This window comes from Thioalkalivibrio sp. XN8 (assembly GCF_011058255.1).
Taxonomy (GTDB): domain Bacteria; phylum Pseudomonadota; class Gammaproteobacteria; order Steroidobacterales; family XN24; genus XN24.
The window spans coordinates 1-54,165 of record NZ_JAALFH010000066.1 but is presented as its reverse complement, the minus strand read 5'-3'; the positions used below and the strand labels follow the sequence as shown (position 1 = coordinate 54,165).

General features: G+C 69.9%; 57 protein-coding genes, 1 tRNA gene, 1 other RNA gene and 1 riboswitch (1 of these 60 only partly in view). Of the genes, 23 read left to right on the top strand and 36 right to left on the bottom strand.

The window, feature by feature from the left end:
• Both G6N75_RS11385 and G6N75_RS11380 read left to right on the top strand, forming a co-directional pair.
• On the top strand, window positions 1-1,282 hold the 3' portion of the coding sequence (locus G6N75_RS11385) for a S9 family peptidase (RefSeq protein ID WP_165348485.1). Its footprint begins 752 nt before the window's first position; only the last 1,282 of its 2,034 coding nucleotides appear in the window; its start codon lies off the left edge, out of view; it ends in the stop codon at window positions 1,280-1,282.
• Entirely contained in the window at window positions 1,279-1,983 is a 705-nt protein-coding gene (locus G6N75_RS11380; RefSeq protein WP_165348484.1) for an alanyl-tRNA editing protein, read from the top strand. Before G6N75_RS11385 ends, G6N75_RS11380 begins: the two co-directional genes overlap by 4 nt.
• 4 nt (window positions 1,984-1,987) lie before the next feature.
• Here G6N75_RS11380 and G6N75_RS11375 read toward each other — a convergent pair whose 3' ends face one another.
• On the bottom strand, window positions 1,988-2,746 hold the full coding sequence (locus tag G6N75_RS11375) for an SGNH/GDSL hydrolase family protein (protein ID WP_206203091.1): 759 nt from the start codon (window positions 2,744-2,746) through the stop codon (window positions 1,988-1,990).
• Window positions 2,747-2,811: 65 nt separating this feature from the next.
• On the opposite strand from G6N75_RS11375, the gene G6N75_RS11370 reads away from it, so the two are divergent.
• The 6 genes from G6N75_RS11370 to G6N75_RS11345 all read left to right on the top strand — a co-directional run bounded on the left by G6N75_RS11370 (window position 2,812) and on the right by G6N75_RS11345 (window position 9,738).
• Window positions 2,812-3,075, top strand: coding sequence for a hypothetical protein (locus G6N75_RS11370; RefSeq protein ID WP_165348483.1), 264 nt, complete (start codon window positions 2,812-2,814; stop codon window positions 3,073-3,075).
• Window positions 3,076-3,093: 18 nt separating this feature from the next.
• Complete coding sequence (locus tag G6N75_RS11365; protein ID WP_165348482.1) at window positions 3,094-3,447, top strand: nucleotide pyrophosphohydrolase; 354 nt, start codon at window positions 3,094-3,096, stop codon at window positions 3,445-3,447.
• A 16-nt stretch (window positions 3,448-3,463) separates the two neighbouring features.
• The gene (locus G6N75_RS11360) at window positions 3,464-4,426 is read left to right on the top strand and encodes an SLAC1 anion channel family protein (RefSeq protein WP_165348481.1); all 963 of its coding nucleotides are present in this window, start codon (window positions 3,464-3,466) and stop codon (window positions 4,424-4,426) included.
• A gap of 9 nt (window positions 4,427-4,435) precedes the next feature.
• Entirely contained in the window at window positions 4,436-5,389 is a 954-nt protein-coding gene (locus tag G6N75_RS11355) for an alpha/beta hydrolase (RefSeq protein WP_165348480.1), read from the top strand.
• A gap of 76 nt (window positions 5,390-5,465) precedes the next feature.
• Entirely contained in the window at window positions 5,466-6,533 is a 1,068-nt protein-coding gene (locus tag G6N75_RS11350) for an efflux RND transporter periplasmic adaptor subunit (protein ID WP_165348479.1), read from the top strand.
• 22 nt (window positions 6,534-6,555) lie between these two features.
• Window positions 6,556-9,738 carry an efflux RND transporter permease subunit gene (locus tag G6N75_RS11345; RefSeq protein ID WP_165348478.1) on the top strand — a complete coding sequence of 1,061 codons (3,183 nt, stop codon included), beginning with the start codon at window positions 6,556-6,558 and terminating at the stop codon, window positions 9,736-9,738.
• Here the strand turns inward: G6N75_RS11345 and G6N75_RS11340 are convergent.
• Window positions 9,717-10,472: a class I SAM-dependent methyltransferase gene (locus G6N75_RS11340; protein WP_165348477.1), complete on the bottom strand. Its 756-nt coding sequence runs from the start codon at window positions 10,470-10,472 to the stop codon at window positions 9,717-9,719. The genes G6N75_RS11345 and G6N75_RS11340 overlap by 22 nt on opposite strands.
• 191 nt (window positions 10,473-10,663) lie before the next feature.
• Here G6N75_RS11340 and G6N75_RS11335 point away from each other — a divergent pair, with 191 nt between their 5' ends.
• Window positions 10,664-10,984, top strand: a complete 321-nt coding sequence (locus G6N75_RS11335) for an Mpo1-like protein (RefSeq protein ID WP_165348476.1) — start codon at window positions 10,664-10,666, stop codon at window positions 10,982-10,984.
• Between the two features lie 11 nt (window positions 10,985-10,995).
• On the top strand, window positions 10,996-11,901 hold the full coding sequence (locus tag G6N75_RS11330) for a radical SAM protein (RefSeq protein WP_165348475.1): 906 nt from the start codon (window positions 10,996-10,998) through the stop codon (window positions 11,899-11,901).
• A gap of 13 nt (window positions 11,902-11,914) precedes the next feature.
• On the opposite strand, the gene ilvA is transcribed toward G6N75_RS11330, so the two are convergent.
• The 11 genes from ilvA to G6N75_RS11275 form a co-directional block, all read right to left on the bottom strand.
• Window positions 11,915-13,447 (bottom strand): threonine ammonia-lyase, biosynthetic, encoded by a 1,533-nt coding sequence (gene ilvA / locus G6N75_RS11325; RefSeq protein WP_165348474.1) that lies wholly within the window; start codon window positions 13,445-13,447, stop codon window positions 11,915-11,917.
• Window positions 13,448-13,449: 2 nt separating this feature from the next.
• Entirely contained in the window at window positions 13,450-14,205 is a 756-nt protein-coding gene (locus tag G6N75_RS11320; protein WP_165348473.1) for an SEL1-like repeat protein, read from the bottom strand.
• Window positions 14,206-14,252: 47 nt separating this feature from the next.
• Window positions 14,253-14,678, bottom strand: coding sequence for a PaaI family thioesterase (locus tag G6N75_RS11315; protein WP_165348472.1), 426 nt, complete (start codon window positions 14,676-14,678; stop codon window positions 14,253-14,255).
• Between the two features lie 49 nt (window positions 14,679-14,727).
• On the bottom strand, window positions 14,728-15,450 hold the full coding sequence (locus G6N75_RS11310) for a TorF family putative porin (RefSeq protein ID WP_165348471.1): 723 nt from the start codon (window positions 15,448-15,450) through the stop codon (window positions 14,728-14,730).
• Window positions 15,451-15,536: 86 nt separating this feature from the next.
• Entirely contained in the window at window positions 15,537-16,373 is an 837-nt protein-coding gene (locus G6N75_RS11305; protein WP_165348470.1) for an ABC transporter permease subunit, read from the bottom strand.
• Window positions 16,370-17,290, bottom strand: coding sequence for an ABC transporter permease subunit (locus G6N75_RS11300; protein WP_346765529.1), 921 nt, complete (start codon window positions 17,288-17,290; stop codon window positions 16,370-16,372). The genes G6N75_RS11305 and G6N75_RS11300 overlap by 4 nt, the downstream gene beginning before the upstream one ends.
• The gene (gene potA / locus G6N75_RS11295) at window positions 17,287-18,444 is read right to left on the bottom strand and encodes a polyamine ABC transporter ATP-binding protein (RefSeq protein WP_165348469.1); all 1,158 of its coding nucleotides are present in this window, start codon (window positions 18,442-18,444) and stop codon (window positions 17,287-17,289) included. The genes G6N75_RS11300 and potA overlap by 4 nt, the downstream gene beginning before the upstream one ends.
• 45 nt (window positions 18,445-18,489) lie before the next feature.
• Entirely contained in the window at window positions 18,490-19,605 is a 1,116-nt protein-coding gene (locus G6N75_RS11290) for a polyamine ABC transporter substrate-binding protein (RefSeq protein ID WP_165348468.1), read from the bottom strand.
• 78 nt (window positions 19,606-19,683) lie between these two features.
• A complete protein-coding gene (locus tag G6N75_RS11285; RefSeq protein WP_165348467.1) occupies window positions 19,684-20,301 on the bottom strand; it encodes a class I SAM-dependent methyltransferase in 618 nt (205 codons plus the stop codon).
• A 7-nt stretch (window positions 20,302-20,308) separates the two neighbouring features.
• Window positions 20,309-21,580: an amidohydrolase family protein gene (locus tag G6N75_RS11280; RefSeq protein WP_165348466.1), complete on the bottom strand. Its 1,272-nt coding sequence runs from the start codon at window positions 21,578-21,580 to the stop codon at window positions 20,309-20,311.
• Complete coding sequence (locus tag G6N75_RS11275) at window positions 21,577-22,980, bottom strand: amidohydrolase (protein ID WP_165348465.1); 1,404 nt, start codon at window positions 22,978-22,980, stop codon at window positions 21,577-21,579. Before G6N75_RS11275 ends, G6N75_RS11280 begins: the two co-directional genes overlap by 4 nt.
• Window positions 22,981-23,088: 108 nt before the next feature.
• Between G6N75_RS11275 and G6N75_RS11270 the strand changes: the two genes are divergently transcribed.
• Entirely contained in the window at window positions 23,089-24,330 is a 1,242-nt protein-coding gene (locus G6N75_RS11270) for a mandelate racemase/muconate lactonizing enzyme family protein (protein ID WP_165348464.1), read from the top strand.
• Window positions 24,331-24,337: 7 nt separating this feature from the next.
• Here the strand turns inward: G6N75_RS11270 and G6N75_RS11265 are convergent, their stop codons facing one another.
• Together G6N75_RS11265 and G6N75_RS11260 are read right to left on the bottom strand one after the other, a co-directional pair.
• Window positions 24,338-25,723, bottom strand: coding sequence for a diguanylate cyclase (locus tag G6N75_RS11265; protein WP_165348463.1), 1,386 nt, complete (start codon window positions 25,721-25,723; stop codon window positions 24,338-24,340).
• 92 nt (window positions 25,724-25,815) lie between these two features.
• Window positions 25,816-26,316: a dihydrofolate reductase gene (locus G6N75_RS11260; protein ID WP_165348462.1), complete on the bottom strand. Its 501-nt coding sequence runs from the start codon at window positions 26,314-26,316 to the stop codon at window positions 25,816-25,818.
• Window positions 26,317-26,410: 94 nt separating this feature from the next.
• Here G6N75_RS11260 and G6N75_RS11255 point away from each other — a divergent pair, with 94 nt between their 5' ends.
• Window positions 26,411-26,614, top strand: coding sequence for a DUF2892 domain-containing protein (locus G6N75_RS11255; RefSeq protein ID WP_165348461.1), 204 nt, complete (start codon window positions 26,411-26,413; stop codon window positions 26,612-26,614).
• Between the two features lie 85 nt (window positions 26,615-26,699).
• Here G6N75_RS11255 and G6N75_RS11250 read toward each other — a convergent pair whose 3' ends face one another.
• Together G6N75_RS11250 and lgt are read right to left on the bottom strand one after the other, a co-directional pair.
• Window positions 26,700-27,533 (bottom strand): thymidylate synthase, encoded by an 834-nt coding sequence (locus G6N75_RS11250; RefSeq protein ID WP_165348460.1) that lies wholly within the window; start codon window positions 27,531-27,533, stop codon window positions 26,700-26,702.
• Window position 27,534: 1 nt separating this feature from the next.
• Window positions 27,535-28,317, bottom strand: a complete 783-nt coding sequence (lgt, locus tag G6N75_RS11245) for a prolipoprotein diacylglyceryl transferase (protein WP_165348459.1) — start codon at window positions 28,315-28,317, stop codon at window positions 27,535-27,537.
• An 83-nt stretch (window positions 28,318-28,400) separates the two neighbouring features.
• On the opposite strand from lgt, the gene G6N75_RS11240 reads away from it, so the two are divergent.
• Window positions 28,401-30,476 (top strand): thioredoxin domain-containing protein, encoded by a 2,076-nt coding sequence (locus tag G6N75_RS11240; protein ID WP_165348458.1) that lies wholly within the window; start codon window positions 28,401-28,403, stop codon window positions 30,474-30,476.
• On the opposite strand, the gene G6N75_RS11235 is transcribed toward G6N75_RS11240, so the two are convergent.
• The 7 genes from G6N75_RS11235 to gcvT are packed head-to-tail and all read right to left on the bottom strand — an operon-like array spanning window position 30,473 to window position 39,149.
• Window positions 30,473-33,304, bottom strand: coding sequence for a trypsin-like peptidase domain-containing protein (locus G6N75_RS11235; RefSeq protein ID WP_165348457.1), 2,832 nt, complete (start codon window positions 33,302-33,304; stop codon window positions 30,473-30,475). The genes G6N75_RS11240 and G6N75_RS11235 overlap by 4 nt on opposite strands.
• A complete protein-coding gene (locus G6N75_RS11230) occupies window positions 33,288-34,232 on the bottom strand; it encodes a carbohydrate kinase family protein (protein WP_165348456.1) in 945 nt (314 codons plus the stop codon). Before G6N75_RS11230 ends, G6N75_RS11235 begins: the two co-directional genes overlap by 17 nt.
• Complete coding sequence (gene gcvPB / locus G6N75_RS11225; RefSeq protein ID WP_165348455.1) at window positions 34,229-35,689, bottom strand: aminomethyl-transferring glycine dehydrogenase subunit GcvPB; 1,461 nt, start codon at window positions 35,687-35,689, stop codon at window positions 34,229-34,231. Before gcvPB ends, G6N75_RS11230 begins: the two co-directional genes overlap by 4 nt.
• A 1-nt stretch (window position 35,690) precedes the next feature.
• The gene (gene tpx, locus G6N75_RS11220) at window positions 35,691-36,191 is read right to left on the bottom strand and encodes a thiol peroxidase (RefSeq protein WP_165348454.1); all 501 of its coding nucleotides are present in this window, start codon (window positions 36,189-36,191) and stop codon (window positions 35,691-35,693) included.
• A gap of 36 nt (window positions 36,192-36,227) precedes the next feature.
• Window positions 36,228-37,601, bottom strand: a complete 1,374-nt coding sequence (gene gcvPA, locus G6N75_RS11215) for an aminomethyl-transferring glycine dehydrogenase subunit GcvPA (RefSeq protein WP_165348453.1) — start codon at window positions 37,599-37,601, stop codon at window positions 36,228-36,230.
• Between the two features lie 36 nt (window positions 37,602-37,637).
• On the bottom strand, window positions 37,638-38,024 hold the full coding sequence (gene gcvH / locus G6N75_RS11210) for a glycine cleavage system protein GcvH (protein ID WP_165348452.1): 387 nt from the start codon (window positions 38,022-38,024) through the stop codon (window positions 37,638-37,640).
• A gap of 33 nt (window positions 38,025-38,057) precedes the next feature.
• A complete protein-coding gene (gene gcvT / locus G6N75_RS11205; protein WP_165348451.1) occupies window positions 38,058-39,149 on the bottom strand; it encodes a glycine cleavage system aminomethyltransferase GcvT in 1,092 nt (363 codons plus the stop codon).
• Between the two features lie 145 nt (window positions 39,150-39,294).
• Window positions 39,295-39,392: riboswitch (glycine riboswitch) on the bottom strand.
• Window positions 39,393-39,496: 104 nt separating this feature from the next.
• Between gcvT and ispG the strand changes: the two genes are divergently transcribed.
• The 3 genes from ispG to G6N75_RS11190 all read left to right on the top strand — a co-directional run bounded on the left by ispG (window position 39,497) and on the right by G6N75_RS11190 (window position 41,965).
• Window positions 39,497-40,723, top strand: coding sequence for a flavodoxin-dependent (E)-4-hydroxy-3-methylbut-2-enyl-diphosphate synthase (ispG, locus tag G6N75_RS11200; RefSeq protein ID WP_165348450.1), 1,227 nt, complete (start codon window positions 39,497-39,499; stop codon window positions 40,721-40,723).
• A gap of 70 nt (window positions 40,724-40,793) precedes the next feature.
• Window positions 40,794-41,597 carry a phenylalanine 4-monooxygenase gene (phhA, locus tag G6N75_RS11195; protein ID WP_165348449.1) on the top strand — a complete coding sequence of 268 codons (804 nt, stop codon included), beginning with the start codon at window positions 40,794-40,796 and terminating at the stop codon, window positions 41,595-41,597.
• 29 nt (window positions 41,598-41,626) lie between these two features.
• Window positions 41,627-41,965, top strand: a complete 339-nt coding sequence (locus tag G6N75_RS11190) for a 4a-hydroxytetrahydrobiopterin dehydratase (protein WP_165348448.1) — start codon at window positions 41,627-41,629, stop codon at window positions 41,963-41,965.
• On the opposite strand, the gene G6N75_RS11185 is transcribed toward G6N75_RS11190, so the two are convergent.
• From G6N75_RS11185 to G6N75_RS11160, 6 genes are all read right to left on the bottom strand, one after another.
• Entirely contained in the window at window positions 41,951-43,621 is a 1,671-nt protein-coding gene (locus tag G6N75_RS11185; RefSeq protein WP_165348447.1) for an acyl-CoA dehydrogenase family protein, read from the bottom strand. The genes G6N75_RS11190 and G6N75_RS11185 overlap by 15 nt on opposite strands.
• A 5-nt stretch (window positions 43,622-43,626) precedes the next feature.
• On the bottom strand, window positions 43,627-43,890 hold the full coding sequence (locus G6N75_RS11180) for a DUF4404 family protein (RefSeq protein WP_165348446.1): 264 nt from the start codon (window positions 43,888-43,890) through the stop codon (window positions 43,627-43,629).
• 25 nt (window positions 43,891-43,915) lie between these two features.
• Window positions 43,916-45,160: a UbiH/UbiF/VisC/COQ6 family ubiquinone biosynthesis hydroxylase gene (locus G6N75_RS11175; protein ID WP_346765528.1), complete on the bottom strand. Its 1,245-nt coding sequence runs from the start codon at window positions 45,158-45,160 to the stop codon at window positions 43,916-43,918.
• Window positions 45,157-46,383, bottom strand: a complete 1,227-nt coding sequence (ubiH, locus tag G6N75_RS11170) for a 2-octaprenyl-6-methoxyphenyl hydroxylase (RefSeq protein ID WP_165348445.1) — start codon at window positions 46,381-46,383, stop codon at window positions 45,157-45,159. The genes G6N75_RS11175 and ubiH overlap by 4 nt, the downstream gene beginning before the upstream one ends.
• A 5-nt stretch (window positions 46,384-46,388) precedes the next feature.
• Complete coding sequence (pepP, locus tag G6N75_RS11165) at window positions 46,389-47,696, bottom strand: Xaa-Pro aminopeptidase (RefSeq protein WP_165348444.1); 1,308 nt, start codon at window positions 47,694-47,696, stop codon at window positions 46,389-46,391.
• 70 nt (window positions 47,697-47,766) lie between these two features.
• Complete coding sequence (locus G6N75_RS11160) at window positions 47,767-48,333, bottom strand: UPF0149 family protein (protein WP_165348443.1); 567 nt, start codon at window positions 48,331-48,333, stop codon at window positions 47,767-47,769.
• A 132-nt stretch (window positions 48,334-48,465) separates the two neighbouring features.
• Between G6N75_RS11160 and G6N75_RS11155 the strand changes: the two genes are divergently transcribed.
• The 5 genes from G6N75_RS11155 (at window position 48,466) to G6N75_RS11135 (ending at window position 50,289) form a co-directional block, all read left to right on the top strand.
• Window positions 48,466-48,696 carry a TIGR02449 family protein gene (locus G6N75_RS11155; RefSeq protein ID WP_165348442.1) on the top strand — a complete coding sequence of 77 codons (231 nt, stop codon included), beginning with the start codon at window positions 48,466-48,468 and terminating at the stop codon, window positions 48,694-48,696.
• Window positions 48,693-49,007 (top strand): cell division protein ZapA, encoded by a 315-nt coding sequence (locus tag G6N75_RS11150; RefSeq protein WP_165348441.1) that lies wholly within the window; start codon window positions 48,693-48,695, stop codon window positions 49,005-49,007. Before G6N75_RS11155 ends, G6N75_RS11150 begins: the two co-directional genes overlap by 4 nt.
• 28 nt (window positions 49,008-49,035) lie before the next feature.
• Window positions 49,036-49,219, top strand: a non-coding RNA gene (gene ssrS / locus G6N75_RS11145) — 6S RNA.
• Between the two features lie 6 nt (window positions 49,220-49,225).
• Window positions 49,226-49,819 (top strand): 5-formyltetrahydrofolate cyclo-ligase, encoded by a 594-nt coding sequence (locus G6N75_RS11140; protein ID WP_165348639.1) that lies wholly within the window; start codon window positions 49,226-49,228, stop codon window positions 49,817-49,819.
• The gene (locus tag G6N75_RS11135; protein WP_165348440.1) at window positions 49,816-50,289 is read left to right on the top strand and encodes an EVE domain-containing protein; all 474 of its coding nucleotides are present in this window, start codon (window positions 49,816-49,818) and stop codon (window positions 50,287-50,289) included. Before G6N75_RS11140 ends, G6N75_RS11135 begins: the two co-directional genes overlap by 4 nt.
• 153 nt (window positions 50,290-50,442) lie before the next feature.
• Here G6N75_RS11135 and G6N75_RS11130 read toward each other — a convergent pair whose 3' ends face one another.
• Window positions 50,443-50,799, bottom strand: coding sequence for a hypothetical protein (locus G6N75_RS11130; RefSeq protein WP_165348439.1), 357 nt, complete (start codon window positions 50,797-50,799; stop codon window positions 50,443-50,445).
• Between the two features lie 131 nt (window positions 50,800-50,930).
• On the opposite strand from G6N75_RS11130, the gene rpiA reads away from it, so the two are divergent.
• On the top strand, window positions 50,931-51,590 hold the full coding sequence (rpiA, locus tag G6N75_RS11125; RefSeq protein WP_165348438.1) for a ribose-5-phosphate isomerase RpiA: 660 nt from the start codon (window positions 50,931-50,933) through the stop codon (window positions 51,588-51,590).
• Window positions 51,591-51,674: 84 nt separating this feature from the next.
• Here the strand turns inward: rpiA and G6N75_RS11120 are convergent.
• The 5 genes from G6N75_RS11120 to G6N75_RS11100 form a co-directional block, all read right to left on the bottom strand.
• Window positions 51,675-51,738 (bottom strand) — tRNA-Gln (locus G6N75_RS11120).
• Window positions 51,739-51,765: 27 nt separating this feature from the next.
• A complete protein-coding gene (gene rpsI, locus G6N75_RS11115; RefSeq protein WP_165348437.1) occupies window positions 51,766-52,158 on the bottom strand; it encodes a 30S ribosomal protein S9 in 393 nt (130 codons plus the stop codon).
• Between the two features lie 17 nt (window positions 52,159-52,175).
• Window positions 52,176-52,604 carry a 50S ribosomal protein L13 gene (gene rplM / locus G6N75_RS11110; protein ID WP_165348436.1) on the bottom strand — a complete coding sequence of 143 codons (429 nt, stop codon included), beginning with the start codon at window positions 52,602-52,604 and terminating at the stop codon, window positions 52,176-52,178.
• Between the two features lie 84 nt (window positions 52,605-52,688).
• Window positions 52,689-53,024, bottom strand: a complete 336-nt coding sequence (locus G6N75_RS11105; protein ID WP_165348435.1) for a (2Fe-2S) ferredoxin domain-containing protein — start codon at window positions 53,022-53,024, stop codon at window positions 52,689-52,691.
• A gap of 3 nt (window positions 53,025-53,027) precedes the next feature.
• The gene (locus G6N75_RS11100) at window positions 53,028-53,756 is read right to left on the bottom strand and encodes a DUF481 domain-containing protein (protein ID WP_165348434.1); all 729 of its coding nucleotides are present in this window, start codon (window positions 53,754-53,756) and stop codon (window positions 53,028-53,030) included.
• 83 nt (window positions 53,757-53,839) lie between these two features.
• Here G6N75_RS11100 and G6N75_RS11095 point away from each other — a divergent pair.
• A partial coding sequence (locus G6N75_RS11095; protein WP_165348433.1) for a 4Fe-4S dicluster domain-containing protein occupies window positions 53,840-54,165 on the top strand: 326 nt, incomplete at its 3' end.

Below are 54,165 nucleotides of genomic sequence, written 5' to 3'. Positions count from 1 at the left end.
GACCGGTGAGCTCACCGCCCTGCTGGAACACGAGGGACCGGTGCTCGGGCCGCAGGTCTCCCCGGACGGCCGCTGGATCGCCTTCCGGGCGTTCACGGACCGCGAACAGGCCCACCAGCAACAGGAACTCTGGCTGGTGAGCAGTAACGGTGGCGAGCCCCGCCGCCTGGCTGACGAGCTGGATCGCTCGATCGGCACGCTCTACTGGGCGGGCGACAGCCGCGGCGTGTATTTCCAGTACGACGATTTCGGCATCACCCGGGTCGGCCTGGCCGACCTGCGGGGCGCCGCGCGCGAAGTGGTCGGCGGCGTCGGCGGGGCTTCCATCGGCCGGCCCTACCCGGGCGCGAGTTTCAGCGTGGCCCGCAATGGCACCGTCGCCTTCACCCAGGCCGGCACCCAGCGCCCGGCCGAGGTGGCCGTGGCCACGCGCCGCGGCAGGGTCACGCGGCTGACGGCGCTGAACGAGAACCTGCTCGGCCAGCGCCGCCTCGGCGCGGTCGAGGAGATCTGGTACGAGTCCTCGGTGGACGGCCGCCGGGTCCAGGGCTGGATCATCAAGCCGCCGGGCTTCGACCCTGGCCGCAAGTACCCGCTGGTGCTGGAAATCCATGGCGGGCCGTTCGCCAATTACGGGCCGCGCTTCAGCTACGAGCTGCAATCCTATGCGGCCGCCGGCTACGTGGTGCTCTACACGAACCCCCGCGGCTCGACCAGCTACGGGGCGGAGTTCGCCGGCCTCATCGACAAGGCCTATCCCGGCCACGACCACGACGACCTGATGGACGGCATCGACGCGGTCATCGCCCAGGGCTATGTCGATCCCGACCGGCTGTACATCACCGGCGGTTCGGGCGGCGGCGTGCTGACCAGCTGGGCGATCGGCATGACCGACCGCTTCCGCGCCGCGGTCGTGCAGAAGCCGGTGATCAACTGGTACAGCTTCGCCTTCGTCACCGACATCCCGATCATCGCGACGCGCTACTGGTTCGGCGCCATGCCCTGGGAGAATCCCGAGGAATACCTCCGGCGCTCGCCGATCTCGCTGGTCGGCAATGTCACCACCCCGACCATGGTGCTGACGGGCGAGGAGGACTGGCGCACGCCGATGTCCGAGTCCGAACAGTACTTCCAGGCCCTCAAGCTCAAGGGTGTCGAGGCGGCGCTGGTGCGGATCCCCGAGGCGCCGCACAGCATCGTGCACCGCCCCAGCAACGCCATCGAGAAGGTGCTGCACGTCATCGGCTGGTTCGACCGCCACCAACCCGAGGCGCCCCAGTGAAGACGCGGGCGCTCTACCTCGACGACGCCTACCAGCGGAGCTGCCAGGCGACCGTGCTGGCCGCGGGACCGGAGGGCGTGACGCTCGACCAGACCGTGTTCTACCCCCTCGGCGGCGGGCAGCCTGGCGACACCGGCGTATTACGCGCGGCCGACGGGCGCCAGTGGCGGGTCCGGGACACGCGCAAGGGCGAGCACGGCGCGATCCTCCACCTGCTCGGGGGCGAGGACCCGCCGCCGGCGCCCGGCGACCGCGTCGAAGCCGGGATCGACTGGGACCGGCGCTATGCCCACATGCGCATGCATACCTGCCTGCACCTGCTCGGTGCGGTGCTGCGTTACGGCGTCACCGGCGGCCAGGTGGGCGCCGGGAAGAGCCGGCTCGACTTCGACACCCAGGACGAAATCGACAAGGCACGCGTTGCCGATGCGGTCAATGCGCTCATCATGGCCAACCAGCCGGTCAGCTCGCGCTGGATCACCGATGCGGAGCTCGAGGCGCAGCCGGAGCTGGTGCGCACGCTCTCGGTGCAGCCGCCCCGCGGCGCCGGCCGGGTCCGGCTGCTCGAGATCAGGGGCGTGGACCTGCAGCCCTGCGGCGGCACGCACGTCGCCGCCACGGGCGAGATCGGCCCGATCGAGGTGCGCAAGGTCGAGAGCAAGGGCAAGCGGAACAAGCGGGTGGTGATCGCGCTGGCCTGAGCGCTCAGGCGACCGGCGCAAACTCCCGGCATACGAGTTCGGCGACTTCCCGCCCCCACTCGGCATAGGCCAGCGGGCCAGGATGATAGCCATCGACCGCGATGTACTTCAGCTCGAGCGGCAGGCGCGGCGTGAGCACTACGCAGCCGGGCTGGTCGGCCGCCACCTCTTCGAGCAGCCGGGTGAAGGCCAGCGCCCGCTGGCCCAGCACCCAGCGCAGCGGCTGCGGCAGCGCCGGGAAGGCGCGCATCGGCGGCAGCCCCGTCAGCACCGTGAGCCGCACGCCGTGGCGTTCCTGCAGCAGCGCCACCAGCGCGCGCTGCTGCGCCACGAAAGCCGCCGAGCGCGTGCCGCCGGTGACGTCGTTGACCCCCAGCGAGGTGACGGCAACATCGAAGGCGCCAGGCGTCCCCGCCTCCAGCCGGCGCAACACCTGCAGGGTGCGCAGCCCGGTCCGCGCCCGGACTTCCCAGCTGACGCGAAAGCGTTCCCGCAAGGCCTCGACGATGGCGCCGGACAGCCCCTCCGCCTGGCTCGGCGCGCCCACGGCTGCGGCCGCCGAATCGCCGGCGACCAGCAGGCGCAGCGGCGGCCCCTCCCCGGCCGTGCCGGCGCGCTTGCCGGGCGGCTCGGGCAGGCGCAGCGCATTGCGTCGCACCCGCAACCCCTGCACGACCAGCAGCGGCGCCAGGGCCATAGCGGCATAGCGGTAGTCCATCGATGATCCCGGCCCGTCCAGGGCCTTGAACTGCGGTCCGTCCAAAGGGTAATGCGCCTTCCCTGCGCATGCTAGATTGTAGGCCCTTGGGCCGCACCGAGGTGCCGGGTATGGATGGCGGGGGCCTGCTGGTCATGCTGCTGGGCTGGTCCATCCCGGTCTATTTTGTACTGCAGTTCATGCTCTGGCGCCGCTGGGACGGGGGCTGGCGACGGCTCGCCCTGGTGCCGCTGTGGGGCACCGTACCGGTCACGGCTTACACCCTGGTCGCCCTGGCCGCCGGATCGAACCTGTGGCCGCTGATCATGCTGTTCACGTTGCCGCTCGCCTTTGTCTACCTGCTCGCGCTGGTTATCCTGAAGCACCTGCGCTGATCCGTCGGAGTCCCGCTCATGTCCACCCCGCGTTTCGAGGACCTCAGCCGCCGCCTGGCGGCGTTCGCCGCCGAGCGCGACTGGGAGCAGTTCCATTCGCCGAAGAACCTGGCGATGGCGCTCGCGGCCGAGACCGGCGAGCTGCTGGAGCATTTCCAGTGGCTCAGCGAGGCCCGGAGCAGCGAACTCCCGCCGGCCGAGCTGGAGGCGGTGGCGCTGGAGCTGGCCGATGTCCAGCTTTACCTGGTGCGCCTGGCGGACCGCCTCGGCATCGACCTGGTGGCCGCCGCGCATCGCAAGATCGGGTTGAATGCGGCCAAGTATCCCGCCGACCAGGCCCGCGGCCACGCCCGCAAGTACGACCAGCTGTAGCGACGGGAATCTCCTGATGACAGACGCCGACGGCAAGCTCCGCCACTTCCATGTTTCCTTTTTCGCCACCGTCATGGGCACGGCGGGCCTGGCGCTGGCCTGGCTGCGCGCTCACGAGGTGCTGGCCATGCCCCGCGCCGCGGGCCTGGCCCTGGCAGGCGTGAGCGCCCTGGTCTTCGTCGCCGTCGCCCTGGCCTACGGCCTCAAGCTGCTGCGCCATCGGGAGGCCGTGCTGGCAGAGCTGCATCACCCCATCAAGCTGAGTTTTTTCCCGGCCTTTTCCATCAGCCTGGTGCTGCTCGCGATGACGGCGCTGAGCGTGTCCATGCCGCTGGCCCGCGTCCTCTGGCTGGCCGGCGCCAGCCTGCATCTCGTGCTCACCCTCTACGTGCTGACGCAGTGGATTTTCCAGCCGCACTTCAACGTCCATCACAGCACGCCCGCCTGGTTCATCCCGGTCGTGGGCAACATCCTGGTGCCGATCGCCGCGGTGCCCCTCGGTTATGTCGAGGCCGGCTGGTTCTTCTTCTCCATCGGCCTGGTGTTCTGGCTGGTGCTGAAGGTGCTGGTGTTCAACCGCTTCATATTCCATGACCCGTTGCCGGCGCGGCTGCTGCCGACCATGTTCATCCTGGTCGCCCCGCCCGCGGTGGGCTTTATCGCCTACCTGCAGCTCAACGGCGGCGAGCTGAACGACTTCGCCCGCGTGCTGTTCTTCATCGCGGCCTTCCTGGTCCTGCTGCTGCTGGCGCAGTTCCGGCGCTTCGCCGGCAGCGCCTTCTTCCTGTCGTGGTGGGCGTACTCCTTTCCGCTGGCCGCCTTCGCCATTGCCGCCCAGGTGTACTACGCCCATACCGGCGGCGGCTTCTTCCTCGCCGTCGCCTGGGCGGCGCTGCTGCTGGCCACCGGCGTCATCGCCGGGCTGGCGCTGAAGACGCTGCAGGTGGTGCTCGACGGCAGCGTGTTCCAGCCCGACTGAGGTGCGATCATGAGCCTGCGCCGCGTCCTCCTCGCCCTGCTGCTCGGCGGCCTCGCCATTCTGCTGGTGGCGCTGGGCGCCGCCTGGGCGCCCGACCGGCCGGTGGAACAGCTGGTCGAGCGCTGGGCCCCGCCGCCGTCCGAGTTCATCCCGCTGCAGGGCATGCAGGTCCACCTGCGCGACGAGGGCCTGGCCGACGACCGGGTGCCGGTGCTGCTGCTGCACGGCACCTCGTCCAGCCTGCACACCTGGGACGGCTGGGTGCCGGCGCTCGGCCGGGCGGAACGCGTCATCCGCGTCGACCTGCCGGGCTTCGGGCTGACCGGCCCGTTCCCGCACGACGATTACGGCATCGAGCGGTACATCGAGTTCATCGCCGCCCTGCTCGACACCCTCGAGCTGGAGCAGGTCGTGATCGGAGGCAACTCCTTCGGCGGCCAGGTCGCCTGGGAAGTCGCGGCAGCCATGCCGGAGCGCATCGCCGGCCTGGTGCTGGTCGACGCCGTCGGCTACCCCTTCGTGCCGGAATCGGTTCCACTCGCTTTCCAGCTCGCCCGCTTCCCGGTGCTGCGGCCGCTCATCCAGCGGCTGCTGCCGCGGCGCGTGATCCGCGACAGCCTGCACGACGTCTACGGCGATCCCAGCCGCGTGGACGAGGCGCTGGTGGACCGCTACTACGAGCTGGCCCTGCGGGCCGGCAACCGCCGCGCCCTGGGCCTGCGCTTCGACCACGTCATGCCGACCGAGGAACGCGCCGCCCGCATCCGGACGCTGAAGCAGCCGACCCTGATCCTCTGGGGCGACCGCGACCGCCTGATTCCCCTCGCCAGCGCCGACCGCTTCGCCGCCGACATCGACGGCAGCCGGACGGTGGTGTTCGCCGGTCTCGGCCATGTGCCGCACGAAGAGGCGCCGGCGGAAACGGTCGTCGTGGTGGAGGAATTCCTGGCCACGCTGCGTTGAAGGGCGCGCGGCGCCCGGTTACCGTAGCGGAATCCGTCGCTGCTGCCCGGCCGAAGCCGTGGTCGGAGGAAACCTCTTGACGCAAGCTGTCCCCAAGCTCATCGCCGGCCTGGTCGCCGCGCTGGTGCCGCTCGCGGCCGCGGCGGCGACGCCGGTGGCCGTGGCGACGCCCACCGTCGGACCGGGGACCCAGACGCTCACCCTCAGCGGCAACCTGACGCCACGCCAGGCCGCCGCGATTTCGCCGCAGGTCGCCGGGCTGGTGGCGACCATGCGGGTGGATGCGGGCGACGTGGTGGCCGCCGGCGACCCGCTGGTGGAGCTCGATGCGCGCATCGCCCGGCTGGAACAGGCCCGCGCGCGCGCCGTCGTCGAAGAGACGCGCACCGCGCTGGCCGAGGCCGAGCGATTGCGGGACGAGGGCCGGCGGCTGCTGGAGCGCCGCGTGCTGCCGGCAAGCGAGGTCGAGGCCCGCGAAGCCGCCGTCCGCCTGGCGGAGGCGGCCGTCACCCGGGCCGGTAGCGAGCTCGACCTGGCGACGGCGCGCCTTGCGCAGCACGTGATTCGCGCGCCTTTCGCCGGCGTGGTCAGCCAGCGGCTGGCCGATGCCGGCGAATGGGTCGGCACCGGCAACCCCGTGCTCGAACTGGTGGCGGTGAACGACCTCTGGCTGGACGTGCGCGTGCCGCAACAGTTCTGGAACCGGCTCGGCCCGCAGCTGCAGCTGGACGCCTACGCCGATGCGCTGCCGGGCCGCGAGCTGGACGCGGAGCTGCATGCGCGGGTGCCGGTCAACGACCCCGCCGCGCGCACTTTCCTGCTGCGCCTTCTGGTGCACGACGAGACGGGCCGGCTGACCCCGGGCATGTCGGCCCGGGTGGAGCTCAAGCTGCCCGGCGAGGGCCCGGTCACCAGCGTGCCGCGCGACGCCATCATCCGTTATCCCGACGGCACGACCACGGTGTGGGTGGTGACGGCGGCCGACGACGGCTGGGTCGCCAACGAGCGCCCCGTCGAGCTGCTGCGGCTGGCGGGCGAGCGCGCCGAGCTGGCCGGCGCGCTCCCGGCCGGCGCCCGGGTCGTGGTCCGCGGCAACGAGGGCCTGGCCGCCGGCGAGCGCGTCACGGTGACCGGGTCGCCATGAACCGGACCGGAGGGGCCGCCTGATGTTCGCCGGCATGGTGCGCCACGGCACGCTGGTCGCCGTGGTCGTGCTCATCATCGCCGTGCTGGGCATCCTGGCGGCCCTGCGGATCCCGGTCCAGATGATCCCGGACCTCGAGGTGCGCGTCATCGGCGTCGACACGCGCTGGCCCGGGGCCACGCCGCAGGACGTCGAGAAGGAGATCCTGGTCGAGCAGGAGCAGTACCTTCGCACCCTGCCCAATCTCAGCCGCATGGTCTCCCGCGCCGGCGACGGCCGCGCCGAGATCGAGCTGGAGTTTCCGTTCGGCACCGACATCAACGAGGCGCTGATCCGCGTCAACAATGCCCTCAGCCAGGTGCCGGCCTACCCGGAGAACGTGGACGAGCCGCGCCTCGAGGCCAGCTCCTTCTCCCAGAACTCCTTCATGTTCTTCCGCATCGCGCCGCTCGCGGGCAATCCCTTCGATCTCGACATGACGCTCATGTACGACTTCATCGACGAGAACGTGCGGCCGCGCATGGAGCGGGTGGAGGGCGTGTCGCGCATCAACATCTGGGGCGGCGCCGACCGCCAGGTGCGGATCCTGGTCGATCCCGCTGCGCTCGCGGAACGCGGCATCACGCTGGACGAGATCCGCGACGCGGTGCGCGCCCGCAATCGCGACGCCTCCGGCGGCGACCTGGAGCTCGGCAAGCGGCGCTACCTGCTGCGCACCATCGGCCGCTTCAACAACCTGGCGGAACTCGAGGACCTCATCCTGGCCCGCCGCGGCGACAGCCTGATCCGCCTGCGCGACGTGGCCGAGGTCGAGCTCTCGCACTACGAATTGCGGCGCGTTTCGTCTTCCGACGGCCTTCCCACCATGAGCATCGCCATCGACCGCGAACCCGGCTCCAATGTCATCGACATCAAGCGGGCGCTATTGCCCGTGGTCGAGGAGATCAACCGCCAGGTGCTCGAGCCGGCCGGGATGGAGATGCGCCTGACCAGCGACGACGTGCGCTATGTCCAGGCCTCCATCGCCAACGTCTGGCAGAACCTCGCGCTCGGCGCCGTGCTCGCCGCGCTCGTGATGTTCGCCTTCCTGCGCTCGGTGCGCGCCACCCTGGTCGGGGTGATCGGCATTCCCATCTGCACCATCGCGGCCTTTCTCGGGCTGCTGCTCGCCGGGCGGACCATCAACGTGATCTCCCTGGCCGGGATCGCCTTCGCCATCGGCATGACGCTCGACAACAGCATCGTGGTGCTGGAAGCGATCGAACGCCGCCGGCGCCAGGGCATCGACCGCGCGGTCGCGGCGCTGGAGGGCGTGCAGCAGGTCTGGCCGGCGGTGCTCGCTTCGACCATGACCACCGTGCTGGTGTTCGCGCCGATCTTTTTCATCGAGCAGGAGGCGGGGCAGCTGTATTCGGACGTGGCCATCGCCATCTCCGCCTCCATCCTGGCCAGCATGCTGGTGGCCGTCTCGGTGGTGCCGAGCCTGAGCGCCCGGCTGGACTTCGGCCTGCGCCATGCCCCGGTGGCAGCCGGCCAGGGCCTGCGCGAGCGGCTGGTGGCGGGCGTGGGCTGGTTGATCGCGACCGGGCGGCGGCGCGCCGTGACCCTGGCGGCGACCGTGGGCGGCGTGCTCGCCATCATCCTGCTGCTGACCCCGCCGGCCGAGTACCTGCCGGAGGGCGAGGAGCCCAAGACCTTCGCCCGCATGCTGGCGCCGCCGGGCTACAACCTCAGCGAGATGCGCGCCGTGGCCGCCCAGGTCGAGGACTTCCTGCTGCCCTACGTCGGCGACGACCCCGAGCGTTTCGCCCGCGGCGAGGCGCCGGTGCCGGCCCTGAGTTACATCAACCTGGCGGTGGGCGCCGACAACTTGCGGGTGCTCGCCGAGACGGTCGACCCCGGCCAGATCGACGCGCTGATGACCGTGCTGGACGAGCATTTCCGCAGCTATCCCGGCATGCGCGCCTTTTCCAGCCGCGGCTCGATCATCTCCAGCAACGACGGCGGCACCCGCAGCGTGAACCTGGACATCACGGGCCGCGACCTGGCCGAGATCTATGGCGTGGCGCAGCTCGCCTACGACCGCGCCCGCGCCGTGTTCGACAACCCGCGCATCGGCTCCTCGCCCTCCTCGCTGTCGCTGGACCAGCCGCTGGTCGAGATCCGCCCGCGCTGGGAGCGCGCCGCCGAGATGGGGCTCGACGCGCGCCAGCTCGGGTTCGCCGTGGCGGCGCTCACCGACGGCGCCTTCGTCGACGAGTACTTCCGCGGCGACGACAAGATCGACATCTTCCTGTTCAGCCAGGCGGGCAGCGAGCAGCAGCTGTCGCGCCTCGAAGACCTGCCCATCTACGCGCCGAATGCCGGCGTGGTGCCGCTGTCGGCGGTGGCCGAGATCGTCGAGACGGTGAACACCGATTCGATCCGGCGGCTCAACGGGCGGCGCGCCGTCACCCTGAACATCATCCCTCCGCGCTCGGTACCGCTGGAGGCCGCGCTGGGCGAGGTGCAGACCGAGGTGGTCGACTGGCTGCGCCGCGAGGGCCACCTGCCGCCCGACGTCAGCCTCGACATTTCCGGTGCTTCCGACCAGCTGATGGAGACCCGCGCGGCCCTGGCCGACAACTACGTGGTCTCGATCGTGCTGTGCCTCCTGGTGCTGGTGGCGATCTTCCGGCACTGGGGCTGGCCGCTGGTCATCCTGACCTCGGTGCCGCTGGGCATTGCCGGCGGGATCGGCGGCCTGGCGCTCCTGAACGCCATCGGCGCGCGGCTGCCGGCCTTCGGCCTGGAGGCCATCCACCAGCCCTTCGACATGATCACCATGCTGGGTTTCCTGATCCTGCTCGGCGTGGTGGTCAACAACCCGATCCTGATCGTCGATCGGACCCTGGCCCGGTTGCGGGAAGGCGAACGCGACCCCGTGGAGGCGGTGCGCGACGCGGTCTCGACGCGGGTGCGGCCGATCATGATGTCCATGATCACGACCCTGTTCGGGCTGGCCCCGCTGGTGTTCATCCCCGGCGAGGGCACGGAGCTGTACCGCGGCGTCGGCGTAGTGGTGCTGAGCGGGCTGCTGTTCGCGACGCTGGTGACGCTCACCTTCCTGCCCGCGCTGCTGGTCACCATCCTCAGCGTGACGCAGCGCCTGCGCGGCGCACCGGCCGGTACTGAGCCCGGGCCTCAGGCCGTGCGCAGCACGTAGAAGCTGTAGCCGTAGTAGTCGCTGTAGCGGCGAAACAGGTCAATCTCCATGGTTGTCTCCTCGATCACGGCGGCCATCGCCGGGGTCCGCTCGACCTGCCCCATGCGGGCTTCGAGGGGGCCGTAGTAGTTGCGCCACCAGGCCTCGGCCGGCAGCCGCCGGATGTCGAGCACCTCGAAACCGGTCCGGCGCGCATGCGCCGCGTTCTCGGTCTCGCTGGCCATGCCGGGATAAGCCACCTGCCAGTACTCCACGGCCGCGGCCGGCCGCTCCTCGGCGAACCAGGACATTTCGGAGATGACCGCCAGCCCGCCCGGCGCCAGCAACGGGCGCCACCGGGTGAGCGCTCGCTCGAAGCCAAGGTTGTAGGCCGCGCCCTCCGACCAGATGAGATCCAGCGAGGCCGGCGGCCAGTCCAGCGCGCCCATGTCGGCGCAGATCGCCTCGACATGCCCGGCGAGCCCGGCCGCGGCGGCGTCGCACCGGAGATCCTCGACGAACGCCTCGCAGAGGTCCACGGCCTTGACCACGCCGCCGAAGTGCTCCGCCAGCAGGAGCGTGGCGACACCGCTGCCGCAGCCCAGGTCGGCAACGCGCGGATCGGGCGGCAGCCCGGGCAGGCCGGCCATGAGCGCGCGGCTGTAGTCCTTGTCGCCCGGGCCCTTGAACTCCACACCGGCATGAAGCTCGATCAGCGCGGCGAGATAAGCGCCTTCGTTGAAGGGTTCCGTCATGGCTCGGTGCTCGCGGCAGGGGCGGTGGCGAAAGTCTGCCGGATCGAGCAGCCTGTGACCACAGCCGCCCGAGGGCGAGGCGCGCTGGCGAACTGGCGGCATGCCGTGCCCGACTGCTGCGCCTGCGGCAGGACTGAGGCGTCGGCTACAATGCCCGCCACGATTGCCGAACACCCGGAGCACGCCAGACCATGAGCGCCGTCATGCCCGAGCCGCGTTTCAAGTCCTTCGCCGAGTTCTATCCCTATTACCTGCAGGAGCACCGCAACCCGGCCTGCCGGCGGCTGCACTACGTCGGCAGCCTGCTGGTGCTCGCCTTGCTCGGATACACGCTGTTCACCCAGCAGTGGCTCCTGCTGCTGGCGCTCCCGGTGGTCGGTTACGGCTTTGCCTGGCTCGGGCATTTCGGGTTCGAAAAGAACCGCCCGGCGACCTTCAAGTACCCGCTCTACAGCTTCATGGGCGACTGGGTGATGCTGAAGGACGGCCTGACGGGCCGCATCCCTTTCTAGGCAATGCCCGCATGAGCGCGGTACCGAGCTACCCCATCCGCTACGTCGAACCCGTCTTCCGGCCGCCGAGCGAGGCCCGCTCGCTGATCCTGCCGGTCACGGACGGCTGTTCCTGGAACAAGTGCACCTTCTGCGAGATGTACACCGCCCCGCAGAAGAAGTTCCGGGCCCGGGACGAGGCGGAGGTGGTCGAAAGCATCCGGCGCTCGGGCGAGCTGCTGGGCGGCCAGGTCCGGCGCGTGTTCTTGGCCGACGGCGATGCGCTGGTGCTGCCGACCCGGCGGCTGCTGGCGGTCCTGGCGACCATTCGCGAGCACCTGCCCGGCGTCGAGCGCGTGTCGAGCTACTGCCTGCCGCGCAATCTCCGCCGCAAGTCGGTCGCCGAGCTGGCCGAGCTGCGAGCGGCCGGGCTGGGCATGGCCTACGTCGGCGCCGAGTCGGGCGACGACACGGTGCTGGCCCGCGTGAACAAGGGCGAGACCTTCGACTCCACGCGCGCGGCCCTGGACAAGCTCGGCGAGGCCGGCATCACGCGCTCGGTCATGATTCTCAACGGCCTCGGCGGCGAGGCGCTCTGGGAGCAGCACGCCGAGAACTCCGCCCGCCTGGCGAACGCCACCCAGCCCGAGTACCTGGCCATGCTGGTGGTGAGCTTTCCCCTGGGCGAGGCGCGTTTTCGCGCCGGCTTCCCCGAGTGGGAGCCGCTGGCGCTGCCGGGCCTGCTGCGCGAGATGGAACGGCTGCTGGAGCGGCTCGAACTGGAGCGCACGGTATTCCGCTCGGACCACGCCTCGAACTGGCTGGTGCTCCGGGGCACGCTCGGCGCCGACAAGCCGCGGCTGCTGCAGCAGGTGCGCGCTGCCATTGCCGCGCCGGAAAATGCGCCCCTCCGCCCGGCCTGGGCCCGCGGCCTCTGAGTCGCAGCCCGCTTCAGCGCAGGAACAGCCGGTAGGCGGGGTTGTCGCTCTCTTCCCAGAAGCGGTAGCCGATGGCCCGCAGGTCCGCGAGCAGCCGCTCCCGGTCCTCTGGTGCCGCTTCGAACCCCACCAGCACCCGGCCCCACGCGGCACCGTGGTTGCGGTAGTGAAACAGCGTGATGTTCCAGTCCGCGCCCAGCCCGGTGAGGAAATTGAGCAGCGCGCCGGGACGCTCGGGGAACTCGAAACGGAACAGCAGCTCGGCCTTGTCGCCCGGCGGGCGCCCGCCCACCATGTGGCGCACGTGCAGCTTGGCCGCCTCGTTCTCCGTCATGTCCTCGACGGCATAGCCCGCCTCGCCGAGCTTGCGGATAACGTCAGGCCGGTCCCGCGGCGCGCCGAGCTGCAGTCCGACATAGACGTGCGCCTGCGCGGAATCGGCATAGCGGTAATTGAACTCGCTCACCGAGCGCTTGCCGAGCGCGGCGCAGAAGCGGCGGAAGCTGCCGCGCTGCTCCGGGATGGTCACCCCCAGGATGGCCTCGCGCTGCTCGCCGAGCTCCGCACGCTCCGAGATGTGGCGCAGCCGGTCGAAGTTGACGTTGGCGCCGCTGACGATGGCGACCAGGCTCGCGGCCGGGCTGCACTCGCCCGTTTCGAGCCCCCGCACCGCGTACTTCTTCAGCCCGGCCACGGCCAGCGCGCCGGCCGGCTCGGCGATCGAGCGCGTGTCCTCGAACAAGTCCTTGATGGCCGCGCAGATCTCGTCGGTGTTCACCACGATGACCTCGTCGACCCAGCGCTTCGCCACCTTGAAGGGCTCCCGGCCCACCTGCGCCACCGAGACGCCGTCGGCGAACAGGTCCAGGCTCTCGTAGGGCAAGCGGACGCGCCGCCCGGCCTGCAGGGCCGCGGCCAGGCAGGCGGAGCCTTCCGGCTCGACGCCGACGATGCGCACTTCCGGGGCCAGGTACTTGATGTACGCGGCGACGCCGGCGATCAGGCCGCCGCCCCCCACCGGCAGGAAGATCGCGGTCGGCGGGCCCGCGTGCTGTTTCATGATCTCCATGCCGACCGTGCCCTGCCCCGCGATCACGTCGAGGTCGTCGTAGGGCGGGATATAGGTCAGGCCCTGGCGCTCGCACAGCTCGGCGGTATGGGCCGCGGCATCGTCGTAGGTATCGCCATGCAGCACCACCCTGGCCCCGAGCGCGCGCACCGCGTCCACCTTGATGCTGGGCGTATTGCGGCCCATGACGATGGTCGCCTTGAGCCCGAGCTCGCGCGCCGCCAGCGCGACGCCCTGGGCATGGTTGCCGGCCGAGGCCGTGATCACGCCCCGTGCGCGTGCCTCCTCGGGCAGCTGCGCGATCTTGTTATAGGCGCCGCGGATCTTGAAGGAGAAGACCGGCTGCAGGTCCTCCCGCTTCAGCCACACCCGGCAGGCCGCCCGCCGGGAAAGGTTCGGCGCCGCCTGCAGCGGTGTCTCCACGGCGACGTCGTAGACGCGCGAGGAGAGGATCTTCTTGACATAGCGCTGCAGCATGCTCAGCGGCGGGCGCCATCCTCCGGGTCTTGTTCCTCGCCCTGTTCCTCCGCCTCATCCTCGAGGACCCGGAACTCCCCGAGCGTCGCGCCGGCGCCGGCGAGGTCCTTCATCAGCTGGGTCTCGAAGCGCACGATGCGCTCGAAATCCCATTTGGCCGGATCGTAGAACTCGTCGCCGCGCCGCGACACGCCGCTGCCGTCGTACACGCGAAGCGAGGACAGCGCCGCCCGGCTGCCCGTCCGCGTCCCGGTCGCACGGCGCAGTTCGCGCTCCATCCGGCGCGCCGTGGCCGGCACCCGGGTGGCGTCGCCATAGTCGGGCAGCAACTCTTCGCGGAAAATTCGCTCGCCTTGCCGACGCTGTTCCTCGTCGAGCATTTCGTACAGGTCGTCGGCGGCCCGGACCATGTCGGGGTAGCCGCGCTCGGCGGCCAGCTCGAGCCAGGCCCAGCCGCGCACCGCGTCGAACTCGACGCCCTCGCCGCGCAGGTACATCACGCCGATGTTGTACTGGGCGAACTTGTCGGCCCACACAGCGGCATTCGTGTAGTGCCAGAACGCGCCCATGTAGTTGCCCGACTGGTAGTCCCGGCGCCCCTGGCGCATCTCCCAGGCGCTGGGCACGTGCTCCCCGTAGCCCAGTCCCAGCCCCGGCTCGCGCTGCGGCGCTTCCTCGGCCCCGGCCGGCGCGAACGCGACGAATGCGGCCAGCGCCATGCCGCGGGCCCAGGACAACCCGCCTCCAGTTCGCTGCATTTCGCTCAATGTTCTCCTCCTCGTCCCTCGACTGGCCGGCACGAGTTTCACACGGCCTCACCCACGACCGCCAGCGTGACCATGGCCTTGGCCACCAGCTTCTCGTCCTCGCCCGCGCGGCAGCGGATCTCCGCCTCGGCCACGACCAGGGTGCGGCCGGCCTTGATGACCCGCGCCGTACACAGCAGCGCCTCGCCCCGGGCGGCGCGCAGCAGGTTGATCTTGTACTCCGCACCGAGGATCCGCTGTCCCGGCGGCACCAGCGACGCCGCCGCCGCGCCGGCCGTGTGGTCGGCCATCGCGCCCTGCACCCCGGCGTGCACGAAGCCGTCCTGCTGCAGGTGGCGTTCGGCCAGCACCAGGCGGCTGCGGCATTCCCCCTGGGTCACCGCCACCAGCTCCAGGCCCAGCTCGCGGATGAAGGGCGCGCTGCTGAACAACCGCTCCACTTCGCCCATGTTGATCTCGCTCATGAATTCGCTCCCGCCGCCTGGCGCGTTGCCGCGGCAAGCCCCGCGGGACTCAGAATTCCCAGCTGAAGGTCAGCACGACCCGTCCGTCGGCCCACTTCTCCGGCCCGAGGAAGTCCTGCACGTCCTCGTCGAAACCCGAGGTGTCATAGTAGGACAGATCAGCCGTGATGGCGTCCCAGCTGCGGCTGACGCCGACCTGGTAATCCCAGTAGTCGCTGCCGGTGACGTTGGAGATGTCGTTGAAGCCGGCCGCCGCCGCGAGCGTGTACTCGGTGTCGCCCAGCGGGAACTCGGCGCCGAAGTTGTAGTACAGGGCGCTCTCGTCGCTGCGCAGGTAGTCGTTCGTGTACGCCACGGTCGCCGTGTAGTTGCGGAAGCCGTAGGCGGCGATGAACTCGTTGTAGTTGATGCCGAACCCCGGGTTGGCGCCGGGGTAGAGGTAGCGCACGAGCTGCAGGTCGAGCCAGGTCTCGTTGGCGAACTCCAGCGTCCAGCCGACATAGATGTCGACCTCGAGGTCGATACCGTCCGGCGCGTCGAAGTCGACGTTGGAGGCCCACACCCCCGCGTAGACGCCGTTGGCGAGCCCGACGTCGAGGCTGCCCTGCAGGGCGGGGCCCTCGTCCGTCTGGGTCACGCCGCGGAACACGTAGTCGCTGGTCAGCGCGAGGGACCCGCCGTACCAGAAACCTTCTTCCTCCGCCTGGACCCCGCTGCAAGCCAGGCCCGCCAGCAGTCCGGCCCACAGCGCCGGCGCGATCTTCTTCGTCATTTCAGCTTTTCCTTCCGTTGTCGGGCCTCTGCCCTACTCGCCCTGGTTCAACCGTCGCGCCGAAACCCGCCGCGACACCCTTTGGTTCAGCGCTTGCCCCGCTGTTGTGCCCGGCGCCGTCGTTCACCCCGCGCCATCACCCGCCAGGCGAAGATCGCCGCCAGCGAGACGGCGACGATCCAGATCGTCGCCAGCGCGTTGATCTTCGGGCTGACGCCCATCCGCACCGAGGAGAATACCTTCATCGGCAACGTGGTCGAGGCCGGGCCCGACACGAAGCTGGCGATCACCAGGTCGTCCAGCGACAGGGTGAAGGCCAGCAGCCAGCCGGCCGCCAGCGCCGGCAGGATCAGCGGCAGGGTGATGACGAAAAAGACTTTCACCCGGTTGGCGCCCAGGTCCATCGCCGCCTCTTCCAGGGAGCGGTCCATCTCGGTCAGGCGCGAGGCGACCACCACGGTCACGAAGGCCGTGGCGAACGTCGTGTGCGCGATCCAGATGGTGCCCATGCCGCGCATGATCGGCGTGCCGAGCAGGTCCCCGATATGGACGAACAGCAACAGCAGCGACAGGCCGGTGATCACTTCCGGCATCACCAGCGGCGCAGTGATCATGGCGCCGAACAGCGTCTTGCCGCGAAAGCGGCGGAACCGGACCAGCAGCATCGCGGCCAGGGTCCCGAGAATCACCGCGCTCCAGGCCGTATTGAAGGCGACCTGCAGGCTGACCCAGGCCGCGTCCATCAGCTGGCGGTCGGCGAACAGCTCGCGGTACCACTTGGTCGAGAAGCCGCCCCAGACGGTGACCAGGCGAGACTCGTTGAAGGAATAGACGACCAGGCTCAGGATCGGCACGTACAGGAACAGGTAGCCCAGCCCCAGCAGGGTCAGGCTGAAGGCGGAGTTGCTGCCGGCCCGCCTCATGCCAGCTCCTTCTCCAGTTCACGCGACTGGTAGTTGTGGAAGATGGTGATGGGGATCACCAGCAGCAACAGCATGATGATCGCGACCGCCGAGGCCACCGGCCAGTCGCGATTGTTGAAGAACTCCTCCCACAACACCTTGCCGATCATCAGCGTGTCCGGCCCGCCCAGCAGCTCGGGGATCACGAACTCGCCGATGACCGGGATCATCACCAGCATTGAGCCGGCCACGATGCCGGCCACGGTGCGCGGCAGGGTGATGCGCAAGAATACCTGCCAGGGCCTCGCGCCGAGGTCGAAGGCCGCCTCCTCGAGCCGCGGGTCCAGCCGGACCAGGTTGGCGTAGAGCGGCAGGATCATGAACGGCAGGTAGGTGTATACAACCCCGACGTAGACCGCGATCGGGGTGTGCAGCAGCTGCAGCGGCTCGCCGATCAACCCGGCCCACTGCAGGAAATTGTTGAGCAGGCCGTTGTTCTTGAGAATCCCGATCCAGGCGTAGATGCGGATCAGGAAGGCGGTCCACGACGGCAGGATCACCAGCAGGAGAGCGACGTTGCGGGCCGCCGGTTCGAGCCTGGAGATGGCGTAGGCCATGGGATAGCCGATCAGCAGGCACAGGAAAGTCGCAATGATCGCGATCTTCAGCGACCCCAGGTAGGCCGAGACGTAGAGGCTGTCCTGCACCATGTACAGGTAGTTGCGGAAATTCAGGCTGATGGTGATGCCGTGCTCGGTGCGCGTCAGCAGTTCGCTGTAGGGCGGCATGGCGATCTGCGCGTCGGCGAAGGAAATCTTCAGCACGATGGCGAACGGCACCGCGAAGAACAGCAGCATCCACAGGAACGGCAGCGCGATCACCAGCCAGCGCGCGCCCGGCAGGCGCGCCCGGAGCCGCCTGGCGAAGGCCACCGTCACGACGACAGCACCACCCCGGCCATCTCGTCCCAGCTCGCCCACACTTCGTCTTCCCAGGTGAAGTCCTCGCTGGCCCAGCGACGCGCGTTAGGCACGTGGGCGAGCAGCTTCAGGCCGCTGGGCAGGCGGATGTGCATCACCGAATGGCTGCCGAAATAGGCGATCTCCTCGATCTTGCCGCGGTAGCGGTTGTGCGGCTGGTCGGGCATCTCCTTGCTGACCACCACTTTCTCCGGGCGCAGCGCGAAGATCACGTCCATCTCCTCGTAGCCGGTGTGGCCGTGGCCGATATAGACCGGCTCCGGCAGCCCGGACGCGCGGATGGTGATGTGGTCCGGCGCGTCTTCCTCGATCTTCCCCTCGACCAGGTTGACCGAGCCGACGAACGTGGCGGTGAAGCGGTTGGCCGGCTGCTCGTAGATCTCGTCCGGCGTGCCGACCTGGACGATCTGGCCCTGGTCCATGATGGCGATCCGGTGCGCCATGGTCATGGCCTCTTCCTGGTCGTGGGTGACCATCACGCAGGTCACGCCGAGCTGCTCGATGATGTTGACCACCTCGAGCTGCATCTCCGAGCGCAGCTTCTTGTCTAGCGCGCCCATCGGCTCGTCGAGCAGCAGCAGCTTCGGCCGCTTGGCCAGCGACCGGGCCAGCGCCACGCGCTGTTGCTGGCCGCCCGAGAGCTGGTGCGGCTTGCGGCGCGCCATCGATTCCATCTTCACCAGCGCCAGCATCTCCTCCACCCGGCGCTCACGCTCCGCGCGCGCCAGCCGGTCGTGCTTCAGCCCGAAGGCAATGTTGTCCGCCACCGTCATGTGGGGGAACAGGGCGTAGGACTGGAACATCATGTTGACCGGGCGCCGATACGGCGGCAGCCCGGCGAGATCCTGGCCATCCAGCTCGATGCGCCCCGCCGACGGCTGCTCGAAGCCGGCCAGCAGCCGCAGCAGCGTGGACTTGCCGCAACCGGAGGCGCCCAGCAGGGCGAAGATCTCGCGCTGGCGGATGGTCAACGACACGCTGTCGACGGCGAGAAAGTCCTCGAAGCTCTTCGAGACCGCTTCGATCTTCAGGTAAGCCTGGCGGCCGAGCGCGTCCGCGCGCGCGGGCGAGACTGCCGCGCGGGCCGCCGCGGGCTTCGCGCCGTTGTTCACTGCCGGGGCCCGAACGGTCGGGCGACGCCGCGGCGGCCCGTCAACTCACCTTCCGGTGCGGACCCGCGTCCAGGTCCGCGTGTATACCCGGTCCACCTCGCGCGGCAGGGTCTTGAGGCCGAACAGGCGCTCCATGACCTCGGGCGGCGGGAAGATGTTGGGATCGTTGCGGATCTCCTCGTCGAGGAATTCCAGCGACGCCGGGTTGGGGTTGGCGTAGGCCACGTAGTTGGTGATCTCGGCGATCACCTCCGGACGCAGCAGGTAGTTGATGAACAGGTGGGCATTGCCCGGGTTGCGCGCGTCGGCCGGGATCGCCAGCGTGTCGAACCAGATCGGCGCGCCCTCCTGCGGGATCGTGTAGGCGACTTCCACGCCGGCTTCCGCTTCCTCGGCCCGGTAGGCGGCCTGCGCCACGTCCCCCGACCAGCCCACCGCAACGCAGATGTCGCCGTTCGCCAGGTCGTTGATGTACTGCGAGGAATGGAAGTACGTGACGTAAGGCCGGACTGCCAGCAGCACCTCCCCCGCCCTTGCAATCACTTCGGGGTCGAAGCTGTTCGGATCCTCGCCGAGGTAGTGCAGCGCCAGCGGGATCATCTCGGAGGCGGCGTCCAGCATGGCGAAGCCGCACTCGGAGATCTTCGCCGCAAACTCCGGGTTGAAGACCAGGTCCCAGGAGTCGACCTCGAAATCCTCGCCGAAGATCTCCGCGATCTTCCGGACGTTGTAGCCGATGCCGGTGGTGCCCCAGAGATAGGGCACGGCATGGCGATTGCCCGGGTCATTGACCTCGATCCGCGCCAGCAGGCCCGGGTCCAGGTTGTCGTAGTTGCTCAGCTTGGAGCGGTCCAGCGGCATGAATACGCCGGCCGGGACCTGGCGGCCGAGGAAGGCGGCCGAAGGCACGACCAGGTCGTAGCCGGTACTGCCGGCCAGCAGCTTGGCCTCGAGCACCTCGTTGCTGTCGAACACGTCGTAAGTGACCTTGATGCCGGTCTCCGCCTCGAAATTCGAGATGGTGTCCTCGGCGATGTAGTCGGACCAGTTGTAGATGAACAGCTCGCCGCCGGTTTCCTGCGCACTCGGGGCGAGCGGCGCAACGAACAAGCCGGTGACGAAGCCGATCGAGAGCACGGCCAGGCGCTTGCAAGATTTCATAGCGGATCTCCCCACCCGAGAGGGGCGCAGTATAAACCCTCGCTTCCCGCGGCGTACGCGCCCGCGGCCGAAAAAAGCCTAGCTCGGCGCCGCCCGGCCGCGGTAATTGAAGGCGGCGGGGCCCCAGCCGGGCAGGTAGCGGGCGTCGAGCTCCCGGATCCGGAATCCACCCGCCTCCAGCAGCTCCGGGATGCGCCGGTTCAGGTTGCAGCCGCCGCCCACCCGCCGCCACAGCGGGTTCAGCACGTCCTGCTGGCGCTGCGCCCAGCGACCCGGCGCGCGGCCGTGCTCGCAGAACAGCAGCTCGCCGCCCGGCTTCAGCACCCGGCGCACCTCGGCCAGCGCGGCTGCCGTATCCGGAATGGTGCAGAAGGTGTAGGTGCTCAGCACCGTGTCGACGCTGGCGTCCTCGAGCGGGATGCGGTCGGCGGGCGCTTCGATCAGTTCCACGGCGAACGGCGCCGCCGCGACGGCCCCGGCTGCCTTGGCGTGCATCTCGGCGGCGGGGTCGAGGCCCAGCACCGCGTCGACCCGCGCGGGATCATAGTGCGGCAGGTTCAGGCCCGAACCGAAGCCGATGTCCAGTACGCGGCCATGGGCGCGCGGCACGATCTCCGCCCGCTGCCGCATGGCGGGCCGGCTGCTGCATGCGAGGTGCACCAGGTGCGGCAGGATGTGGCGATCGTAGAAGCCCACGGGCGCTTCAGTCGACCTGCTGCAGGCCGTGGAACTCCAGGTAGCGATCGCGCAGCAGGCTCTGGCGGCTCTCCATCGGGATCGCCCGGCCCTTGATGAACACCGCGTCGGGATAGCTGGTGACGTCCAGCGGGTCGCCGTCCCAGATCACCACGTCGGCCTCGAAGCCCGGCTGCAGCTGGCCCACGCCCTCCAGCCCGAAGATCCGGGCCGGCGCGGCGGTCAGCGCGGCGAGGCCGGCCGGCCAAGGCAAGCCATGCGCCACGGCCACACCAGCTGCCTGCGACAGGTTGCGCGCATTGTGGGACTCGCCGCTCAGCGAGGCGAAGGCGATCTCCACGCCGGCGGCCGCGAGTTGCACCGCGTTGTCGATCCTGGCGCCGCGCATCTCGAAGCGGTCCGGCAGGTTGGCCAGCGGATCCAGCACCACGGGCACGCCGGCCGCCGCCAGGCGGTCGGCGACCAGCCAGGCTTCGGCTCCGCCGACGATGACCAGCCGCACCTCGTAGGCCGCGGCAAGGTCGAGCAGCGCCGCGATGTCGCTCGCCTGGTGCGCCAGCACCGCCAGCGGCGCCTCGCCCCGGAGCACCGGCTGGAGCGCCTCAAGGTCATAGTGGTTGAGGCGGTAGTCGCGCCTGCCTGCCCGCTCCCAGGCCGCCTTGTTCCGGCCGTAGTCGCGCGCCTCGTCCAGCGCCTCGCGCAGCTGGGCCAGCGCGGCAGTGCGCGCGCCGCCGGCCTGCGACGCGCCGGCCTCGCCGAACAGCGCGTAGACGGCCACGTGGCGCCGGTCGACCGGCTGGCTGGCGTCGCCGAGATTAACCGCCGCGGCCCGGCCGCTGATGACGCTGCCGCTGACCCTGGCAGGAAACACGACGGCGCGCGTGATGCCCTCGACCCGGTTCACCGGCACCAGCACCGAGCGCGGGTTGAAGGCGTCCGCGGCGTCGAGCGCCGCGGAAAAGCGGTCGTTGTCCACCGTGGTGTCGACGCTGTCCGGCTCCAGGCTCACCTCGGCCAGGCCGATGCTCGAGTGGGGGTCGAACAGGCCGGGGGTGACGACCTTGCCCCGGGCATCGACACGCTGCGCGTCGGCCGGAATCGCGACCGTCGCACCGACCGCCACGATGCGGCCGTCGCGGATCAGGACCGTAGCCTCCGGGATGGACCCGGCAGCGGCCGCCGTCTCGACCCTGCCGCCGGTGATGGCGATCACCTGGGCCTGCGCAGCGGCAGCGGCCAGCAGCAGCGCGGCGCCGCCAAACAGATGCCGGTGGTTCATTGGCCTGCCCCCGTTTCGATCATGCCCAGCTCGAAGTCGCTCTGCGACGGGAATGCCGGGTTGCCGTGTTCGTGTACCAGCGCGCCGTCGACATAGACCCGCTCGGCGCGCGCATAGACGCTGAAAGGGTTGTCGTTCCACACCACGAGATCCGCCATCTTGCCCGGCGCCAGCGTGCCTGCCTGGTCGGCGATGCCGAGCGAGTGCGCGGCGTTCAAGGTCAGCCAGCGGATCGCGTGTTCCGGGCTGATCTCCATCCCGGCGCGGCGCGCGGCGGCCATGACCTTGGCCGCCTCCTGGTTGAGACGCTGGATCTCCACCTCCGAATCGGAATGGACGATGGCGCAGGCGCCGACGGCATCGACGATCGCGATGTTCTCGCGGATGGCGTCCCAGGCCTCGAGCTTGAAGCCCCACCAGTCGGCCCACATCGCCGCGCAGCTGCCGCTCTCCTTCAGCAGGTCGGCGATCTTGTAGGCCTCCGTGGCGTGGTGAAAGGTGCCGGGGTGGTAGCCGAACTCGCGGCCCAGGTCGATCATCAGTGCCATTTCGTCGGCGCGATAGCAGTGGTTATGGATGAGGATCTCGCCCTTGAGCACGCCCGCCAGCGTCTCCAGGGCCAGGTCCCGGGTCGGCGGCTCGCCCTCGCCGGCAGCAGCCTGCTCCTGCTGCTCGAGGTATTCCCGCGCCTCGATCCACGCCGTGCGGTAGCCCGCCACGTTACCCATGCGGGTCATCGGCGTCGCCTGGCGCTCCCCGTAGACCCGCTTGGGATTCTCCCCGCAGGCCATCTTCAGGCCGTGCGGTGCGCCCGGGAACTTCATCTCCTGCACCGTCCGCGCCGGCACGTTCTTCAGCGTCACGGTGCGGCCGCCGAACAGGTTGGCCGAGCCCGGCAGCACCTGCAGCGATGTGACGCCGGCGGCCCGCGCGGTGTTGAAGCCCGGGTCCTGCGGCCACACCGAGTGTTCCGCCCAGACGCCGGCGGTGTTGGGCGAAGTCATCTCGTTGCCGTCCTGGTGCGCCTTCGCGCTGGGGACCGGGTAGTTGCCGAGGTGCGAGTGGACGTCGATGATCCCGGGGGTAATCCAGCGGCCGCGCGCATCGATGCGCTGCACCCCAGCCGGCACCTCGAAATCGGCCCCGACCGCCTGGACGACCCCGTCGGCCACATAGACCGAGGCGTTCTCCAGCCGGCCGCCGTCGCCGGTCAGCACGGTGGCGCCCTCGAGCACGAACGGGGCCGCGGGCGACGGGACATAGGCGGAAGCAAACGGCGCGGCCGGGGCAGCCGCCGGCGGTTCGTCCCGCGGGGCCTGGCTGGCGCAGGCAGCCAGGGTGGTGGCGGCAAGCACGACTGCGGCCGCGCGCCGGGGCTGGCGGGGACTGGGCGGGCTCATGCGATCTCCGGGCTGGTCTATGCGAGCGTCCTCATATATCACAACGATCGCCCGCCGGGACAGATTTACTAGAATCCGGGGGTGATGCCCGGCCGGGAGGGAGTGGCCATGTCGCAGCGAATCGAGCGCATCGAGTTATGGCACGTCAACGTGCCCTTGCCCGCCCCCTTCTGGCCCTCCTGGATCCCGGGCTACCCCCAGACCCACGTGGCGCAGACGGTGGCGCGCGTCTACGCCGGGGACGGGCTGGTCGGGGAAACCGGCGGACCGGCCTTCACCACCGAACGGCGCGGCCTGGGCGACCTGCTCGGGGGCTTCCTGCTGGGCCTGCCCGCCGATGACATCGGGGTGTTGCGCCAGCGCCTGCGGGAGGCCTCGTACCTTGGCTGGCGCAACTGGTGGCTCGAGGCCGCATGGTGGGACCTGGCCGGCAAGCTCGCCGGCAAGCCCGTCTACCAGCTGCTGCAACGCGAGCCCGCGACCGTGCTGAAGGCGCCGGTGTATGCCTCGAGCGGTTCGCTCAAGCCGCTCGAAGAGCGGCGCCGCTACCTGGACGAGATTCGCGCCATGGGCTTCGGGGCCGTGAAGGTCCGGGTCAAGTACCCCACCGTGGCAGAAGATCTCGCCCTGGTGCGTGGCGTGCGCGCACACCTCGGCGACGATTTCGTGATCGGCGTGGACGCCAACCAGGGCTGGCCGGTATCGCTGTTCGGCGCCAACCCTGCCTGGGACCTCGAGCGCGCCACGGCTTTCGCCCGCGGCTGCGACGAGCTGGGGGTCGCCTGGCTCGAGGAGCCGCTCGACATGCACGACTGGCGCGGCATGGCGGCGCTGCGTGAGCGGGTCCGCACGCCCATTGCCGGCGGCGAGCTCCACGGCGCCTGGCACGAGCTCGCGCCGCTGTTCGAGCATGGCAGCCTCGACAAGTACCAGCCCGACGCCATGTTTTCCGGCCTGACGGTAGCGCGGCAGGTGATGGACGAGTGCCGCCGCCGCGACCTGGATTTCACCCCTCACACCTGGTCCAACGGCTTCAACATGGTCGTCAACCTGCACGCCTTCGCGGCCTGGGAGCGGCGCAAGCTGCTGGAATATCCCTACGAGCCGCCCGGCTTCGTGCCGGCAGCGCGCGAAGGCATCATGCCGGCGATCCCGGTCAATGCCGACGGCACGATCGACGTCCCGCAGGCGCCGGGCCTCGGGCTGCAGCTCGACGAGCGCCTGCTGCGCCGGCATGGCAAGCGGTTCCACGTCGCCACGCCGGCGCGCGTGGCGGTGCGCGCGATCCGCGAAAAAGGGCTGCGGGCCGCACTGCTGCTCAAGCGGGCGAAGGAGCAGGCCGGCGGTTAGCCGGGTTTCAGGGTTCGCGGGGCGCCTGCAACAGCCCGAAGTACTGGCGGTCAGCGCCCAGCAGGTGGCGCGCCACCACGTCGTAGGCGAGGAATTCGAACAACTCGCCCGTCGAGAGCTTGCCGGCCCTGAAGGTGTCCGCCATCTCGAGCGCCCTGGCCAACAGCGAAGCATGCTCCTTGCCGTGCGCTTCACAAGCGGCGAAACCCAGCTCCGCCAGGATCCGTTCCTCGTCGCGGAAGTGCTTGCGGATATCCTCGATCAGGCGATCGATCAGCTCGCCGATCTCGTCCCGGGGCCGCCCCGAGAGCATCGCCTCCAGCAGCTGGTTGGCGTCCTCGAACAGGGCGCGGTGCTGGGCATCGATCAGCGCATGGCCGGAGGCAAAGCGCGGCTTCCACACCAGTCGCACGAAATTGCCCTCGAGGTGCTCGGCCGGGGCCTCGCTGGCGGTGCTGAGGTCGGCCTCGACGAGGTTCCGGCCACGCTTCTTGGCGCGATAGAGGGCATCGTCGGCACGTCGCAGCCAGTCCCGCGGGCTCTCGGCCGGCGCGAACTCCGCCACCCCGATGCTCGCGGTCAGCCCGCCGACGACCTGGAACTGGCACTGCTCGATGCGCTCCCGCAGCCGCTCCGCGGACCGCTGCGCGGCCGGCAGCGGCGTGTTCGGCATCAGGATGATGAACTCCTCGCCGCCCCAACGGGTCAGGGAATCGGAGCGCCGCATCCCGTCGCGCAGGCAGTCGGCGAATTCCGCCAGCACGCGATCGCCGGTCGGATGACCGAAATTGTCGTTGACCCCCTTGAAATGGTCGATGTCGATCAGCGCCAGGGAGAGGGGATGGCCGAAGCGGACGGCGCGATGCGTTTCGCTGGCCAGCGCCTCCTCGAAACGCCGCCGGTTCCAGGCGCCGGTGAGCCCGTCGGTGCTGGCAAGCTCCTGCAGTGACCGGACGGCGGACTCGAGCTGGGCGTTGACCTGCTCCGCGGAACGCAACGCCGCCCTGGTGGCATCGGGCACCTGCCGGCTGCCGGTGGCCAGCCCGACCACGCCGACCGCCACGAGTTCACCGGCGTCGTCCCGCACCGGGAAGTGGGTGACCAGGAAGCAGGTCGCCTGGTCGGCGGCGTCGGCAGACTCGTGCTCGACGAGGATCGCGCGCTGCTCCTGCTGGACGGCGTGCTGGGCGGCATCGAAGGCGGCAGCAGCGGGCTGCGGCAACAGGTCGACGTCCTGCTGGCCCGGCACTGTCCTCGCATCCTCGACACCGAGGACGCGCGCGTAGCCCGGGTTGGCATAGACATAGCGCCCGTCGAGGGCCTTGACGGCCAGGCCGACGTCTTCAGTGCGCAGCAGGAGCGCAAACAGCTCCGGAACTTCGAGTCGGTACATCGCGAGGACGGCCGCCGAGCCTGCAAAAAGCGGCTTTATACGCCAGCCGCCACGCCATGGCGGTGACCGGGATCACGAACTGCGAGAATTACCTAGCGCATGCGTTCCAGGGTGACGAAGCTGAGGTCGTGCGGGTTGCGCTCGTCCGCCGGCCGCTCGCGACACGCCACCTGCTCCCATGCCTCGTCGTCGATCTCCGGGAAGTGCGTGTCGCCGTCCGGCTCGGCGTGAATGCGCGTCAGGTAGATGCGGCGGGCGCGCGGCAGCGCGAGACGGTATACCGCCGCGCCGCCGATCACCATGAGCTCCGCGGCGCCGTCGGCCTCGGCCCGCGCCACGGCCTCGTCCAGCGACGCCACGCGCTCCGCCCCCTCGGCCTGCCACTCGGGATCCGAGGTCAGTACCAGGTTGCGCCGCCCGGGCAGCGGCTTGCCGATGGAGTCCCAGGTGAGCCGGCCCATCAGCACCGGCTTGCCATAGGTGAGTTGCTTGAAGTGATGCAGGTCGGCCGGGAGGTGCCACGGCATGCCGCCGCGGGCGCCGATCACGCCGTTTTCCGCCACCGCCACGACCAGGGTGATTTCAGGTCTCATGCCCTGATCATAGTCCCTGTGCCGCCGCCCCGTTGACTTGCATATAAGATTTCCCTAATATTTAGCCGACACTCAACCTGGCAGAGAAGTTGCAATGAACATCGACCGCTTTGTCTTCGCCTTTGCCGGCGTCATGATCCTCGCCGGGCTGGTGCTGTCCCAGGCCTTCTCGCCCTGGTGGCTGCTGCTGCCTGCCTTCGTCGGCCTCAACATGTTCCAGGCCGCGTTCACGGGCTTCTGCCCGCTGGCGATGATTCTCAAGAAGGCGGGCGTGCAGCCGGGCTGCGCGTTCCAGTAAAGAGTTCCCTCCAAGCGGCGCCAGGGACGGCGCCCGTCCCCTCCCCACGACGTCGACGTCCCGTGCCGGAATCCCGGCACGGGACTCAGACGGAAACGGGCGCCGGGATGTGGGGCTGGGCCTCGTAGCCGACGACCTCGAAATCCTCGTAGCGATACTCGAAGATGCTGGGCGGCCGCCGCCGGATGCGGAGCTGCGGCAGCGGCCCGGGGGTCCGCGTCAGCTGCAGGTCGGCCTGCTCGAGATGGTTCAGGTAGAGGTGGACGTCGCCACCGGTCCACACGAAGTCGCCGGGCTCGAGGTCGCACTGCTGCGCCATCATGTGGGTCAGCAGCGCGTAGGACGCGATGTTGAACGGCACGCCGAGGAAGATGTCGCAACTGCGCTGGTACAGCTGGCAGGAGAGCCGGCCGTCCCCGACCCAGAACTGGATCAGGCAATGGCAGGGGGCGAGCGCCATCCGGCCCGCGCGCACGTTGTCCTGCGGCGACATCGTTTCGTCCGGCAGCTCGGCGGGATTCCACGCCACCACCAGGATGCGCCGGGAATCCGGCCGTGTCCGGATGGTCTCGACGGCCTCGGCAATCTGGTCGATGGCGCCGCCGGCCGAAGTCGGCCAGGCGCGCCACTGGCGGCCGTAGACCGGTCCGAGTTCGCCCTCCTCCGTCGCCCACTCGTCCCAGATGCGGACCTTGTGGTCTTTCAGGTAGCCGATGTTGGTCTCGCCGGAGAGGAACCACAGCAGCTCATGCACGATGGAACGGATATGCAGCTTCTTGGTCGTCAACAGCGGGAAGCCGGCGCCGAGGTCGAAGCGCAGCTGGTGGCCGAAGATCGACAGCGTGCCGGTGCCGGTGCGGTCGGCCTTCTCCAGGCCGTGCTCGCGAATCTGGCGCAGGAGGTCGAGATACTGCTGCATGTCAGGCGCTCCGCGGCGCGCGCCGGTAAGCCAGCCACAGCAGGACGCCGCCGAAGACGATCAGGGGCAGGGACAGGAGCTGCCCCATGGTAAGCCAGCCCCAGGCCAGGTAGCCGATGTGGGCGTCGGGCAGGCGCACGAACTCGACCGCGAAGCGGAACACCCCGTAGCCGAGCAGGAACATGCCCGAGACGGCCTTCTCGGGGGGACGGCGCGCCGAGTACAGCCACAGGATCACGAACAGCGTCACGCCCTCGAGGCCGGCCTGGTAGAGCTGGGAGGCATGGCGCGTGGTGCCGTCGACCACGAAACCCCACGGCACGTCGGTGGGCTTGCCCCACAGCTCGCCGTTGATGAAGTTGCCGAGCCGGCCGCAGGCGAGCCCGAGCGGCGCGAGCGGGGCGACGAAGTCACCCATCGCGAAGAAACTCTTGCCCAGCTTGCGGCCGTACAGCCAGAGCGCGAGCACCACGCCGAGCAGGCCGCCATGAAAGGACATGCCGCCCTCCCAGATGCGGAACAGGACCAGCGGATCCCGCAGCCAGCTGTCGAAATTGTAGAACACGATGGAGCCGATTCGCCCGCCGATGATCACCCCGAGGGCGCTATAAAAGATCAGGTCGTCCACCTGCTCCGGGGTCCAGCCGGAGCCGGGCTGCCTGGCCCGGTGCCGCGCCAGCGCCCAGGCGATGGCAAAGCCGACGATGTACATCAGCCCATACCAGCGAATGGCCAGCGGTCCGAGCTGGAGCGCCACCGGGTCGATATTCGGATAGGGGATCATGGCGCGCTAGTTTACTGCAGAACGTCGGGTCCCAGGTCCGTTATAGTTGCACGCCATCCCGATCCCATCCTGCCGGAAGCCTCATGAACGAGATTCGCAACCGCCTTGCCGACGAGACCAGTCCCTACCTCCTGCAGCACGCGGACAACCCGGTGCACTGGCAGCCCTGGGACGAGGCGGCGCTGGCCCAGGCGCGACGCGAGAACAAGCCGATCCTGCTCTCGATCGGCTATTCCGCCTGCCACTGGTGCCACGTGATGGCCCACGAGTGCTTCGCCGACCCGGCCATCGCGGCGCAGATGAACGAGCTGTTCGTGAACATCAAGGTCGATCGCGAGGAGCGGCCGGATCTCGACCGCATTTACCAGCTCGCGCACCAGATGATCACCCAGCGCAACGGCGGCTGGCCGCTCACCATGTTCCTCTCGCCGGACGACCAGGCGCCCTTCTTCGGCGGCACCTACTTCCCGGCCGAACCGCGCCACGGCTTGCCGGGCTTCCCCGAGCTGATGACGCGGGTGGCCGGTTACTGGCGCGAGCACCGGGACGAGATCCGCGCACACGCCGGCGCGGTGCAGGAAGCCTTCGCCGAGGTCTGGCGCGCCCCGGCCGGCGACGACCCGGCCGGCCAGGCGCTCGACCGTGCCCCGCTCGAGCAGGCGCGTCGCGCCCTGGGCGAGAGCTTCGACCAGGAACACGGCGGCTTCGGGGAAGCGCCGAAGTTCCCGCACCCGCCGAACCTGGTGCGGCTGCTGCGGCACTGGCGCGGCACCGCGCTCGGTGACTCGCCCGACCTCGAGGCGCTCTACATGGTCACGGCCACGCTCAAGGAGATGGCCGAGGGCGGCCTCTGCGACCAGCTGGCCGGCGGCTTCTTCCGCTACTCGGTCGACGGCCACTGGATGATTCCGCACTTCGAGAAAATGCTCTACGACAACGCCCAGCTGCTGCCCCTCTACGCCCAGGCCCACTCGGTCACCAACGAAGGCCTGTTCCGGCGGGCGGCCCAGGCCACGGCCGGCTGGGCGCAGCGCGAGATGCAATCGCCGGCAGGCGGCTTTTACGCGGCGCTCGACGCCGACTCCGAGGGCGAGGAAGGCCGCTACTACGCCTGGCGGCGGGAAGAGGTGCAGAAGCTGCTCGAGCCGAGCGAGCTCACCGCCGTCACCGCCGTGTACGGCTTCGACCGGCCCGCGAATTTCGAGGGACGCTGGCACCTGCACACCTTCGTGACGCCGGAGCAGTTCGCCGCCCACAGCGGGCTGGACGGCGCGGAGGTGTCCGCCCTGCTGGCGACCGCCCGGGCGAAACTGCTCGCGGCCCGCGAGCAGCGCGTCCGGCCGGGCCGCGACGACAAGGTGCTCGCCGCCTGGAACGGGCTGATGATCCGCGGCCTGTGCCTCGCCGCGCGCGTGCTCGGCGATGCGGAGATGGCCGCCTCGGCCCAGCGCGCGATGGATTTCGTCCGCGGCGAGATGTTCATCGACGGCCGCCTGTTCGCGACCTGGAAAGACGGGCGCGCCCGGTTCCCGGCCTACCTGGACGATCACGCCTTCCTGCTCGACGCCGCGCTGGAGCTGTTGCAGCTGCGCTGGGATCCGGCCCTGCTGCAGTTCGCCGTGGGCCTGGCCGACCTGCTGCTGGCCCGCTTCGAAGACCGCGCCGCGGGCGGCTTCCTGTTCACGGCCGACGACCACGAGGCCCTGCTGGAGCGCCCCCGGCCGCTGGCGGACGATGCCATGCCGGCCGGCAACGGGATCGCGGCGCTGGCGCTCAACCGCCTGGGCTGCCTGCTGGGCGAGACACGCTATCTCGAGGCCGCGGAACGCGCCGTGCGCTCGGCGATGCCGGCCCTGCAGCGGGCCCCGTGGCTGCACTGCGCCCTGCTCGACGCCCTGGAGGAACAGCTCACGCCGCCGGAAGTCGTGATCGTGCGCGGCTCCGGGCGCCGTCCGGCGGAATGGGCCCGGACCGCCCGCCTGGTCTACGCGCCGCGCCGGCTGGTGTTCGAAATTCCGCCGGACGCCGCCGGGCTGCCGCCGGCCCTGGCGGAAAAGACGCCGCCGGAATCGGGCGCTCGGGCCTGGATCTGCCGCGGCACGACCTGCCTGCCCCCGGCCGACACCCTGGCGGGCTTCACCGCGGCCCTGAAGGGCTAGGGGCCGATCCGGCGCCAGCCGTCCGGGCCGCGGCGCAGTTCGTAGGTCGGCCAGTAGCGCAGGTCGAGCTTCAGCGTCACGACTTCGACCTGCCCGTTCCAGTTCACGACCGTGAGCCGGACCGCTTCGCCATGCTGTTGCGTCGCGACCGCGGCGAGAAAGGCATCGAGGTCCGGCGTCGGCACCCCGTCGACCGCCACAATGCGCCGCCCGCCGCCGAGCCCGTTGCGACTGGCCGGCGAGCCGAAAGCATGGAAGGCTACCAGCACGCCGGTCGGCTCGATGCTGCGCTGGGCCGCCAGCGCGCGGTGGGGCGCCTGCAGCACGGCGCCGGCCCAGGACACCACGCGATCCACGCCGCCGCTGCCCAGCGCCACGGTCGGCACGGACAAGGTGAGGGCCTGGTCGTGGCGCCACACCTCGACGGTCACCACCTCGGGCTGGCTCAGCCGTTCCATCGCGTCGAAGCGGTTCACCAGCTGGCCGTCGATGGACAGCAGCAGGTCCCCCGGGCGCAGCAGCTCGGCGGCCGGCGTCGCCGCCACGGTCCGCGCCACCTGCAGCACCTGGCGCCGCTCCGGGTCGTGCGCCTCCAGCCGCGCCACCAGCTCGTCCGGCAGGCCCAGCCGCCGGGCGGCGGCCAGCGGAATCTGCACGAACTCCGCTTCCAGCGAGCGCAGCGTCCGCGCTTCGCGGGCCAGGGCGAGGACCTCCGCCACCAGCGCGGCGGAAACGCCCTTGTTGGACTGCTCCACCGTCCGGCCGGCGTCGAAGGCGAAACTCGACCACATGCCGAGCACCCGGCCGCGGGCGTCGGCGAGGACGCCGTCGAAGTCGCTCGGGCCGCTCAGGAGCTGGATGGTCTCCAGGTTGGCGTCGCGAAAACGCAGCGTGCGCGACAGCGGCAGGACGAGCGCGTCCATCGAGGACACCTCCGTCTCCTGCGAGGCCAGCCGCTGGTCACTCCGCAGGCCGACCACCCAGATCTCCTCGCCCGCTTCCAGGGGGCGCGGCGCCAGCGTCGCCGACTTGACCGGGGTCGAGCCGATCAGTGCCGGGTCGTACCGCACGACCGCCAGGTTGTGCAGCGGATGCATGTACTCGACGCGGCCGGGGATCTCCAGCGAGCCGGCAAAGGTCAGGGTGACGTCGCCCAGTGTCTCGGGGACCGTGTTGCGGTCCACGACCACCAGGCCGGCTTCCGCGTCGACTACCAGGCCGGTGCCGAAATAGAAGCGGTCCGACACGCCCGAGATCGGGTACGGCATTTCGAAGTTGACCATCACCAGCGAGGGCTGCAGCACCTTCATCGGCCGCTCGCTCTCCGGCGGGAAACTGGTCGATGCCGGCTCGGGGCGGGCGGGCGGCCCGGGTTCGGCCAGGGTCTCACAGGGCCAGTCGCCGAGCGCGTCGCTGCGCCGGCAATGGGCGGCCGGGAACCAGCGCCGGTCCACGCGAACGGTGCGCAGCTGGGTCCCGCGCGGATTGTCGAATTCGAAGTAGCGCATGGTGACGCGGGCGCCGTCCGGCAGCGGCTCAAGGATGGCGCGCAACGCGGCCAGGTCCGGCGTCGGCTGCCCGTCCATCTCCACGATCACCGCGCCGCGCGGCACCGCCGAGGCCATGAACATGTAGCCGGGGTTGGCCACATAGACTCCGTGCAGCGGCGCATGGAGGTGCCGCGCCTGCTGGTAGGACAGGTTGTTGAGCACGGCGTCGCCGATCTGCAGGAACTCGTCCGGGCTGACGGCGTGCAGGTCCGTGACCTCGACCTCGACCTGCAGGTCCGTCTCGCCCCGGCGCAGGGACAGGACGAGGCTCGCGCCGACGTTGTTGTCCAGGGCCTCCGCCAGGGCCACGAAGGTCGCCAGCGGGCGGCCGTCGATCGCCAGCAGGATGTCGCCGGGCTGCAGGGTGCCGTCGCCCGGAGCGCCGGGGACGATCTCGCGGACCACCAGCAGGCCCTTCTGCTGCGGGAACAGGGCCCGGTAGCGCGTCTCGGCGGCGGGATCCAGGCCCAGCCGGCCGAGCTCGTCGTAGGGCACGTGGACGAACGTCGTCAGCAGGGTGCCGCGGGGCACGGGCTCGCCGTTGCGAATGTGCTCCAGGGCGCGCGTGACGCGATCGAGCGGCAGGAAGAAGCTCGAGGCGGCCTGCGTGTTGGCCCCGGCATTGAGCGCCACCACGCGCCCGCGGATGTCGATCACCGGCGAGCCGGAGGAGCCGCCGGAGGTGCCGGAAGCGGCCTGGATGTAGAAGGTGTTGAAGTCGTTGTACTGGCCGCGCCCGTAGAATGGCGCCTCGCGATCGAGCCGGGCCAGGGTGCCGGCCAGGATCGAGATCTGCTCGCCCGCATCGTTGCCCACCACGCGGATCTCGCGGCCCGCCTCCACGCCCTCGGGCGCCAGCGGCAGCGACTCGGGCTGGATATGGCGCAGCTGCGCGGGGTCGTAACGGAAGAAGCCGAAATCATGCACCGGGTCGCGGTAGACGGCCGTCAACTCGACCACCTCGTGGTTCAGGAATACCGCTTCGGCCACCACCGGGCCCGCCGTGACGACGTGGCGGTTGGTGAGGATCAGGCCGCGCTCGGCGTCGACCACGAAGCCCGTCGCCTGGGTGGACATGTTCCAGTGGGTGTCGAAGGCGCGCGGCGCGTCGACCCGGATGGTCACCACGCTGGGGGCAATGCGCTCGAGGGTGCGGCGCCAGTCGGCAGGCTCGGCCGCCACCCCGGCGCCCGGCAGGGCGTCGGCCTGGGCGATGCCCGCCCCGGCGAGGAGCAGGGCGGCGCAGCACAGGGCGCGCCAGCTAGATGCGAAGGCCATGCTGGTAGCCGAAACTGGCGCTGAAGCGCGCAGCAAAGCTCTCCGGGTCGAGGGCGTGGTTCTGCGTCCCGGCGGACTCGACCTTGATCGCGCCCAGCAGCGAGGCGATGCGGCCGGCGGTTTCCCAGTCCGCCTCGCGCAGCAGGCCGAACACCAGCCCCGCGCGGTAGGCGTCGCCGCAGCCGGTCGGGTCGATGACCGCTTCGGGCGCCGCCGCCGGGATCTCGTAGCGGCGGCCGCCGGCGAGGATGACCGAGCCCTCGGCCCCGCGGGTGATGACATAGGCCCGCACCCGTTCGGCGATGCCGGCCTCGTCGAGCCCGGTGCGCTGGCTCAGCATCTTCCCTTCGTAGTCGTTCACCGCCACCACGTCGGCCAGCTCGACGAAGCGGGCCAGCTCCTCGGCGCCGAACATCGGCAGGCCCTGGCCGGGGTCGAAGACGAAGGGAATGCCGGCCGCGGCGAACTGCTCGGCGTGCTCGATCATGCCCTGCCGTCCGTCCGGCGAGACCATGCCCCAGCGGATGCCGGCGTCGGCCGGCACGGCGTTGAGATGAGCGTGCTGCATGGCGCCCGGGTGGAAGGCGGTGATCTGGTTGTCGGCGAGGTCAGTGGTGATATAGGCCACTGCGGTCCAGCTGTCCGGCACTTCGCGGACGTAGTCCAGGGGCACGCCCCGGCCCTGCAGCCAGTCGCGGTACGGGCCGAAATCGTGGCCGACCGTGGCCATCGGGTATCCGGTCTCGCCCAGCAGCCGCAGGTTGTAGGCGATGTTCGCCGCGCAGCCGCCGAACTCGCGCCGCAGGGCGGGCACGAGGAAGGATACGTTCAGCACATGGATCTGGTCCGGCAGGATCTGGTCCTGGAACCGGCCCTGGAAAACCATGATGTTGTCGTAGGCGATGGACCCGGTGATCAGTGCGCTCATGCGGCGTCCGGCTTCCAGGCCACGTCCAGCTGCCGCGCCGCGCGCACGTCGTCGAGCCGCCGCACCGGCGTGGTGTAGGGCGCGCCCTTCAGCTTCTCCGGCTCGGTCCTGGCTTCCTCGAGGATCGCCGCCATGGCGTCGACAAAGGCGTCGAGCGCCTCTTTCGACTCGGTCTCGGTCGGCTCGATCAGCAGGCACTCCGGCACCAGCAGCGGGAAATAGGTGGTCGGCGCGTGGAACTCGAAATCGAGCAGGCGCTTGGCGACGTCCATCGCCGTGACGCCCAGTTCTTTGGCCTCGCGCTTGAGCGTGACGATGAACTCGTGGCTCGCGCGGCGCTCCGCGTAGGCGAGCGTGAACCCCTTGTCGCGCAGCCGGGCCATCAGGTAATTGGCGTTGAGGGTGGCGAACTCGGCCACGCGCGGCATGCCCTCGCGGCCCAGCATGCGGGCGTAGACGTAGGCGCGCAGCAGCACGCCGGCGTTGCCCATGAAGGCCGAGAGGCGGCCGATGGACTGCGGGCGCTCCTCCTCGCTGACCCAGCGGAAGCGCTCACCGGCCTTCTCCACGAAGGGCACCGGCAGGAACGGCACCAGCCGCTCGCTGACGCCCACGGCGCCGGACCCCGGGCCGCCGCCGCCGTGCGGCGTGGAGAAGGTCTTGTGCAGGTTCATGTGGATGACGTCGAAGCCCATGTCGCCCGGGCGCACCTTGCCGAGGATGGCGTTGAGGTTGGCGCCGTCGTAGTACAGCAGCCCGCCGGCCGCGTGCACCACCTTCGACATTTCCAGGATCTTGCGGTCGAAGACTCCGACGGTGGAGGGGTTGGTCAGCATGATGCCGGCCGTATTCGGCCCCACCGCCGCCTTCAGCGCGTCCAGGTCGACGTCGCCGTCGGCCGAGGTCGGGATCTCGATCACCTTGCAGCCGCACATCGTCGCGGTGGCCGGGTTGGTGCCGTGGGCGGCGTCCGGGACGATGATCTCGTCGCGATGCGACTCGCCGCGCGCCACGTGGTACGCCCGGATCATCGCCACGCCCGCAAACTCGCCCTGGGCGCCCGCCATCGGCGTCAGCGATACGGCCTTCATGCCGGTCACTTCGCGCAGGATCTCCTGCAGCTCCCACATGCAGGCCAGGAAGCCCTGGCCGGTAGACTCCGGCGCCAGCGGGTGGCGGCCGGTGAACCCCGGCAGCAAAGCCAGCGTATTACAGGCCCGCGGGTTGTACTTCATGGTGCACGAACCCAGCGGGTAGAAGTTCGTGTCGATGGAGAAGTTCAGCCGCGACAGGCGCGTGTAGTGCCGCACCGCGCCCAGCTCGGAAACCTCCGGCAGGCGCGGCCGCTCCCGGCGGCGGAAGGCGACCGGGATATCCGCCTGGGCCTCGGCCGCGGGAGCCTGCGCAGTGGCGCGGCGCCCGGGGCGCGAATGGTCGAAGATCAGCGGCTCGGTCATCTCAGCCGAGCGCCTTCAGCGCTGCCTCGTAGTCGGGTTCATTGGCAATCTCCGGCACCAGCTCGGCATGCACCACGGTATCGTTCTCGTCCAGCACCACCACGGCACGGGCCGTGAGGCCGGCGAACGGGCTGTCGGCGATCAGCACGCCGTAGGAGCGCGCGAAATCGGCCGCGCGCATGGTCGAGAGGGTCACCACGTTCTCCAGGCCTTCGTCCCCGCAGAAGCGCTTGTGGGCGAAGGGCAGGTCGGGCGAGATCATCAGCATCACGGTGTCGTCGTGCTCGCGCGCATAGTCGTTGAACTTCTTGGTCGACAGCGCGCAGACCGGGGTGTCGATGCTGGGGAAGATCGACAGCACTTTCTTCTTGCCCATCCAGCGCGACAGCGACACGTCATTGAGCGCGCTGTCGGTGAGGGTGAAGTCGGGCGCCTTGCCGCCTACGCGCGGAAACTCGCCGGTGGTGTGGATCTCGTTGCCCTGCAGGGTGATGGTTGCCATGAATAACTCCGGTTTGGAATGCAATTGCGGCGGCCCTCAGGCCACCTGCGCCTGGCGCAGCACGTCGCTGAGCGCCTGGAAGTAGGTCTCGATGTCGCTCGCGGTGCGAGTCTCGGTAGCACAGACCAGCAAGGCGTGCCCGAGTTCAGGATAGTCATGCGACAGGTCGTAGCCGCCGAGGATGCCGCGCCCGGCCAGCGCCTCGAGCAACGGTCCCACCGGCTGCTCCAGCCGCAGCACCGACTCGTGGAAGAAGTGCCCGGGGAAGGCCCGCTGCACGCCTTCCAGCGATTCCAGCTGGCCCACCAGTTCCGCGGTGTTGCGCACGCAGGCGGCCGCCACGCGCGCCAGGCCCTCGGCGCCCAGCAGGCTCATGTAAATGGTGGCGGCGGTGACCATCAGGCCCTGGTTGGTGCAGATGTTCGAGGTCGCCTTGGAGCGGCGGATGTGCTGCTCGCGCGCCTGCAGGGTCAGGGCGAAGCCTGCGCGCCCGTCGAGGTCCACCGTCTTGCCCACGATCCGGCCGGGCATCTGGCGCACCAGCGCCTGGCGGCAGGCCAGGAAGCCGAAATACGGCCCGCCCGAGGACAAGGGCACGCCGAGCGGCTGGCCCTCGCCGCAGGCGATGTCGGCGCCGGCCTCGCCCCATTCACCCGGCGGCGCCAGCAGCGCCAGGCTGGTCGGATTGACGACCGCGATCACCAGGGCGCCCCGGGCATGGGCCCAGTCGGTCAGCGCCGCGACGTCCTCGTAACCGCCGAAGAAGTTGGGCTGCTGGAGCACCAGCGCCGTAACATCCTCCTCCGCCCAGGGCTGCAGGGCCTCCGCCAGGGTGGTCCCGCTCTCCTGGTCATAGGGCACGGTCTCGAAGTTCAACCCCTGCCCGCCGGCGATGGCATGCGCCACGCGGCGGTAGGCCGGGTTGACCGTGGCCGGCACCAGGATGCGGGCCGACTTCGAGCCCCGGTTGGCCCGCACCGCCATCAGGGCGGCCTCCGCCATGGCGGAAGCGCCGTCGTACAGCGAGGCATTGGAGACGTCCATCCCCGTCAGCGCCGCCATCATCGACTGGTACTCGTAGATGAGCTGCAGCGTGCCCTGGCTGGCCTCCGCCTGGTAGGGCGTGTAGGCGCTGTAGAACTCGCCCCGGGTCGTGATCTCCCACACCGCGGCGGGGATATGGTGCTCGTAGGCGCCGGCGCCGATGAAGTTCAGGTGGCCGGCGTCGCGCGTGGCGCGCTCGCGCATCAGCCGCTGGATCTCCATCTCGCCCAGCGCCGGGGGCACGCCCGGCAGGGCGTCGACCTTCAGGCCGGCGGGAATCTCGTCGAACAGCTGCTCGATCTCGCTGACGCCGATGGCGGCGAGCATTTCGCGGATGTCGGCGTCGGTATGGGGAATAAAGGGCATGGCTTGCTCCGGGGGGTGACGCGTGGCGTCCCGGGGTCACTCTTCCAGCGTGCTCGCGTAGGTATTCGCGTCGAGCAGCGTGGGGGTTTCGGCTGAGGCGGCCGGCCGGACCTTCATGATCCAGCCCTCGCCATAGGGGTCGGTGTTGAGCAGCTCGGGCTGGCCGGCCAGGGCCTCGTTGCCGGCGACGACTTCGCCGTCGACCGGGCTGTAGACGTCGGACGCGGCCTTCACCGACTCCACCACGGCGCAGGCTTCGCCCGCCTTGACGCTGCGGCCGGCCTCGGGGGTCTCGACGAAGACGAGGTCGCCGAGCGCGTCCTGGGCATGATCGGTGATGCCGACAGTGACGGTCCCGTCATCCTCTTGCCGCAGCCACTCGTGGGAACGGGTGTACTTCAGATCTGAGGGTATGTTGCTCATCGCGGGCCTCTCGCAGGGGTTCGGTAGGAGGGTTCAGTCGAGCTGGATGCGCGGCTTGCCGTTGCGCACGAAGGGCGGGCGCACCACCCGGGCCGCCAGCAGGCGACCGCGGATGTCGACCTGGACTTGCTCGCCGGCGCCGGCCGGCACGCGCGCGAAGCCGATCGAGCGAGCGAGCGTGGGGGCGAAGCTGCCGCTGGTCACCTCGCCGTCCCCGGCCGGGGTCACCACCCGCTGGTGGCCGCGCAACACCCCGCGGTCCTCCAGCAGCAGGCCCACCAGCTTGCGGGGGGCGCCGGCATCGCGTTGCGCCTGCAAGGCGGCGCGGCCGATGAAGTCGCGCGCGGCAGGTTCCCAGGCGACGGTCCAGCCCAGCCCCGACTCCAGCGGCGTGGTGGTCTCGTCCATGTCCTGCCCGTACAGGTTCATGCCCGCTTCCAGGCGCAGGGTGTCCCGTGCGCCGAGACCGCAGGGCTTCACGCCGGCGGCCAGCAGCGCCTGCCAGGCCTCCGCCGCGCGCTCGCCCGGCAGGATGATCTCCCAGCCGTCCTCGCCGGTATAGCCGGTCCGGGCCACGAACAGCTCGCCGCACTGGGCCGCCGTGAAAGGCGTCAGCGCCAGGGCGGTTGCGCGGTGCTCTTCGGCCAGCAGGCGGGCGGCGCGCTCGCGCGCGGACGGCCCCTGCACGGCGATCATGGCGAGTTCGGGGCGCTCCTCGACCACCACCTCCGCGCCCTCGGCGTGGCGCTGCAGCCAGGCCAGGTCCTTGGCCCGGGTCGCGGCGTTGACCACCAGCCGGTAGTCGCCGGGGCCGAGGTAATAGGCGATCAGGTCGTCGATGACGCCGCCGTCGTCATTGAGCATGCAGGTGTAGAGCGCCTTGCCGGGGGCCTGCAGGCGCGCCACGTCGTTGGCCAGCAGGCGGCGCAGCCAGGGGCCGGCGCCGGGCCCGGCAACGTCCACCACGGTCATGTGGGAGACGTCGAACATGCCGGCCTCGCGCCGGACGACGTGGTGCTCGTCGACCTGCGAGCCGTAATGCAACGGCATGTCCCAGCCGCCGAAATCGACGAGCCGGGCGCCGAGGCGCTCGTGTTCGGAATACAGTGGTGTCTGTTCGCCCATTGCGCTCGATCTCTCCTCACCCAACAGCATGACGGCTGGCGCCGCCCGCCGCCCCTCTGTCCGGTTACCTGAGAGATTCAGTGCCGCGCAGCCGCGGCACCCCTCACCTTCGGTGGGCCCATGCCGGGCCGCTCTCCAGAGCCAACTCGTCCCCCGCGTCCTTTTGCCTGAGCGTTTCCGGGCGGTAATTGCGCCTTCGGCGCCCCGGGCCACTCGGGCCGGGGTCTCTCCACCGGGGACTGGTACGTTGAGGGGCGGATGATACCCGAGGCGGGGCCTCCCTTGCGAGTGCGCGGCGAGGCGGGGATCATTGCCTCCCCGGAACCCTCTCCTCGGAGCCCGCTGGCATGAATCCCGTTCAGAGGCGCAAGAGCCTCCAGGTCCTGGTCGATCACGTTCGGGTGGGTGGCGATGCCCCGATCGTGGTGCAGTCGATGACCAATACCGACACCGCGGACGTCGACGGCACCGTCCGCCAGGTGGCCGAGCTGGCGCGGGCCGGCTCGGAGGTGGTGCGCGTGACGGTGAACACCCGCGAGGCGGCGGCGGCCGTGCCGGCGATCCGCGAGCGGCTGTACGCCATGGGGCTGAACGTCCCGCTGGTCGGGGACTTCCACTTCAACGGCCACAAGCTGCTGGCCGAGGTGCCGGAGTGCGGCGTGGCGCTGTCCAAGTACCGCATCAATCCCGGCAATGTCGGCCGCGGCTCCAAGCGCGACCCGCAGTTCGCCGCCATGATCGAGACGGCCTGCCGCAACGACCGGCCGATCCGCATCGGGGTCAACTGGGGCAGCCTGGACCAGGACCTGCTGACCCGGCTGATGGACGATAACTCCCGGCTGCCCGAGCCGCTGGACGCGGCGGCGGTCACTAAGGAGGCCCTGATCCGCTCGGCGCTCGACAGCGCGGAGCGGGCCGTGGAGCTGGGCCTGCCGCGCAACCGCATCGTCCTCTCCTGCAAGGTCAGCGGCGTGCAGGACCTGATCGCGGTCTATCGCGACCTCGCCGCCCGCTGCGATTACCCGCTGCACCTCGGCCTGACCGAGGCGGGCATGGGCAGCAAGGGCATCGTCGCCTCCACGGCCGCCATGGCGGTGCTGTTGCAGGAAGGCATCGGCGACACCATCCGGGTCTCGCTCACGCCCGAGCCCGGCGGCGACCGCACCCAGGAGGTGATCGTGGCCCAGGAAATCCTGCAGAGCATGGGCCTGCGCGCCTTCACCCCGATGGTCGTCGCCTGCCCCGGCTGCGGCCGCACCACCAGCACCTTCTTCCAGGAGCTGGCGCAGCAGATCCAGTCGCACCTGCGCCACCGCATGCCGGAATGGAAGAAGCGCTACCAGGGGGTCGAGGAAATGACCGTGGCGGTAATGGGCTGCGTGGTCAACGGCCCGGGCGAGAGCAAGCACGCCAACATCGGCATCAGCCTGCCGGGCACCGGCGAGCGGCCGGTCGCCCCGGTCTACGTGGACGGCGCCAAGGACGTGACGCTGAAGGGCGACGACATCGCGGCGGAGTTCCAGGCGCTGGTGGACGCCTACGTCGAGCGGAGTTACCCGCCCCGCACGGGTTGACGCGCCGCCGCATGATGCGGCCCGGGACGCGCCGGTAGAATAGGGCGCAACTGAAGCCACGGAGACGGTGATGGGCAAGGGCACGAAATACGTGGCCAAGGTCCCCGACGCGAACGGCTACATCCACTACAGCGATGACGAGCACCAGGTCTGGCACGAGCTGATCACCCGGCAGAAGCGTGTGCTCCCGGGGCGCGCCTGCGCCGAGTACATCGCTGCGCTGGACAAGCTGGAGCTGCCCGAGGACCGCGTGCCGCAGTGCGCCGACGTGAGCCGCGTGCTGCGCGAGTGCACCGGCTGGGAAGTCGCGCCGGTGCCCGCGCTGATCAACTTCACCGACTTTTTCAACCTGCTGGCCAACAAGCGCTTCCCCGCGGCGAGCTTCATCCGCACCCGCGAGGAGATGGAGTACCTGCAGGAGCCGGACATCTTCCACGAGATCTTCGGCCACACGCCGCTGCTGACCGACCCGCGCTTCGCCGCCTTCACCCACGCCTATGGCAAGGCGGGCGCGGCGGCGCGCAAGGAAGACCGGCCGATGCTGGCGCGGCTGTACTGGTTCACCGTGGAGTTCGGCCTGATCCACCGGCCGGAGGAAGGCCTGCGCGCCTACGGCGCCGGCATCGTCTCCTCCATCGGCGAGACCAGCTATGCCCTGGAGAGCCCCGACCCGCAACGCAAGCCTTTCGACCCGCTGGACGCGCTGCGCACCCCGTACCGTATCGATATCTTCCAGCCGATCTATTTCATCATCGAAAGCTTCGACACCCTGTTCGAGGTCGCCCAGATGGACCTGCTGGGCCTGATCGAGCAGGCCAGGAAGCTGGGGATGCATCCGCCGGCCTTCCCGCCGAAAGAAGCCGCCAGCGCCTGAGCGCCACCCGACCACCGAGGAGACACCCCGTGAGCGATCTCACTGCCAAGCACTGTGTGCCCTGCGAAGGGGGCCTGCAGCCCATGTCGCCGCCCGAGGCGAAGCAGTTCCTGGCCCGGCTGCACGCCGACTGGGTCCTGAACGACGACGCCACCGAGATCCGGCGCGACTTCCGTTTCAAGGGCTTCAACCGGACCATGGGCTTCGTCAACGCCGTGGCCTGGATCGCCAACAACGAGAACCACCATCCCGACCTCGAGGTCGGCTGGGGTCACTGCCTGGTGCGCTTCTCCACGCACGCCATCAAGGGCCTGTCGGAGAACGATTTCATCTGCGCCGCGAAGGTGGACGCGCTACTCGACCAGTAGCCGCGCATCGTCGGGCTCGATGGCGCCGAGCTGGTCGATGCGCGTGGCCGCGAAGGCCAGCGCGGCGGCGCGCGCCCGCCCGTCCTGCTCGTGTTCCAGCGACCACCGGGCGTGCTCGCACAGCAGCGCCAGCGCCGTGGCGCGCCCCAGCGTCAGCGCGAAGCCGCGGGCCTGGGCCTGCAGGGCATCGGGCCCGGCCCCGGCGGCCTGCCGGTACCAGTCCAGCGCCCGGTCCGCGGCCGCCGTGGCGATGCTGCCCGCCGCCGCCAGCCGGTCGTCACAGTCCCCCACGCCGCGCGCCAGCCGCTGGCGCAGCACGCGCAGGGGCCCGCCGTCGCCGCAGGCCTTGAGCAGCTCCAGCGACAACACGTTGGTGGTGCCTTCCCAGATCGGCAGCACCTGCGCGTCGCGCACGATCACCGGCAGCCCGGTGTCTTCCACATAGCCCGCGCCGCCAAAGCACTCGATGGCCTCGGTCGATACCGCCACCGCCTGCTTGCCGGTGGTGAGCTTGGTCAGCGCCGTCATCAGCCGGAGCAGCGCACGCTCGTCCTCGTCGCCCGCGCCGTGTTCGGCGCGGCCGAGCAGGTGCACCAGCTCGAAGCACAGGTGAAAGGCCGCCTCGTACTCGGCCTGCAGCGCCGCCAGCGTCTGGCGGTGCAGCGGCTGGTGCGCCAGCGGCCGGCCGAAAGCCTCCCGGCGGCGCGCGTAGTCCTGCGCCAGCGCCACGCCGCGGCGCATGAAGGAGGCGGCACAGATGCTGTTCCAGGTCCGGGTCAGCGTCAGCATCGGCACGATGTTGCGCACGCCGTCGCGCGCCCCGGCCACCGCGACCGCGGGCGTGCCGTTGAGCAGCAGCTCGGCGGTCGGCACCTTGCGCGTGCCCAGCTTGTCCTTCAGCCGCAGTACCTCGATGCGATCCAGCCGGCCGTCGGCGTCGCGCGTCTCGACGTAGAACAGCGCCAGGCCGCGGCCGCCGGCCGGGTTGCCCTCGGGGCGCGCCAGCGTCAGCGCGATCTGCGAGGTCGCCGCCGAGGTGAACCACTTGCGGCCCCACAGCCGCCAGCCCTCGCCGTCGCGCTCCGCCACGGTTTCCGAGGCGCCGACGTCGGAGCCGCCGGTCGACTCGGTCATCCATTGGCCGCTGGTCCAGAACCGGGCGGGATCGCGGCTGGTGAGATGCGGCACGGCCCGCTCGATCAGCGCGGCATTGCCCGAATCGAGCAGCGTGCGGGCCGCGCCGTCGGTCATCGCCAGCGGGCAGCTGTACACGTCCGTCGAAGGATGGAACAGGTGCACCAGCGCGAACTGCAAGGTGCGCGCGAGCGGCCCGTGCTCGGCCTCGTAGCCGGTCGCCACCAGGCCGAACTCTGCCGCCAGCCGCTCCGCGCGCCGCCACAGCGGCGACAGCTCGATGGCATCGACGCGGTTGCCCCAGGCGTCCCACTGGACCAGCTGCGGCTCGTTGAGCCGGTCGTCGAGCTGGGCCTGGTAGAGCTCGCCGCCGGCCAGTTCGCCCATTTCGCGCAGCGCGGCGAGCGCCGCCGGCGGCACGGGCCCGCCGAAACGGCGCGCCAGCAGCGACCGCAGCACACGGTCGTCGTCGTACTGGTTGCCCAGCCGGGGGGCGGGCTGGTTGAACGGGCTGACTTGCACCGGCCCTAGATGCCCATCTTGTTCAGGCTGTCGAGGATCCGGCCGAGCACCATCGTGAGCGTGGGGTGGCTGCGCTGGAACTCGTCGATCTGTTCCCGGACCTGCTCGCGCAGGGTCTCCTCCGGCGGCACCTCGGTGGCGGCCAGCCGCTCCTCGATCTGCTCGCGCAGCGCTTCCATGCGGGCCCGCTGGCCGGGCGTGAGCTCACGCGAACCCGCCACCTGCTTGCGCAGCTCGGCCAGCAACTGTTCCATTTCCTGCCTCGGCATGTGATGACCTCCGTCCGAATGCGGCCTAAGCCTCTGCCAGCCCGCCGCGCGCCGCCGCCGGCAGGTCCCCTTCCAGTCCCATGGCGCGGCGGATGAACACGCCTTTCAGCGGCGCCAGCCGGTCCACCATGGTGAGCCCGGCGCGACGCAGCGCGCCGAGCGCCGGATTGTCGTTGCTGAACAGGCGGTTGATGCCGTCGAAGGCGCGCATCGACAGCAGGTTCTCCGGCTTGCGCCAGCGCTCGTAGCGGCGCAGCAGGGCCGGATCGCCGGGATCGCGCCCCGCCGCCAGCCCGGCCCCGACCACCTGCGCGAGCGCCGCGGCGTCGAGCAAGCCCAGGTTGACGCCCTGCCCCGCCAGCGGATGCACGGTGTGCGCCGCGTCGCCGACCAGGGCATAGCGGGCGCGGGTGTAGACCGGGGCGTGGCGCATGCGCAGCGGGAACGCCGCCCTGGGCCCGGCCTCGAGCACCTCGCCCAGGCAGCCGTCGCCGGCCTCGGCCACGGCTGCGCGGAAGCGCTCGTCGTCGAGCTCGAGGAGCTGCGCCGCGCGCTCCGGGCTGGTGGACCAGACGATCGAGACGCGCCCGTCGGCCAGGGGCAGGAAGGCGATCGGGCCCTCGGGCAGGAAGCGCTGCCACGCAGTCTCCCCGTGAGGCAGCTGGCAACGCAGGTTGCAGACCACGGCGCGCTGCTCGTAGTCATGGCCGTGGACCTCCAGTCCGGCCAGCGCCCGCGACGCCGAGCCGGCGCCGTCGGCGCCGACCACCAGGCGGCTGCGCAGGCGCCGCCCGTCCTCCAGGCCCAGCTCGGCCTGCTCGCCGTCCAGCGCCAGGCTCGCCAGGCGTGCGCCGTCCAGCAGGCGCACGTTGGGCAGCCGCTGCAGGGCGTTGCGGAGCGCCAGCCGCACCAGCTCGTTCTCGACGATGTGGCCAAGCACGGGCTGCGCCACGTCGGCGGCGTCGAAGCGAATCGCGCCGGGGCCGCCGGCCGGCACCTCGCCGTCCCAGACCCGCATCGACCGATAGGGGCTGATGCGCGCTGCGGCGATCTCGTCCCAGGCCCCGCAGGACTCCAGCACCCGGCGGCTGGCCTCCGACAGGGCCGACACCCGCAGCCCCGGCTCGTCCTGCGCATGCCAGCGGGGCGGCGGCTCGGCATCGAGGACCACCACGTTGCATTCCGGCGCCGCGCGGGCCAGCAGGGCCGCCGTGGCAGCGCCGACCATCCCGGCGCCGACGACGACGATGTCTTCGCCGCCGCGCTTCACGGGCCCAGGCCTTGGCCCAGCGCCAGCCGCGGCAATCGCCCGGCCAGCCCCATGCCCCGGCGGGCGACCAGCGCCCGCGCCGGCGGCAACAGGTCCATCCCGACCAGCCCGAGCCGCCGGCCGGCGCGCAAGGTCGGCAGCTCGCTGGTGAAAACCTGCACCAGGCTGTCCGTGTCGCGGACGGTGCGGGCCCGGTCGGCCTCGCGCCATTCGGCATACTCCTCGAGCAGGGCCGGATGGCCCGGGTCCCCGGGCCGGCGCGCGACCAGCTCGGCGAGCGCGGCGGCGTCGCGCAGGCCGAGATTGAAGCCCTGTCCGGCCACCGGATGGATGCCGTGCGCCGCATTGCCGGCCAGTGCCACGCGCCCCAGGTGCCAGTCCACGGCCTGCACCAGGGCCAGCGGGTAGCTGGCGCGGCGGCCCACTTTGCGGAACAGCCCGAGCCGGTAGCCGAAAGCGACCTGGAACTCTGCGAGAAAGGCCGCATCGTCCAGCGCCATGACGGCAGCTGCCCGGTCGGGGGCGAGCGTCCACACGATGGTCGTCCGGCCGCGGGTCAGGGGCAGGACTGCGAGCGGGCCGCTCGGCGTGAAGCGCTCGAACGCGGTGCCGTCGTGGTCGACGGCGGGTGTCAGGTTGGCGATCACCGCCACCTGCCCGTAGTCGCGCGTTGCTGCGGCGATCCCGGCCAGGGCGCGGGTCGGCGAGCGCGCGCCGTCGGCGGCCACCAGCAGGCGGGCCGCCACCACTGCCTCCCCGCCCTCGCCCCGGTCCACCCGCACCGTGATGCCGTCCTGGTCCTGCGTGACCGCGGTCACTTTCGCGGGCACCCAGGTGGTCACTCCGGGTTCGGCCTGCAGGCGCTGCCACAGCACTTCCCCGAGCGCGCGGTTCTCGACCACGCAGCCGAAACTCGCGAGCCCGTGCTCCGCAGCGCGCAGCCGCGTGACGCCGAAGGCGCCGCGCTCGGAGACGTGGATCGAGCGGATCGGCGCAGCGGCCGGCGCCAGCGCATCCCAGCAGCCGATGCCCTGCAGGATGCGCCGGCTGCTCTCGGAGATCGCCGTGGCGCGATCGTCGTAACTGGGCTGGGCGGCGTCGGCGGGCGGCGTGGCCTCGACCACCAGGACGCGCAGCGGCAGGCTCGCCAGCGCAGCCCCGAGCGAGGCGCCGACCATGCCTCCGCCCGCGATCACGATGTCGAACTGTGCTGGCGCGTTCATGTCTTTCAAGCCGCCTGCATCAGGCGCTCGATCTCGTCCGGGTCCTTGGGCGCGCCGGCCGAGAGCACATCGGGATCCTCGGGGGTCACCAGCACGTCGTCCTCGATGCGAATCCCCGTGCCCCACCACTTCTTCGCCACGCCCTTGCTGCCGGGAGCGATATACAGCCCCGGCTCGATGGTCATCACCATGCCCGGCTCCAGCAGCCGCCAGACCTCGCCCACCTTGTAGTCGCCGACGTCATGGACGTCGAGCCCGAGCCAGTGGCCGGTGCGGTGCATGTAGAAGCGCCGGTAGGCCCCCTCCTTGATCAGCGTCGGGACGCGCCCCTTGAGCAGGCCGAGCTTCACCAGGCCGCGCGTCAGCACCCGCACCGCGGCGTCGTGGGGGTCGTCCCAATGGTTGCCCGGCCGCGCCTGGTCGATCGCCGCCAGCTGCGCCTCCAGCACGACCTCGTACAGGGCGCGCTGCTCGGGGCTGAAGCGGCCGGAGACCGGGAAGGTCCGCGTGATGTCCGAGGCGTAGCACTCGACCTCGCAGCCGGCGTCGATCAGCAGCAGCTCGCCTTCCTTGAGCTGGTCCTTGTTCTCGACGTAATGCAGGATGCAGCCGTTGGCGCCGCCGCCGACGATGGGCTGGTACGAAGTCGTGGCGTTGTGCCGGCGGAACTCGTGCAGGAACTCCGCCTCGATCTCGTATTCCCACAGCCCCGGGCGGCAGGCCTGCATGGCCCGCCGGTGCGCCGCGGCGGCGATGCGGGCCGCCTTGCGCATCACGGCGATCTCGGCCCGGCTCTTGAACAGCCGCATGTCGTGCAGCAGGTGATCGAGATCGACGAACTCCGTCGGGCTGGTGACGCCGGCCTTGGCCGCCGCCCGCAGCTGGTTGACCCAGCCGAGCAGCCGCTGGTCGAACTCCGCGTTCAGCCCCATGGTGTAGTAGACCCGCTCGCTGTGCTCGAGCATGCCCGGAAGGATGTCGTCGATGTCCGAGATCGGGAACGCGTCGTCCGCGCCGTAGTCCCGCACCGCGCCCTCGGGACCGGCGCGATAGCCGTCCCAGGTCTCGCGCTCCGGGTCGCGGTCGCGGCAGAACAGTACGTATTCGCCATGGGGACGCCCGGGCATCAGCACCGCCACCGCCTCGGGCTCGGGGAAACTGGTCAGGTAATGGAAGTCGCTGTCCTGGCGGTAGGCGTATTCGGTGTCGCGGTTGCGCACGCGCGTGGGCGCGGCCGGCAGGATGGCGATGCCGCCCTTGCCGATCATGCGCATGAGCTGGCGGCGCCGGCGGGCGAAGTCCTTGGTGTTCATCGGCGATGAAATCCCGGTGCTGGTACGTGTTCCACCATGATAACCGCAGCGCCGCCCGGCGCGGCCGGCCTCAGTGCAGCTGCGGGTCGGCGGCGGCCTGGCGCGGGGCCCGGCATTCGTCGAACACGATCTGCACGCCGACGCGCACGTATTCGAGCAGCTCGGCATAGGCGCTTTCGCCGACTTCCTCGGCCTCTTCCTCCGCCACCCCGGCGCGGCCGATCTCGGAGAAATCGGCCAGGATCTCGCGCAGCTCGTCGGGCAACTCCTCCATCGGGCGCAGACCGCGCATGGCCAGGCCGTAAAGGAAGGCGTTGCACCAGGCCGCGAGCGCCGCCGCCCGGGCCTCCAGCGCCGTGGTGTCGTCCGGCAGCAGCAGTTCGAAGGCCATCTGGCCGTCCTCCAGCGCCGCCGCCGCGGCGGCGTGGAGCGCCTCCAGCAGGCCGCGTGCGTCCTGGGGACCGCCGAAACTGTAGTCCTCGACGTCCGCCAGGGTATTGCGGATCCAGGCCTCGGGCATGTCCTCCGCGCCGGCGCACAACAGGCCGCAGAGGGTGCCGTGCGCTTCGGCGGCGAGGCTGCCGGCGGCCGGGGCGCCCAGCGCCTGCTGCAGCTCGTCGTAATGAGGAATCGTCATGGCCCTGTCGCCTCGCGCCGGCGGCCGCGCCGGCCGCGGCCTCGTGCCCCGATGCTACCACCGCCCGGGCACGGGCCGCATCGCGGCGCAGGCTGATTGACCACCCCGGGGGGCCTCACTATAGTTGCGGCCATGGACGAAGGTACCGCCCAGGCAGTGGACGTAGAGCTGAAGCGGCTCGAGCACCGGCTAGAAGAGCTGGTCGCCGTGTGCCGGCAGCTGAAGGAGGAAAACCGTTCCCTGCGGCAGCGCCAGGAGAACCTGATGCTGGAACGGGCGGCGCTGTTACAGAAGAACGAGCAGGTCAGGACCCGCGTAGAAGCGATGATCGGCCGGCTCAAGGCCATGGAGCACAGCTCGTGAGCGGCGACACCGCTCGCGTGTCGGTCAGGATCCTGGAAAAGGAATACCAGTTCGCCTGCCCGGCCAGCGAGCAGAACGACCTGATCCGCTCGGCCGAGTTCCTCAACGCCCGCATGAAGCAGATTCGCGACACGGGCAGCGTGGTCGGCACGGACCGGATCGCCGTGATGGCCGCGCTCAATCTTGCCAATGACCTGCTGAAAGACCGCAACCGGGACTCTTCCCACGAATCGCGGTTCGGCACGCGGCTGAAAGTGCTGCGCGAGCGCGTCGAGTCAGCGCTCGAGGATGGCAAGCAGCTGGAACTGTAACGGCCTGCGGCAAGTCCAACAGTTTTGGCGCCTCCTGCGGTGTTCGATATGGGCCGGGTTCCTCTCGACCCTAATTAACCACCCAGGGGCCGGGACCAGTCGACGCCAGTGCGCAAGTCCGCGTCGAGCGGAAAGCCTTAGGCACGACTGCCGGCCCCACCTATTGCTCCGGTTCGAGAGCAATGGTCTGTAACGGCACAGGCGGGAGGCGCCACCCTATTCCCAGCAACACGCCCAGCGCGCAAGAACGCCAGGCCCTGCGCCTTGAACTCCGGCTCCGGCGACGGAGCCTGCGGGGCAGCCGCCGCGTGCTGGCGACCCGCGCGATCGTGGCCCAGTTGCGCCGGCTGCCTGCCTTTCGCGCGGCGCGCAGTATCGCCTTGTACTGGCCGGCCGACGGTGAGCCCGACCTGCGCACGCTCGCGCCTGCGGCGCGGGCGCGCGGCAAGCGACTCTACCTGCCGGTGGTGGGCCATCGCGGGGTCATGTCGTTCGCGCCCTGGGACGAGCCGGCCTCGTTGCGATGCAATCGCTACGGTATTCCGGAACCGGTCGGCCGCCGCCGGCTGCAGGCGACGCAACTGGATCTCGTGATCCTGCCGCTGGTCGCCTTCGACGCCCGCTGCCACCGCCTCGGCATGGGCGGAGGCTATTATGACCGCGCCCTGCAGCGTCGCGGCCGGCGGCCGGTGCTGATCGGCGCGGCCTTCGCGCTGCAGGAAGTGCCGGCAGTGCCGCAACAACCATGGGACGTGCCGCTGGATCTCGTCGTCACCGAGCGAGGCCGGCGCAAGAAAGGAGCGAGAGCATGAACTACTGGCTGATGAAGTCCGAACCCGAGGCGTTCTCCATCGACGAGCTGGCGCGCGCGCCAGGCAAGACGACGTGCTGGGACGGCGTGCGCAATTACCAGGCCAGGAACATGCTCCGGGACGAGATGAAGAAAGGCGACCTCGCCTTCTTCTATCACTCCAACTGCGAAGTCCCCGGCATCGTCGGCACGGTCGAGATCGTGCGCGAAGGCTACCCCGATCACACGGCTTTCGATCCCGACGATCATCACTTCGATCCGAAAAGCGATCCCGACAATCCGCGCTGGTTCATGGTCGACGTGAAGCTGAAGAAGAAGTTTCCGCGCGTCGTAAGTCTGCGCGAACTGAAGAGCTACGCCGACCGCGAGCTGCGTGACTTCCGCTTGCTTGCCAAGGGCAACCGTCTCTCGGTGATGCCAGTGACCAAGTCGCAGTGGCGTTTCATCGAATCGCTTTCGCAAGGCAAATAGCAGGCGAAATCGATACGCCGCAAAGCGGCTTCGCGTCGAGCCGCGCGCTCGTCGAAGCTGCGCGCCGTTCCTGGCCGTCTTCTGCGACGAAAGAATGCGTTGATATGTTTGCTGGAAGTTTCGCGTTGTTGTATATACAGCAGCGCGAACCCACTACACGGAGATGATCATGGCTGTTGCATCGAAGAAGAAGCCTGCCAGCAAAAAGAAACCTGCTGCCAGGAAGAAGGCGGTGACCAAGAAGAAGCCGGTGGCGAAGAAGAAGGCGGTAGCGAAGAAGAGGCCGGCGGCGAAGAAGCGTCCGGCGGCGAAGAAGAAGCCCGCCGCGAAGAAGAAGCCGGCGGCGAAGAAGAAGCCCGCCGCGAAGAAGAAGCCAGCTGCCAAGAAGAAGCCGGCTGCCAAGAAGAAGCCCGCCGCGAAGAAGAAGCCAGCTGCCAAGAAGAAGCCGGCTGCCAAGAAGAAGCCCGCCGCGAAGAAGAAGCCGGCTTCGAAGAAGAAGGCTGCTTCCAAGAAGAAGTAGGCATCGCCGACTCGCGGTTCCGGCTCCTTCCGGAGCTGCAGCGAGTTTCGAGGGCCGGGTCCGCGTGAGCGGCTCGGCCCTCGCTCTTTCAAGAACCCATGTTTGTACGGAGGGCCAGTTCATGGACCAGGCCAGCAAGAAGATCGCAGTCGGCCGCGCCGCTGCCGCCGAGGTGGCGGAAGGTTGCCGTCTCGGGATCGGCACCGGCTCGACGGTCAATTGTTTTATCGACGCGCTCGCGGAGCGCGGCATCGAACTCGCCTGCGTGGTCTCGAGCTCGACAGCGACAACGGACCGGCTCAGGGATCACGGCATCGCGGTCAGCGAGCTGAACACCACCGGTGATCTCGATCTCTACATCGATGGGGCCGACGAGGTAGACGGGGCCGGTCACATGATCAAGGGCGGCGGCGGCGCGCTGACTCGCGAGAAGATCGTGGCTGCCGCGTCGCGGCGCTTCATCTGCATCGTCGACGACAGCAAGATCGTGCGCGTGCTCGGCGAATTTCCCGTGCCGGTGGAGGTGATCCCGATGGCACGCTCCTTCGTCGCCCGGCAGATGGTCAAGCTCGGCGGCCTGCCGGAGTACCGCGAAGGCTTTGTCACCGACAACGGCAACGTGATTCTCGACGTACGCCATCTCGACATCGTCGATCCCGTCAGCCTGGAGGACCGCATCAACAGCATTCCCGGCGTCGTGACGGTGGGCATCTTCGGCCGCCAGAAGGCCCAGCTGACGCTGGCTGCGACCGACGAGGGCGTGCGGCGGATCGATTACTAAGAGACCAGGATGACCGGCGCCGCTGCGCGGCACCGTTTCCTGGTCCCCCAGCCAAAAAAATGGGCCCCTGTCGGGGCCCAGATCTCGGACCAGGATTCGAACCTGGGTTGACGGAGTCAGAGTCCGTAGTCCTACCGCTAGACGATCCCCCAATTCGGGAAACGCGATCCGCGGATCAGCGCTTCGAGTACTGGGTGGCGCGACGCGCCTTGCGCAGGCCGACCTTCTTCCGCTCGACCTCGCGAGCATCGCGAGTGACGAACCCGGCCTGGCGCAGCGGCCCCTTCAGCGCGGGGTCGTAGTCTACCAAAGCACGGGTCAGGCCGTGGCGGATAGCGCCGGCCTGGCCGGTGGTGCCGCCGCCGTGGACCGTGACTTCGACATCGAAACGATCCTCCATCCGGATCAGCTCCAGCGGCTGGCGAACGATCATGCGGGCCGTGCGCCGGCCGAAGAACTCGTCCAGCGGCTTGCTGTTGACCGTGATCGTGCCTTTGCCCGGGCGAAGGTAGACCCGCGCGGAGGAAGTCTTGCGACGGCCGGTGCCGTAATTCATGTCGGTGCTCATAGCTTTACCTGGGGGCTTCAGATCTCCAGCGCCTGCGGCTGCTGGGCCTGGTGAGTGTGCTCGGGACCGGCGAAAATGCGGAGCTTCTTCAGCATCTGGCGGCCCAGCGGGTTCTTCGGCAGCATGCCCTTCACAGCTTCCTCGAGCACCTGCTCGGGCGCGCGCTGCAGGCGCTTCTCCAGGGTCTCGGACTTCATGTGCCCGATGTATCCCGTATGGCGGTAATAGACCTTGTCGGCCAGCTTGTTGCCGGTGACGCGCACTTTCTCGGCATTGACCACCACGATGTAGTCACCCGTGTCCACATGCGGCGTGAACTCCGGCTTGTGTTTGCCACGCAGGCGGCGCGCCAGCTCGGTGGCGAGCCGGCCGAGCGTCTTGCCCGAAGCGTCGACCACGAACCAGTCGCGGCGCACGGCTTCCGGCTTGGCGGAAAAAGTCTTCATGTCCCAGCTCCAAAAAGGATGAGCGGCAGGCGAAAAGCAGGGAAATATAATCCACGGCCCTGCCCCATGCAAGCGCCGGGGGCGTCAGCCCCCGCCGCCCGGCGGCTCCGAGGGCAGCTGCAGCCGCTTCACCACGCGGCCGTTCACCACATGCTCCTGGATGATTTCCTCCAGGTCCTCCTGGTCGACGTAGGTATACCAGACGCCTTCCGGGTAGACCACGACCACCGGGCCCTCCGCGCAGCGGTCGAGGCAGCCGGCATTGTTCACCCGCACCTTGCCCGGCCCGGCCAGCCCCAGTTCCTTCACCCGGGCCTTGGTCCAGGCGCGCGCCTCGCCGGCCCCGGCCTCCTGGCAGCAGGCGCGACCGCCTTCCCGGCGGTTGGTGCAGAAGAACAGGTGGTGCCGGTACCAGGCCATGGCTCAGAACTGGTACTCGAGGCCGATCGTCGTGAGGAAATCGCTGTTCCTGGTCCCCGCCGGAACGTCCGTGTTATGCCGGACGCGGTAGCTGAACCGGGCGTTCAGGTTGCCGACGATGGTGGTCGTCAGCCCGGTTTCGCTCTCGACGAAGGTATTGTCGGACGCCCACTGCACCTGTACGTTCTGGAAGAAATCAGCGTTCTCGGACACGTTCCAGACATAGCGCAGGCCGGTGCTCACCAGCGCGCCCTCCTCGTCCGTGCCGTCCGACAGCGTCGCGAAGCGATAGCCCACGCCGACCTCGCCGTTCAGCTTGTGCTTCTCGGTGTCGATCAGCACGCGACCATAGCCCACGCTGGGGATGAACACTTCCTCGACGCCGCCGAACTTGTCCTGGCGCCATTCCAGGCGGCCGAAGAAATAGTCTTCGGGGCGCCAGAAATAATTGGCCGTGGCGCGGACGTCGTAGCGCTCCTCGGTCCGGTTGTCGTTCTCCTCGCGGGTGACGAAGCCCAGCTGGGCGTCGTAGACCCAGTTGTTCCCGGGCCGGTACTCGAGCGCGGCGTCGCCGGTGACCGCCTGCGTGTCCGTATTGCCGCGCGCCTGCGCGAAACTGAAGGCCACGGCGCCGCTCAGCCCCTGGGGGGGTTCCTCCGCGCCCGCCGGCGCCAGCGCCATGAGGCCCGCCATCGCGCCCGTGGCGCCCCACACAGTCCATGCCGACTTCATCACTCGCAATCTCCCTGCAGGGCCCCATGCCCCCTGGCCAAAGCCGGATAGAATACCAGCTCAGCCAGCCTGCCTGCAGCCCAATGCCCACCACGCCGCCATCCGCCTTCCCGCTCGACCTGGCCGACCGCTGCGTCAAGTGCGGGCTGTGCCTGCCCCACTGCCCGACCTATGTCGACGCCGGCGTCGAGGGCGAGTCGCCGCGGGGCCGGATCGCGCTGATGCAGGGGCTGGCCACCGGCCGGCTGGAGCCGGCGCCCGGGCTGGTGGCTCATCTCGAGCATTGCCTCGGCTGTCGGGCCTGTGAGAGCGCCTGTCCTGCCGCCGTGCCTTACGGCGAACTGATCGATGCCGGCCGGGCCATGCTCGCGCAGCAGGGCGCCGGCCCCGGCCCCGCGCGGCGGGCGCT

What these genes read in the sequence shown, in the direction of transcription:
- ubiH (WP_165348445.1), bottom strand. Translation starts at nt 46,383, where the DNA reads ATGAACGCGCCAGCACAGTTCGACATCGTGATCGCGGGCGGAGGCATG.
- rpsI (WP_165348437.1), bottom strand. Translation starts at nt 52,158, where the DNA reads ATGAGCACCGACATGAATTACGGCACCGGCCGTCGCAAGACTTCCTCC.
- G6N75_RS11230 (WP_165348456.1), bottom strand. Translation starts at nt 34,232, where the DNA reads ATGAGCGCACTGATCACCGGGTCCATCGCCTACGACAACATCATGGTT.
- G6N75_RS11100 (WP_165348434.1), bottom strand. Translation starts at nt 53,756, where the DNA reads ATGAAGTCGGCATGGACTGTGTGGGGCGCCACGGGCGCGATGGCGGGC.
- G6N75_RS11370 (WP_165348483.1), top strand. Translation starts at nt 2,812, where the DNA reads ATGGATGGCGGGGGCCTGCTGGTCATGCTGCTGGGCTGGTCCATCCCG.
- rpiA (WP_165348438.1), top strand. Translation starts at nt 50,931, where the DNA reads ATGGACCAGGCCAGCAAGAAGATCGCAGTCGGCCGCGCCGCTGCCGCC.
- gcvPA (WP_165348453.1), bottom strand. Translation starts at nt 37,601, where the DNA reads ATGCCCTTTATTCCCCATACCGACGCCGACATCCGCGAAATGCTCGCC.
- gcvH (WP_165348452.1), bottom strand. Translation starts at nt 38,024, where the DNA reads ATGAGCAACATACCCTCAGATCTGAAGTACACCCGTTCCCACGAGTGG.
- G6N75_RS11330 (WP_165348475.1), top strand. Translation starts at nt 10,996, where the DNA reads ATGAGCGCGGTACCGAGCTACCCCATCCGCTACGTCGAACCCGTCTTC.
- G6N75_RS11255 (WP_165348461.1), top strand. Translation starts at nt 26,411, where the DNA reads ATGAACATCGACCGCTTTGTCTTCGCCTTTGCCGGCGTCATGATCCTC.
- rplM (WP_165348436.1), bottom strand. Translation starts at nt 52,604, where the DNA reads ATGAAGACTTTTTCCGCCAAGCCGGAAGCCGTGCGCCGCGACTGGTTC.
- ispG (WP_165348450.1), top strand. Translation starts at nt 39,497, where the DNA reads ATGAATCCCGTTCAGAGGCGCAAGAGCCTCCAGGTCCTGGTCGATCAC.
- G6N75_RS11335 (WP_165348476.1), top strand. Translation starts at nt 10,664, where the DNA reads ATGAGCGCCGTCATGCCCGAGCCGCGTTTCAAGTCCTTCGCCGAGTTC.
- G6N75_RS11290 (WP_165348468.1), bottom strand. Translation starts at nt 19,605, where the DNA reads ATGAAATCTTGCAAGCGCCTGGCCGTGCTCTCGATCGGCTTCGTCACC.
- ilvA (WP_165348474.1), bottom strand. Translation starts at nt 13,447, where the DNA reads ATGCTGCAGCGCTATGTCAAGAAGATCCTCTCCTCGCGCGTCTACGAC.
- phhA (WP_165348449.1), top strand. Translation starts at nt 40,794, where the DNA reads ATGGGCAAGGGCACGAAATACGTGGCCAAGGTCCCCGACGCGAACGGC.
- G6N75_RS11305 (WP_165348470.1), bottom strand. Translation starts at nt 16,373, where the DNA reads ATGAGGCGGGCCGGCAGCAACTCCGCCTTCAGCCTGACCCTGCTGGGG.
- G6N75_RS11270 (WP_165348464.1), top strand. Translation starts at nt 23,089, where the DNA reads ATGTCGCAGCGAATCGAGCGCATCGAGTTATGGCACGTCAACGTGCCC.
- G6N75_RS11360 (WP_165348481.1), top strand. Translation starts at nt 3,464, where the DNA reads ATGACAGACGCCGACGGCAAGCTCCGCCACTTCCATGTTTCCTTTTTC.
- G6N75_RS11320 (WP_165348473.1), bottom strand. Translation starts at nt 14,205, where the DNA reads ATGCAGCGAACTGGAGGCGGGTTGTCCTGGGCCCGCGGCATGGCGCTG.
- G6N75_RS11355 (WP_165348480.1), top strand. Translation starts at nt 4,436, where the DNA reads ATGAGCCTGCGCCGCGTCCTCCTCGCCCTGCTGCTCGGCGGCCTCGCC.
- G6N75_RS11240 (WP_165348458.1), top strand. Translation starts at nt 28,401, where the DNA reads ATGAACGAGATTCGCAACCGCCTTGCCGACGAGACCAGTCCCTACCTC.
- G6N75_RS11235 (WP_165348457.1), bottom strand. Translation starts at nt 33,304, where the DNA reads ATGGCCTTCGCATCTAGCTGGCGCGCCCTGTGCTGCGCCGCCCTGCTC.
- G6N75_RS11365 (WP_165348482.1), top strand. Translation starts at nt 3,094, where the DNA reads ATGTCCACCCCGCGTTTCGAGGACCTCAGCCGCCGCCTGGCGGCGTTC.
- G6N75_RS11265 (WP_165348463.1), bottom strand. Translation starts at nt 25,723, where the DNA reads ATGTACCGACTCGAAGTTCCGGAGCTGTTTGCGCTCCTGCTGCGCACT.
- lgt (WP_165348459.1), bottom strand. Translation starts at nt 28,317, where the DNA reads ATGATCCCCTATCCGAATATCGACCCGGTGGCGCTCCAGCTCGGACCG.
- G6N75_RS11105 (WP_165348435.1), bottom strand. Translation starts at nt 53,024, where the DNA reads ATGGCCTGGTACCGGCACCACCTGTTCTTCTGCACCAACCGCCGGGAA.
- G6N75_RS11155 (WP_165348442.1), top strand. Translation starts at nt 48,466, where the DNA reads ATGGACGAAGGTACCGCCCAGGCAGTGGACGTAGAGCTGAAGCGGCTC.
- G6N75_RS11340 (WP_165348477.1), bottom strand. Translation starts at nt 10,472, where the DNA reads ATGACGGAACCCTTCAACGAAGGCGCTTATCTCGCCGCGCTGATCGAG.
- pepP (WP_165348444.1), bottom strand. Translation starts at nt 47,696, where the DNA reads ATGAACACCAAGGACTTCGCCCGCCGGCGCCGCCAGCTCATGCGCATG.
- G6N75_RS11280 (WP_165348466.1), bottom strand. Translation starts at nt 21,580, where the DNA reads ATGAACCACCGGCATCTGTTTGGCGGCGCCGCGCTGCTGCTGGCCGCT.
- G6N75_RS11180 (WP_165348446.1), bottom strand. Translation starts at nt 43,890, where the DNA reads ATGCCGAGGCAGGAAATGGAACAGTTGCTGGCCGAGCTGCGCAAGCAG.
- gcvT (WP_165348451.1), bottom strand. Translation starts at nt 39,149, where the DNA reads ATGGGCGAACAGACACCACTGTATTCCGAACACGAGCGCCTCGGCGCC.
- G6N75_RS11345 (WP_165348478.1), top strand. Translation starts at nt 6,556, where the DNA reads ATGTTCGCCGGCATGGTGCGCCACGGCACGCTGGTCGCCGTGGTCGTG.
- G6N75_RS11250 (WP_165348460.1), bottom strand. Translation starts at nt 27,533, where the DNA reads ATGCAGCAGTATCTCGACCTCCTGCGCCAGATTCGCGAGCACGGCCTG.
- G6N75_RS11160 (WP_165348443.1), bottom strand. Translation starts at nt 48,333, where the DNA reads ATGACGATTCCTCATTACGACGAGCTGCAGCAGGCGCTGGGCGCCCCG.
- G6N75_RS11315 (WP_165348472.1), bottom strand. Translation starts at nt 14,678, where the DNA reads ATGAGCGAGATCAACATGGGCGAAGTGGAGCGGTTGTTCAGCAGCGCG.
- G6N75_RS11260 (WP_165348462.1), bottom strand. Translation starts at nt 26,316, where the DNA reads ATGAGACCTGAAATCACCCTGGTCGTGGCGGTGGCGGAAAACGGCGTG.
- gcvPB (WP_165348455.1), bottom strand. Translation starts at nt 35,689, where the DNA reads ATGACCGAGCCGCTGATCTTCGACCATTCGCGCCCCGGGCGCCGCGCC.
- G6N75_RS11310 (WP_165348471.1), bottom strand. Translation starts at nt 15,450, where the DNA reads ATGACGAAGAAGATCGCGCCGGCGCTGTGGGCCGGACTGCTGGCGGGC.
- G6N75_RS11135 (WP_165348440.1), top strand. Translation starts at nt 49,816, where the DNA reads ATGAACTACTGGCTGATGAAGTCCGAACCCGAGGCGTTCTCCATCGAC.
- G6N75_RS11275 (WP_165348465.1), bottom strand. Translation starts at nt 22,980, where the DNA reads ATGAGCCCGCCCAGTCCCCGCCAGCCCCGGCGCGCGGCCGCAGTCGTG.
- tpx (WP_165348454.1), bottom strand. Translation starts at nt 36,191, where the DNA reads ATGGCAACCATCACCCTGCAGGGCAACGAGATCCACACCACCGGCGAG.